The sequence below is a fragment of the Lachnoclostridium sp. An118 genome, assembly GCF_002160985.1.
GTDB classification, from domain to species: domain Bacteria; phylum Bacillota; class Clostridia; order Lachnospirales; family Lachnospiraceae; genus Claveliimonas; species Claveliimonas stercoravium.
The window spans coordinates 1-57,671 of the sequence record NZ_NFLQ01000019.1 but is presented as its reverse complement, the minus strand read 5'-3'; the positions used below and the strand labels follow the sequence as shown (position 1 = coordinate 57,671).

Genomic DNA, 57,671 nt, shown 5'->3' with positions numbered 1-57,671 from the left:
TTTGGTCAAACTTATACAGGTGAAGAACAGGGATTAACGGATCTTATAGGAAGAGTTATAAATCAAGCAGATATAGAAGCCTCAAAAGAAGCTGGGTTTGGTGAAGCAGTTGGGGGACTTAGAGAACTACTTTATAATCTGATTGATATAGAGAAAGACAAACCGATTACTAAGTCTGTGTTATTGAATTCACCTATGTGGACTATGTATGGTGTGACAAATAAGACGGCATACATTAAAGCTATTGAGCGTGCTGGTGTTTTGGCTTCTTATGTAAGAAATCAGGAGGAGATTTTTTATATTGGATACAATCTGCTTGAAGATTATCTAAAGGCAAGTAGTGTTATTGACCGTGAACAAGATAAGGGAAAAATCAGAGAATACTGTAAATTACAATTATTAGCAATTGATGAAGAAGGAAATGTAGGCAATTATGGAAATGAATCTATATTTGCAATGATTTCATCTTTATATGCGATGAAATATGATGAAGAATGTATAGATATAATTGATTGCGTTACAGATGAATGGGATAAAGATCGATTGGTAGATCAATACGTTGGAGCATTCACTTGGAGAAGTTCTTGTGTTAAATTAGATAACTTTTTGGAATTGATAAATAAGTATCATGTGTCTCCTAAACGGGTGTGGAATATATTTATTGAAAATGCAACCAAAGAGAATAGTGAATTGAATGCGATGGGATTGACTAAACTTTTGAATAAGTATGAACTTAATTACCGTGACTATTTATGGACCATCGAAATCAATGATCTAAGTGAAAAGGATCGTATTGTAAGTTTGGCATATTTCATAGAAGAAGGCAATAAATTTGAGGGGTTATCAGAAAACAGAGCATTTCTATTGCTGATACTTTTTTCATGGATGCTTTCATCTTCTAATCGCACTTTGAGAGATAGGCTCTCAAAGGCAATGGTGGAGATAATGAAATCTCACTTTGGGTTATGCAAAAGATTGCTTGAGATTTTCAAATCGGTCAATGATCCATATATTGTTCAGCGAATATATGGAACTGTATTTGGTGCGGTTGTAAAAAGAATCGCAGATTATAGGACGGAATTTACTGAATTGGTGGGATGGATTTATAACGAAATTTTTGATCAGACATATGTGTATCCGGATATCTTGTTAAGAGATTATGCACGGTTAATAATAGAACGTTTTTTGTGGGAATACCCGGAAGATGAGAAACAATTTGATATTTCAAAAATCAAACCACCATATAAATCTGTATCTGTTCCAAAGGTTGAGGAAGTAGATTATAGTGATAAACAGTTTGAACAACCTGGAGTTTGGATGGTGCTGTTTTCTATGAAATTTAATCTTCCTGTGAAGGGGGTAGGAATGTATGGAGACTTTGGCAGGTATACTTTCCAATCAGCAGTTAATCATTTCAAGGGAGTAGATATAGCAAACATTTATTATTATGCGTTAAGTTTTATTTTCGAAAGTTTGGGTTATTGTTCTAAATATTTTGGGGAGTATGATTCGCATAGGGCGGGATTTGACAGGCATCATGTTAAGAAAATAGAAAGAATTGGTAAAAAATATCAGTGGATAGCGATGTATAATATTCTGGCTCGGTTATCTGATGAATATATGTTAAAGGGTCTGGATTGGAATGACGAGACAGGTTACTTTTATAATGGACCGTGGGAACCATATGTGAGAGATTTTGATCCTACCTTAAATATTAGAATAAAACCTGTAAAATGTATGCTTAAAATAGAATTACCTGAGTATGATGCTGAGAGTTTTTTGCCTTTCGGAGCATCTGACTCAGATGTTGAAGAATGGATAATTTCCGAGGATAAAATGTTTCAGGATTTTCCAGAACGGTTGATACACAAAGATGAATCTGGAACAGAGTGGGTTTCTTTGTATTTTTATCAGGAGAACAAGTTGCAACCACCAAATGAAGAAATATCTGTTATAGGATTTCCAATTGGAGAACAACATATCTGGGCGAGTGCTTCAATGTATATTGTTGCTGATGAAATGGAAAAGCTTACAGAAGAAGAACTGATAGATTCAGGATTTATTCAAAGCCGATCTTCTTATACAAGAGACTGTTATTCTTTATTTAGTCGAGAATATGCTTGGAGCTCTGGTTATAAAGCAGAGTTTGCCGTTCCAGAAGAGGATGACAATAGAGCAACTATAAAAGCAATTCCTGCATCAGTCAATATTTTGTGGGAGGAAGAATTTGATGCTTCGCAGGAAGAGACAACATCATTTATGATTCCAGCAGGATCCATCATTCAAGAAATGAAACTTTATGAAAAATCAGTGGATGGTATATATTATTATGACGGAGAAATTGCAGCTTGTGATTTAAAAGTTCTGGGTAATGAAAAGAGTGAACTTGTTATTCGAAGAGATATTCTAAATCAATATATGGTGAAGAAAAAGGTTAAGCTGTTCTGGTGTATAGAAGGTGAAAAGCAATATTTTTTAGGAGGGCATAATCAGAAATGGCAGAGAAGAGAAGGCTATTTTCTTTATGAAAGTAATGAGATTAATGGACACATGCGTATTGTAGATAATATTTAAAATGGAAACTAATAAAAAGAGATACTTTCCATTCTCTATTAATATGAGTGAAGACTTTGGCTTGTCGAAATTGTATATGATGCTTTTAGAACAAAGCCATACAGTCAGCAATGCAATGATAACAAGTCTTCTAGATCATGGTATGTCGAAATGTTGAATTAGGTTGTCGAATTTATGAAAGGTGATATTTTATACTCCCTTCAGAAAGAAAATACTCTCCATATGCTCAGAATAGTATTCTGTTCAAAATTTGTTGAAAAAGAAAACTTCTTCTTTATATAAATAACATATTTTTGTGATAAGTATATTAAGTACATTTATTTCTAAAGAACTTGTAAAAGAAGCCTCTTTCTTATGGAAAAGTGAAGGGAAATGTATTCCTTATCTAATTTATAGAAAGGGGCTTTTTATTATGGGTTTCGCCAGAAAAGATGTTGAAGCAACGAAGCGCTGCGAAAAGAAGTTTGTGAGATATCAGGAAGGCGCTGAAAAATACAGTCTTGGATTGACAAAATTCCAGGCATTAGCAAAAGAGGCTAAGGCGACATATAAAATTGATAAAGTTGTCTTAGTGAACTGTGAGATCTTTGAAAAGTATCTTGAAACATTTAGAGAATATTGATTATTTACAGTACGAAAAAGGACTCAGATAAGATTGCTGCCTGTTGACATTTTGTCATACAATAAGTATAATGTGAATCATAGGAGGTATGAATGCAGCTATGACTAAGATGGGAAGACCAAAATCTGAAAACACAAAGAAGAAAGTCTTGAGTATTCGTGTGTCTGACCAGTTATATTCGCAGCTGCTTGCATACGCCGAAAAACATAATATGACCACTACAGATGTTGTTTTACGTGGAGTGGAGGCTTTTATCTCTAAGCAGGAATAATCAGTGAGTCCTTCTTTCATATCGGGAGGAGGAAAACAACATGGCAAAGACAAGAAAAGATCTGCGGGGGAGGTCGTTAAGAAAAGGAGAGGTGCAGAGAGCGTCGGATAAGCGGTATATGTATACTTATACGGATCCGCTTGGTAGACGGAAATTTATTTACGCAAATGATCTTACACAATTAAGAGAAAAGGAAGAAAAACTGTTAAAAGATCAGTTGGACGGTCTGGATATATATGTTGCCGGAAAGGCTACTCTGAATGAAACCTTTGATCGTTATATCTCTACTAAATACAATTTGAGAGAGTCTACAAGAAGTTCTTATTTATATACTTATGATCACTATGTGAGGAATACTTTTGGACTGAAAAGAATTGCAGAGATAAAATATTCTGATGTTTTGCAGTTTTACTATCATCTTCTTAATCAGCAGGGTATTTCATTAGGAACGCTTGATTCAGTACATTGTCTGCTTCACCCTACATTTCAGCTGGCTGTAAGAGATGAGATTATCAGAAAAAATCCTACTGATGGTGTAATGAAGGAAATAAGCAGAGAATCAGGGAAAAACAGAGGCGTCAGGCATGCTTTGACCATTGAACAGCAGCGATGTTTTATGGAGTATATTGCTAACCATCCGATTTATTATCACTGGTGGCCTATGTTTACGATTTTATTGGGAACAGGCTGCAGGATCGGAGAAGCGCTTGGATTACGATGGCAGGATCTTGACTTTAAAAAGCGAGTAATCAGTATTAACCACAGCTTAGTATATTATCCGGCGAATGGAAGTAATAAATGTGTTTTAAGGGTTTCACTTCCGAAAACAGATGCCGGCATCAGAACTATACCGATGCTGGATATCGTAAAAGACGCTTTTGAAATGCTCTATGAAGAACAAAAGGAAAACGGATTCAATGAGACAGAGATTGATGGAATGACGGGTTTTATTTTCTGTAACCGGTTTGGTTCAGTGCCAAATCCGCAGACAGTCAATCACACAATAAAACGTATTGCCAACAACTATAATGCTGACGAAGTGGTTCGGGCAAAAAAAGAACACAGGGATCCTATTATTCTACCTAATTTTTCATGCCATCATTTGCGGCATACTTTTTGTACCAGACTTTGCGAAAACGAAACAAATTTAAAAGTTATCCAGTCAATTATGGGTCATAAGAATATTGAGACTACATTGGACATCTACGCTGAAGCAACAGAAAAGAAGAAACAAGAATCATTCGAGAATTTGGCAGCCAAATTAGATATCTTTTGAGAAGGGCTCACAAATTCGAGAATGACAACAAAATTTTTGAATGACAGCAAAATGACAACAAAATGAATTGAATAATGAATGATAACGAAGGATTATGAATAATATCTTTATCTAGTCGCATGCCGGAATAAGGGATAATAAGTGATCACGAAGAGATCATAAAATATTTCCCCACCATGAAGAGTCAGGGCGCCGCAAAGAACGCGGCAAACAACGAGGCTCAGTCCGTTGCGCCGGCACAGACAGCGGCGGTATCCGCTCCTGCTCTTGACCTGTCCAGGGTGAAGATAGAGCCCCTGTTTGAAGATATGGTGGACTTCGAGACGTTCAGCCGGTCCGACTTCCGCGCCGTGAAGATCGAGGCCTGCGAGGCGGTCCCCAAGAGCAAGAAGCTCCTGAAGTTCACCCTGAACGACGGATCAGACAGAAAACGCACGATCCTGAGCGGTATCCACGAGTACTATGAGCCCGAAGAGCTGGTTGGAAAGACAGCGATCGCCATTACAAACCTTCCGCCGAGGAAGATGATGGGCATCGATTCCGAGGGCATGCTGATCAGCGCCGTGTATGAGTATGACGGACACGAAGGCCTGAACCTGCTGATGGTAGATGACCAGATTCCGGCAGGAGCAAAGCTGTACTAAATCTTTAAATAGAGCAAACAAGGACACTTTTCTAAGAGAAATTTTAGAGGGTGTCCTTTTTCTATTTATGTGGCGGGAAAATGGCAGTGGGATCGAACCGGAGTGAACCAGGGAATAAGATGGCATTTTTATCGTACACCTGACCCTCTAATCTGTAGCTATAAGAAACAAAAAAGGTTAGATAGCGATAAGAGGAGGAAACAATGGCAAAGATTTATTTTACATTGACAGGAACGAAGCACTATTTCGGAGATGATTTTTTAAGGAGGGGGATGCGGATTGAGTTAGAGAAGGAACCGGATAATAAATATGACCGGGAAGCGATCATGGTAAAGGCGGAAGGCCTTGGAAAGATCGGTTATGTGGCAAACAGTATTTATACCGTGCTGGGGGAGTCTGTGAGCGCCGGACGTCTGTATGATAAGATTGGCGACAGGGCGGCCGCTAAAGTTGTTCTGGTAACTTCAAACGGTATCCTCTGCAAGGTGTGCAAAAAGAGCCTGGCGCAGAAGATTAAGGATTCAGAAGAAGAGTAATAGACAGAGCCTGGAGAGTGTTTGTCTTTCCGGGCTCCGTTACGCATCTGGAGAAGGTATAAGCGTTCTATAAATACCTTTGGAATGATAGTAGATGATTTATATGGTATAATAAGCTAAATGGATTAAAAACTGGAGGAAAAGAAAAATGGCAGAACTGGAAAACAGCAAAGACCTGATAAGTGTGTTATGGAGCGGTGCGGATATTCTCCGATCTAAAATGGATGCGAATGAATATAAAGATTATTTGTTGGGGATTGTTTTCTATAAATACCTGTCAGATTCCTTTTTGATCAGAGTATATGATCTGCTGAATGATGATAAGCCGGAAAATCTGAAAGATGCTCTGGAAGCGTATAAGGAAGCGCTTGCAGATGAAAGTGCTGAGGAATTAAAGGAGCAGATAAAATTAGAGTGTCATTATGTAATTGAGCCGGAACTTACATATACTTTTTTTGCAGAGATGGCAAAAAATAATTCTTTTAATCGTGAGCAGTTACAAAAGGCTTTTAATAATATAGAACAAAGTGATCCCTTATTTGCAGATCTGTTTACTGATATTGATCTGTATTCTAACCGTCTGGGAGCGGGAGATCAGAAGCAGAGTGACACAATTTCAAGTTTGATCAAGGAAATTGACAAAGCGGATTTATTGAACACAGATGCAGATGTGCTGGGAAACGCTTATGAATATCTGATTGGACAATTTGCTTCTGAAACGGGGAAAAAGGCTGGAGAATTTTATACACCGCAGGCTGTGTCAAAAATTTTGACAAGAATTGCAATCTCCGGGCAGGAGAAAAGGAGAGGATTGTCTGTATATGATCCCTGTATGGGTTCTGGGTCTCTTCTGCTGAATGCTAAAAAATACGCTTCAGAACCAGAGTATATCAGATACTACGGGCAGGAACTGATGACATCCACTTATAATCTGGCAAGAATGAATATGTTCCTGCACGGGATTGCTCCGGAAAATCAAAAACTCCGCAATGGTGACACGTTGGATGAAGACTGGCCTACCGGAGAGGAGACAGATTTTAACATGGTGCTTATGAATCCGCCGTACTCTGCAAAATGGAGTGCGGCAGCAGGCTTTCTGCAGGATGAAAGATTCAGCGACTATGGAGTGCTGGCACCTAAGTCAAAAGCGGATTATGCATTTTTATTGCATGGATTGTATCATTTAAAGAGCAATGGAACTATGGCGATTGTATTGCCTCATGGAGTCCTTTTCCGCGGAGCGGCAGAAGGGAAAATACGGGAAAAACTGCTTCGGGCAGGTAATATCTATGCAGTCATAGGACTGCCGGCGAATTTATTTTATAATACATCGATTCCTACATGTATCATTGTGTTAAAGAAACATAGAGATGGAAGAGATGTACTGTTTATAGACGCCTCGAAGAAGTTTGAAAAAGGTAAAAGACAAAATGCGATGACAGATGAGCACATAGATGCCGTTATTGACCTCTATAAGAATAGAGAGACTGTAGACAAAGAATCTTTTCTTGCCAGTTTTGAAGATATTGAAAAGAATGATTTTAATCTCAATATACCGCGATATGTTGATAATTTCGAGAAGGAAGAAGAAGTTGATCTAAACGCACTTTTAATGGATATGAGAAAGACGGATGAAGAACTTGAAAATGTACAGCAGGATTTTGTGTCACTTCTCAAAGAATTAACTTCATCGGATGAAAACATCATGGCATCGCTAAATGACTTGATTGGAAGGATCGAGAGGTAAACAATATGGGAAAACCAAAGATCAGATTTAAAGGGTTTACAGATGATTGGGAACAGCGTAAGTTGGGGGATGTTGCAGATATTGTTGGAGGAGGAACACCAAGCACTGGTAGAAATGAGTTCTGGGATGGTGATATAGATTGGTATGCACCGGCAGAAATTGCAGATCAGATTTTTGTAGATTCAAGTGAAAGAAAAATTACAGAAGAAGGACTTGATAATAGTTCAGCAAAAATGTTGCCAATAGGAACAGTTTTATTTACTTCACGTGCTGGAATCGGTAAAATGGCGATTTTACGGAAGGAAGCGTGCACTAATCAAGGTTTTCAATCTATTGTTCCATATCGAGATAAACTTGATTCATACTTTATTTTTTCACGAGCATATGAATTGAAAAGGTATGGAGAAACTGTTGGAGCGGGGTCGACATTTGTGGAGGTATCGGGCAAACAAATGTCCGATATGAGATTAATGATGCCAAAATCTATTGAAGAACAAAAGGCTATTGGCAGATATTTTGAAAAACTCGATCACCTCATCACCCTTCACCAGCGAAAGTGTGATGAAGTAAAAACATTGAAAAAATATATGCTTCAAAAAATGTTTCCTCAAAATGGGATGAATGTTCCAGAAATAAGATTTTCTGGTTTTACTGACGTTTGGGAACAGCGTAAGTTGGGGGAACTTGCTGTTTTTAATCCCAAAGAGGAACTACCTGATGAGTTTGAATATGTTGATCTTGAATCGGTAGTTGGTACAGAGATGTTGTCTCATAGGACTGAAAATAAAGCAACTGCACCGTCCAGAGCACAGAGGTTAGCTCATACAGGAGATTTATTTTATCAAACAGTTAGACCTTATCAAAAGAATAATTATCTCTTTGAAATGCCTGATAAACACTATGTTTTTTCAACTGGATATGCTCAGTTACGCCCATTTATAGATGGTTACTTTTTGCTTAGTCTTGTTCAAAACGGGAAATTTATTAAAATGGTTTTGGATAACTGTACAGGAACAAGCTATCCTGCAATTAACGCAAACGACTTGGCAAAAATAGCGGTATTCTCTCCGAAGAATGAACACGAACATCAGCAAATCGGGGCATATTTCCGCCAACTTGACAACCTCATCACCCTTCACCAACGAAAGTGTAATGAATTAAGAAAAATGAAGAAATTTATGCTTCAGAATATGTTCCCTAAAGATTGAAAAGAGGAAAATGTATTTATAGCATTTCAAGATTGAGAGAGAATGATGATTCACATCAGTAATCGAGTGAAAAGGATAAATTCTGAAACCATTTCAAGTAAATGGGGCTTATCAAGAGGAGGTTTTGAATGAGCGAACAAAAGAAAAAGATTGGTTTTACGGTTGCTTGTGTAAATGAATTTGCCCGGAAATATAATCTGAGTGTGCAGGAAGCATTCCGATATCTTTTCCACTTTAAAGGGATTGACTTTATTAAAGAAAACTATGATGTGGAACATACATTGGATTTTGAAACTATATTGGAAGATTTGGGAATGATGTGCCGTAGAAATGGAGGTATGCTATGAGATTATATCATGGAAGCAATATAGTAATAGACAGTATTAATTTAGCGATGTGTAGGCCATATAAGGATTTTGGACAGGGGGGTTATTTGACAGATCTCGAAGAACAGGCAGAAAAGATGGCTACAAGAGTATCTAAAATTTACGGCGGATTTCCAGTCGTGAATATTTATGAAATAGATGACGATTTTAGAGAATTGCCGGATTTAAGAATAAAAGATTTTGGCGTACATACGACGGAAGAATGGGCAAAATTTATAATGAATAATCGGAATAGAACATTTACAGATGAAAAAAGTCTTCTGTGCAATAGAGATAATAAATACGATATCGTAATAGGCCCTGTTGCTGATGATAATATGGCATTATTATTCCGACAATATGAAAATGAAATCATTGATTTTTCCACACTGCTGAAAGGAATGATATATAGAAAAACATCTTCGCAATATTCTTTTCATACAGAAAAAAGTATTAAACTTTTACGGAAGGTGGTCGATTAAAATGAATGAGCAGAAACAGTTAATTGAATATATGATACAGGATGTAGTTGATATGCTTGCGACGGATCAGAATATAGAATACGACGAGGCAATGAATAAATTTTATAATTCGGAAGTTTTTGAAAAGCTTCAGGATGAAGAAACCGGACTATATCTGGAAAGCTCGGGATATGTATATGATCTTTTTAAGGATGAGCTGAATTTTGGACATATTATTCAAGCAGAGATATAGATTATAACCGTTCAGAGCGATATATGGAGGAAATTTATGATTTTATATCATGGTAGCAATGTGGAAGTAAAAAACCCGAAAATTATCCAGTCAAAAAGATTGTTGGATTTTGGGACAGGTTTTTACCTTACAAGTGATTATGAGCAGGCGAAGAAATGGGCGATTCGCACTACTGCCAGGCGGGAAAAAGGAGTTCCTATTATATCCGTATTCAGTTTTGATGAAAGTGAATTTGAAAAACTTGATGTACTAATTTTTGATGCAGCAAATAAAGAGTGGCTTAGATATGTAGCTGCACATAGAACTGATAAATCCATAAAAGATACATACGATATAGTTGCCGGGCCAGTGGCAAATGACCAGGCAATCCGTACTGTAAATAATTATCTGAAAGGTTATTTTACAGAAGACATTGCGATACAATTATTACTTCCACAAAAATTAAAAGATCAGTATGTTTTTAAAACAGAAAAAGCACTTTCGATCCTGAAATTTAATGAGGTGAAATTCATATGAGAAGATTGGAACCTGAAATTATAGATTATTATAACAATGAAGTGGTTATGATGATAGCTGACAAATATGGATTGAGTCAAATGGAAGCTTTGAAAGCATTTGTATGCTCAAAAACACACGAAATGCTTGAAAATGAGGAGTGTGGAATGACTGAATTTGGTGCGGAAGCGATCTTTGAAATATGGGAGTGTGAAAAGGTTACAGGCGATCCTAGAAATTCTGTGTATATAAGGGAGGAATAGTATGACAGAGGAAATGAAATTCTTTATGTACTTATTGGAATATTATTCCGCATACAAAAACAAAAAAACAGGAGATGTGCTTAAGGAGTGGGAAAAAGGCGGAATTATCAAAAAGATATATGATAATTATTGGGTCTATCATACGGAACGTATTGAAAACGCCTATATGGATATTGATAGTTTAATGAAAACTGGGAAAAGCGCATGGTAATTTACGCTGATATGGATGAGCGGTGCACCCGTCATATGGGTGCACCGCAAGTATATATGCAGGTTGTCTGGAAAACACACAGGTTTAATTTTTTGCATGCCAGGTATAGTTTTTGTTACAGGTTTTTCTCCCGGAGGACTTAAAATAGTACGTGATGATATGATAAGATAGACTCAGTGTACCGGCCAGCGGAGGGGCTGGCCGGGCGCTCCTGGGAGAAGAGGTTTTTATGAAATTATTGAAACTTGTGATCGTGGACGATGAACCTATCCTGCTGCAGGGACTGCTTGACACCTACGACTGGGCGGACATGGGTTTTAAGGTAGTGGGCTCAGCCCAGAGCGGCGAGCAGGCCATAGAGGTGATTAAAGAGACAAAGCCCCACGTGGTGCTGACGGACATACGGATGAAGCAGATCACGGGGCTGATGGTGATGGAGGAGATCCAGAAAACGGACATGGACTGCATGTTTATCGTCCTCAGCGCCTACCGGGATTTTGACTATGCCCAGCAGGCCTGCGATCTGGGGGCTTTCGCGTATCTGCTGAAGCCTATTGAGGATGAGAAGCTGCGGGAGACCATGGGGGCAGCCTATCGGACCTGCATGGAGCAGATGGAGCAGGAAGCCAGATATGAGAGCTGGGAGAAGCTGCTGGTACAGGATGGAACCAGCTTTCAGCAGGTAGTTGTGCAGAATTATGTCCGGGACAGGCTCCCGGAGGAAAAGGTGGAAGAAGTCTTCCGGACGCTGGGAGACATGCCTGGAAATGAGGAGCGCTTTATCACTGTGTACGCGGATATAGATGTGGCCTACAAGATCACGGATTACCTGGATTATGAAGCGGCCAGATTTGCGCTTCTTAAAAGGCTGGAAGAGGAGCTGGAGAGCCGCTATTTCTGCTGGCGGGCCGACGGCGAGGAGACGGGCAGCGCCTTTATCGTCCGCACCACGGACAAAGAGGCGGTGGGAAAGCTGAAGCACTTCCTGGAATACATCAAAAAGGAGGAGCAGAGCAGGGTTATAGCCGCCATATCCAAGCCCTACAAAGGAATTGCCGGGATCAAAAGAAGTTATGTGGAAGCCCGGAAGCTGTTCGAGATTGCCAGTGTGTCCGGAGCGGGTGCTTTTACTTCCCCGGAGGGGGTGGAGCTGCCGGACCAGGCGGCGACGGCCGGAGAAAGCGGGGACGTGGACAATCTGATCGTGAACGCTGTGCGCAGGAACAGTGAGAAAGAGCTGAAGGAGGCCTTTGTCCAGTTTGTCTACGGGCTGCCCCACGAGGAGGAACAGCAGCGGCAGCATCTCCACCGGATGATGCTGAAAGTGGAACTCATGCTCCAGGCGTCTTACGGGCTGTCAGAGGATATCCGGGAAAAGTTCCGGGGCTACTACGATAATCTGGGAACCATCGGCACGGCAAAGATGGTGGATGTCTGTTACCGGATCCTGTGCGCGGCCATTGAAGTGAGAAAAAGTGACGCAAAGCAGGATGAGACGAGATATTTTAAAGAGTACATGTCAGAGGCAGTGGCTTATATAGAGGAACATCTCAGGGATGAGGAGCTGTCCATTGTATCTGTGGCCTCCCACATTTATCTGAACCCGGTCTATTTCGGAAGGGTGTTTAAAAATACGTTCCACATGACGTTCAAGCAGTATCTTCTCCAGCAGAGGATGGAGAAGGCCAAAAAGCTGCTGGAGGAAGGAAAAGGCAGTATTGGAGATATCTGTGAGGCGGTGGGGATCCACAACCCGTCCTATTTTTCCCATGTGTTCAAGCAGTACACGGGGAAGCTCCCAAGCGAATACAAGAAAGAGTACGAGGGATAGACAGAAATCGATATGAAAAGAAACGAGAAGGTATCCGGCATACAGAAAAAATATCTGAAGTATACGGCGGCGCTCCTGGGGCTTGCGCTTCTTCTCTCCAGCCTGGGGGCCGGCCTGTATGTGAAGAACAGGCTGACCCGGGCGGTGATCGCAAAATACGAGTTTATGACGGAGAGAATGGGCATCAGCCTGGAAAATCTGTTTCGCCAGAGCGACGAGGCGACGGCAGAGTGCGTCCTCTATGACGATGTGCAGCAGAGCCTGCGCAGTAAGGGGCTGGAGGAAGTCAGCCGCATTGGTCTGAGTAAATATTTCGCCTATGTGGGGCTGGAGCACATCGCGGATTACTGCTATGTGGATAATAAAGGGAACGTATACAGTAAATCCTATTCAGATGTAACCTTTGAGGATGTGACAGACAGCGGTTTCCAGGAGTATCTGGGAGCGGACTACGCCCGGACGAAATGGTTCTGGGCGAAAGATACGCTTTTTGGAACAGAGGAGGAGGCGCTTTTTATCGGAAGGTATGTCCGGAGCATGGAGTACGCCCACGACCCCGGGATGCTGTTCTTCAGGATGGATGATGCGTTTCTGGAGGGGATCACAGGGACAAGTGGAGAGCTGACAAGCGAGGCGGCGGTTGGAATTATCGACGCCAAAGGGCAGCTCTGTTTTTCCTCGGTTCCGGAGGAATTCAGCGTGGGTAAGAAGCGCCAGGCGGATATAGCGGAGCGTATCGCCGGGAGCGGGTCTGCCGGCATGATCCTGGAGGGGGAGAGTGTTCCGGGAGGCGTTCTGTCGGCGTACCGGGATGAGGCCAGCGGGCTGGCGGTCTTTTCCTTTGTGCCGGACAGGGTGCTGAACCAGGGGATCTTCCCTGTTTTCCTGGTGCTGGCCGGGATCTATCTTGTGGTGCTGGCTGCGGCCGCGGTGCTGAGTATTTATTTCTCCAGAAGATTTACAAAGCCCATCCAGGAAATCCGGACGGCCATGGCGGAATTTGACGGCAGTAATTTTGACCGGACCATAGAGCTCCATACCAACACAGAGCTGGACGAGATCGGTCACTCCTACAATGAACTGCTCGGGAATATCCAGAGGCTACTGGAGGAGATCAAGGAGCAGGAGAGAGAGCTGCGCACATCGGAGCTGAACATGCTGATCAGCCAGATCAATCCGCATTTTCTGTACAACACGCTGGATACGATCTATATGCTGGCGCGGATCAACAAGGAAGAGACGACTATGCGGATGATTCAGGCCCTGTCCAGATATCTGCGGCTGTCGCTGAGCAAAGGAAACGATATAGTGACTGTGGAAGACGAACTGGAGAATGTGAAGAGTTACATGGAGATCCAGCAGATACGAAACAAAGATCTTTTCTCCTACCAGGTAGACTGCCGGGTGGATGCCGCCCACACAACTGTTCTGAAGCTGGTCCTGCAGCCGCTTGTGGAAAATGCAGTAAAGTATGGATTCCGGGATATTTTTGAGGGAGGACAGATCCGGATCACCGTGTGGAAGGAAGAAGAGGAGCTGTACCTGGAGGTGTACAATAACGGCACCCCCATGGAGGCGGACATGGTGCAGAAGATCAACGGAATGAACAAGCTGCCTCTGGGAGAGATGAAAAACTGCTTTCCGGATAAGAGGCACGGCTACGGCGTGGTAAATATTCTGACCCGCCTCAGACTGAAGTACGGGGACGGGGCAGCCTTTTACTGCAGAGCACAGGAAGATGGAACAACATGTACGATCAAAATTCCCCGGGGAGACGGGCAGGAGGCATATGAGCAGGAACAGATACAGATTTAAAGAAAGAGTCATACAGGCGGCAGCGGTTTCCCTGCTTTTCTCCGTGGCAGCCGCAGGCTGCGCGGGAAGGCAGACAGAGGAAAAAGCAGGCGGGGAGGAGGTGTCCATCCCGGTCATCCTGATCGTGGACTCCTCTACAGGCAACAAAAATGAGGAGGATGTGATCCAGGCATTCAATGAACTGTATGATGGGAAGTGGCAGGCGGATGTGGAGTGGGTCATGGAGACGGAGGAAGAGTACCGGCAGAACCTGAAAAGGCAGAATGTGACGGATACCCTCCCGGCTGTCATTACAGATCTCCGGATGCTTCCCGCTTTCTATTATACGATGATCCAGGATGGCAGGATCGAGGAACTGTCCGGGTATATCAAGGAAGATGAAGAGTGGATGGAGATGATCGAGCCGTCGGTGCTGGAGTCCTGCAGCGAGGAGGACGGCAGTATCTATCTGGGGCCTGTCAGTACGGCGGCATTTTCCTGTTCCGGGATCTTCTGGAACGAGGAGCTGTTTGCCCAGGCGTGTATTGAGAAGTTTCCCGAAACCTGGGAGGAATTCTGGGAGTGCTGCGAGAAGCTGGAGAGCTGCGGCATCATTCCGCTGGCCCTTCATACGGAGGGGACGGCCTGGGCGCCCATGCTTTTTGCCACAGCGGAGGCGGCCTCCACGGAGGAAGGGGCGCAGTTCATGCAGCAGTTTTACCCGGACACCTACCAGAATGAAAGCGGGCTGCGCATTGCCCGGACGCTGGAGCGGCTGTTTCAGTACACCACAGGTGATGCGCTGTATGTGGATTTTGATGTGTCCTATGAGAATTTTTTCTCCGGGAAGGCAGCCATGATCCCTAACGGATACTGGATGATGGATCAGATTCCCGAAGAGTGGCAGGACAAAGTAAGGTTCTCGGCATTTCCGGAAAACAGGCTGATCTCATCCCCGGAGACATTCGGCTGGGCCATTGTGTCCAGCTACAGCCAGGAAGTCAAAGAGGGGGCGGCGGCTCTTCTGAAGCTGCGCACGCAGATGAACATGGAGCAGAGGGAGGAGCTGTTTGAACAGAGTCCGGATTCCCTGACCCAGGCAGAGCGGGACTATATAGAGACCTACAAAAGCGGCCCGGTCCTTGTCCCCAACTACCAGGTGAAATGGAACTCCATCCTGCAGGAGGAGACGCTGGGAACCATCCTCCCGGATTTGGCCCAGGGGAAGATCAGCCCGGAGGAATTTACAAGAAAAGAAGACGAGAGCATCCAGGAATTTCTGGAGGAGCAGTGATACTTCGGCGCCGGAGAAGATACCGGCGCTGAAGTATTTTTTTTGGCATTCCTGGTTTTTTATTTGATAACGGGGCGGAAGAACAGCCGGTTATAATAGTCCCAGAACAAAGAAAACAGAGGTTTTCAGAAAGGCGAGGAAGGATATGAAAAAGAAAAAAGTAATATCATTATTATTAGTTGCAGCCATGACAGCAGGCCTGGTGGCAGGATGCGGAAGCTCCTCTGATTCCGGGGACAGCGGCAGCAGTGAGGCAGAAGGAAAGGTATATTACCTCAACTTTAAGCCTGAGGCGGACGAGTACTGGCAGGAACTGGCGGAAGTCTACACAGAGGAGACCGGCGTGGAGGTGACAGTTCTGACAGCAGCTTCCGGAGAGTATGAGAAGACACTGAAATCAGAGATGGCAAAGACAGATGCGCCTACCCTGTTCCAGGTAAACGGACCTGTGGGACTGGCAAGCTGGAAAGACTACTGCTATGATCTGTCTGACTCCGATATCGCAGGGGAGCTGACAGACGACAGTTTTGCGCTGATGGACGGCGATAAGATGGCAGGTATTGCCTACGTTATCGAGAACTACGGCATTATCTACAACAAGGACCTTCTTGAGAAAGCAGGCTACACAGCAGACGATATCACAGACTTTGACAGCTTCAAAAAGGTAGTGGAAGACATTACGGCAAGAAAGGATGAACTTGGATTTTCCGCTTTTACATCAGCAGGCATGGACAGCTCATCTGACTGGAGATTCAAGACACATCTGGCAAATCTTCCGATCTACTATGAGTACAAGGATGAGGGCATTGACAATACAGACGCCATCAAGGGCACATACCTTGACAATTACCGCCAGATCTGGGATCTGTACATCAATAATGCAACCTGCGAACCGACAGAGATTTCCACAAAGACAGCCGATGACTCTACAGCAGAGTTTGTGACAGAGGAAGCGGTCTTCTACCAGAACGGTACATGGGAGTACAACAACATTGCGGATATCGGGGATGAGAACCTTGGCATTCTGCCAATCTACATCGGAGTTGAGGGCGAGGAGAACCAGGGCGTCTGCACAGGAACAGAGAACTACTGGTGTGTAAACTCCAAGGCATCTGAGGAAGATATCCAGGCAACACTGGATTTCATGAACTGGTGTGTAACTTCCGATGAAGGTGTGGAGGCTATGTGCAAGGATATGGGATTTGTCATTCCGTTCAAGTCCAACCTTGAGTCTGAAAATACACTGGTAAACGAAGCCAACGCGTACATGGAAGATGGGAAAACACCTGTGACATGGGTATTCTCAACCATGCCTTCTGAAGAGTGGAAAAACGGCGTAGGATCTGCGCTGACTGCATATGCGGCAGACCAGACAGATGCCAACTGGGATAAAGTTGTAAGCGCATTTGTGGACGGATGGGCTACAGAGGCAGCGGCATCAGCAGAGTAATCTTTCCGGAAGATCTGAAAGACATATTGAATTGAACAGGAAAGCGGCGGGCAGAAAAAGTCTGAACGCCGCTTTTTCAGAAGGAGGAGGATTTATATGGAAAAAGCGATCAAGCGGTATATGCCCATCTTTGTGCTTCCCACATTCTGCGCATTTATCCTTGGATTTATTATTCCGTTCGTAATGGGGATCTGGCTTTCGTTCTGCAAATTTACCACAGTCACGGATGCGAAGTTTGTCGGATTATCCAATTACATCGAGGCGTTTAAGGACACGGTGTTCAGACATTCTTTCTGGTATACCGCCCTTTTCGCCGTGGTATCGCTGGTGGTGATCAATGTGATCGCCTTTGCCCTTGCCATGGCGCTGACCCAGAAAATGCGGGGAACCAATATTTTCCGCACGATCTTTTTTATGCCTAACCTGATCGGAGGCATCGTGCTGGGCTACATCTGGCAGCTCATCTTCAACGGCGTGCTGGCGCACTACAGCACAGCGCTGGGGCTGAATGAGTGGTACGGTTTCTGGGGACTGATCATTCTGGTGAGCTGGCAGCAGATCGGTTATATGATGATCATTTACATTGCAGGGCTTCAGTCCATCCCCGGAGACGTGATGGAGGCGGCCCAGATCGACGGCGCATCGCGGATCCAGAGACTTTTCAAAGTGACCATCCCCATGATGATGCCATCCATCACCATCTGCATGTTCCTGTCTATTACCAACGGATTCAAGCTCTTTGACCAGAACCTGTCGCTGACGGCAGGAGAACCGTCCAAGATGTCTGAGATGATGGCCCTGAACATCTTCAACACATTCTACGGACGTACCGGATGGGAGGGCGTCGGCCAGGCCAAAGCAGTGATCTTCTTCGTCATCGTTGTGGCTATCGGCATGCTCCAGCTCCGGGCTACCCGCTCAAAGGAGGTGCAGCAGTAAATGAAAAAGAGAAGCAGGATAAGCACGCTGGGGACCGGCGCTTTCACCATACTGGGGCTGGTCTACATCGCCCCGATACTGATCGTGCTTATGAATTCCTTTAAGAAAAAAGTATATATCAACAAAGAACCTTTTACGCTGCCGGCGGAAAAGACATGGAACGGCCTTGAGAATTATCTGACGGCCATCGACAAGTACGAACTGCTCAGCGCCGTGGGCTGGACGGTATTTATTACCGTTGGCTCTGTGCTGGTGATCCTTGTGTGCACATCCATGTGCGCCTGGTATATCACAAGGGTAAAGACAAAGTTTACAAAGATCCTGTATCTGCTCTGCGTGTTCTCCATGGTCGTCCCCTTCCAGATGGTAATGTTCACCCTGTCTCTGGTGGCGGACCGGACCAGGCTCAACACACCCTGGGGAATTATCATCATTTACCTGGGATTCGGGGCGGGGCTGGCAGTCTTTATGTTCTGTGGTTTTGTAAAATCCATCCCGCTGGAGATCGAGGAGGCGGCTCTTATCGACGGCTGCACGCCTCTTAGAACTTTCTTTTCTGTGGTGCTTCCTATTATGAAGCCGACATACATCTCTGTGGGGATACTGGAAACCATGTGGATCTGGAATGACTTCCTCCTGCCTTACCTTGTACTGGACCTGAATAAATACAAGACCATATCCATTGCGATCCAGTATATGAAGGGAAGCTACGGCCGGGTGGACATGGGCGCCATCATGGCGGCACTGATCCTGGCGGTCATCCCGGTGATCATCTTCTACCTGTCCTGCCAGAAGCACATTATCAAAGGTGTGGCAGCAGGCGCGGTGAAAGGATAAAACAATGGAAAAACACAGGAGGACTGCCCGGTGGGGCAGCCCTCCTTTCGTCTGTCTACAGATATCTCCCTGTCACGCTTTGTGCATTCGCCTTAATCTCTTCCGGCGTTCCGGTTGCCACGATCCGCCCGCCGCTCTCCCCGCCGCCGGGGCCCATGTCGATGACGTAGTCTGCGCTGCGGATTACGTCCAGGTCGTGCTCGATGACGATGACAGTGGCGCCCTGGCTGATGAGCGTCTGGAAGACATGGAGGAGCGTCTGCACGTCCAGAGGGTGGAGGCCGATGGTGGGCTCGTCAAAGACAAAGACCGAGTCCCCCTGGGGGCGGCCCATCTCGCTGGCCAGCTTCAGCCGCTGGGCCTCTCCGCCGGAGAGCCCCGGGGTCTCCTCACCCAGAGTCAGGTAGCCCAGCCCCAGATCTTTTAAGATCTGCAGACGCTGACTGACGTTTTTCAGATGACGGCAGGCATCCAGCGCGGTGTTCACATCCATGGCCATCAGCTCCGGCAGAGAGAAGGACTTCCCCTCCTTGTTCGCATATCGGATCTGTGCGGCCTTCTTGCTGTACCGGGAGCCCCGGCATCCGGGGCAGGTGACTTCCACATCCGGCAGGAACTGCACATCCAGGCTGATGACGCCGGTGCCGTCGCAGACCGGACAGCGCAGCTTCCCTGTGTTGTAGGAAAAGTCCCCTGCCTTGTAGCCGGCTTCTTTTGCGCCTGGTGTCCTGGCAAATGTCTTCCGCAGCTCATCGTGGACATTGGCGTAGGTGGCTACGGTGGAGCGGATGTTGATGCCGATGGGGGTGGCGTCGATGAGTTTTACCTGTCCGATCCCATCCGCCTCCAGGGAACGCACGTGTTCCGGCAGTTTTCTTCCTTTGATCTGTGCCTCCAGGGCGGGGATCAGGCTCTCCAGGACGAGGGTGGTCTTGCCGGAGCCGGATACGCCGGTGACAGCAGTGAGCCGTCCTTTTGGGATGTCTGCCTCCAGCGGCTTTACGGTGTGGATGGAACCGGTGGAGAGGTGGATGCGGCCGTGGGAGAACATGTCAGAGGCCGGAGCCTGCTCCCTCCGGAAGCCGTCTGCCCTGCCGGCCAGGAAGGGGCCGATCATGGAGCCGGGATCTGCCATGATCTGGGGAATACTGCCCTGAGCGATGACATGGCCGCCCTTCAGGCCGGCCTCCGGCCCCATCTCCACGATCCAGTCAGCCTCCGACAGGATCTGTGTGTCGTGGTCCACCAGTACGACGGAATTGCCGTCTGCTATGAGGTCGTGCATGACTCCTTTCAGCCCTTCGATGTTGGCGGGATGCAGTCCGATGGAGGGCTCGTCCAGCACGTAGAGCACCCCCGTGGTGCGGTTGCGGACAGCCCGGGCCAGCTGCATCCGCTGGCGCTCCCCGGTGGAGAGGGTGGAGGAAGCGCGGTCCAGGGAAAGGTAGCCAAGGCCCAGGTCCATGAGCCGCCGGGCGGGGGTGCGGAAGGACTCGCAGATACTCTCTGCCATGGGGCGCATCTCCTCCGGCAGGGAGGCGGGGACACCGGACACCCAGCCAGCCAGATCCGCAAGCGGCATCCGGCACACCTCATCCAGGGAGCAGCCCCGCAGCCGGGGCGCTCTTGCTTTTTGGGAGAGTCGGGTCCCGCCGCAGTCCGGGCAGACCTCCTCCTTTAAGAATTTTTCCACCCGCTTCATGCCTTTTTCGTCCTTCACCTTGGAGAGGGCGTTCTCCACGGTGTACACAGCATTGAAATAAGTAAAATCAAGCTCCGCCGCCTGGTTGGAGCTTTTTGCCTTGTAGAGGATATGCTTTTTCTCGGCGGGCCCGTTGTAGACAATGTCCTTCTCCCTGTCTGTCAGCTGGCAGAAGGGCACGTCCGTGCGCACTCCCATCTCCCGGCAGACGTCGGTCATAAGCGACCACATGAGGGAGTTCCAGGGAGCCACGGCGCCCTGGTCGATGGTGAGGGTCTCGTCCGGTACAAGGGTAGAGCGGTCCACTGTCCGGACGGTCCCGGTCCCGTCACAGGAAGGGCAGGCCCCCTGGCTGTTGAAGGCCAGTTCTTCTGCGGAGGGAGCGTAGAAGGAGGTGCCGCAGTCCGGGCAGACCAGCTCCTGCTCGGCGGCCACTTTCAGGGTAGGCGGCAGGCAGCAGCCGCAGGACGGACAGCGGTGGCTGGCCAGTCTGGAGAACATGAGCCGGAGGCTGTTCAGAAGTTCGCTGCCGGTCCCGAAGGTGCTGCGGATGCCGGGGACAGCCGGGCGCTGGTGGAGGGCCAGAGCCGCCGGCACGTAGAGCACATCGTCCACATCAGCTTTGGCCGCCTGGGTCATCCTGCGCCTTGTGTAGGTGGAGAGGGCGTCCAGATACCGCCGGGACCCTTCCGCGTAGAGGACGCCCAGGGCCAGGGAGGATTTGCCGGAGCCGGACACGCCGGCGATTCCCACGATCCTGTTCAGAGGGATATCTACATCTATATTTTTCAGATTGTGGACCCGGGCGCCCCGTATCTTCATCTTGTCTATCATCTGTCATCATTTCCTTTCCGTTGTGTTTCTGTATCTCATAGTATAGTCCAATCTGAATTGTTAGGAAAGAGCTGTAGATTGACTAATATTAAACGTTCCTTGTAAACAGGGATCAGCCGGTATAAAATAAAATTAACAGATAAAAATATAAAAAAACAGAAAATTGCGCAAAGGAGGAATGAAAATGCTAAAAAATAAAGTGGCAGTTGTGACAGGCGGCACCCGCGGCATCGGCTACGCGACGGTGAAAAAATTTCTGGAGAACGGGGCGGCGGTCGTGCTGTTCGGCTCCCGCCAGGAGACAGTTGACAAAGCCCTGGCATCTCTGAAAGCGGAAAACCCGGCATGGGAAGTGTACGGCGCCTGGCCGGATCTGGCGGATGCCGAGGCGGTGGCCGGGGAGATCGGAAAGGTCAAAGAGACATTGGGAAAGATCGATATCCTGGTAAACAATGCCGGCATGTCGGACAGCACACCTATTGACAACTACACGGCACAGCAGTTTGCAAAAGTGATGCAGTTAAATGTAAGCGCCATGATGAACTGCATCATGCCCACAGTGAAGATCATGAAAGAGCAGGGAGGCGGATGCATCCTGAATACCAGCTCCATGGTCAGCATCTGTGGACAGCCCTCGGGCGTGGCTTACCCCACAAGCAAATCTGCCGTGAACGGACTTACCTGGTCCCTGGCAAGGGAGCTTGGCCCAAGCCGCATCCGGGTCAACGCTGTGGCGCCGGGTATTACAAAGACAGACATGGTGGCGGCGCTCCCCAAGGAGATGATAGATCCTCTGATCAACGCCATTCCCCTGCGCCGGGTAGGCGAGCCGGAAGACATTGCCAATGCTTTCCTCTTCCTGGCCAGCGATATGGCCTCCTATGTGACAGGAGAGATCTTATCCGTGGACGGGGCGATGAGGACGTAGAGGAGAAGCGAGATAACATAAAAGGGAGGCTTGGCTTTTCAAGCCTCCCTGCTCCTGTCTGATGCCCACTAGTTTTGTCGATCACTCCCGGCAGTTCCTTCCCGCCGGAAAGTGTGCTATAGTAAAGGCAGTGATAAAAAAACGGGAGATGGCGGAATATGACGAAAAAACTGACATTTAAAGAAACTATATTTGTGGCCAGCATGCTGTTTGGCATGTTTTTCGGGGCGGGGAATCTGATCTTTCCCGTGTCCATGGGGCAGATGGCGGGCAGCCATATCTGGCAGGCCGCGGCAGGCTTCCTCATTACTGGTGTGGGCCTGCCCCTTCTGGGTGTGGCCGCCCTGGGCATCAGCCGGGAAACAGGACTTCTGGGGCTGGGGAGCCGGGTGGGAAGAGGATACGGTATGTTCTTCACCTGTGCGCTCTACCTGACGATAGGGCCATTTTTTGCCATACCCAGATGCGCCAGTGTCTCCTATACTGTGGGGATGGAAGGCATACTTGCGGGGGAGGGGAGCTTCCTTTTTCAGGCAGCGTTTTCCTTTATTTTCTTTGCAGCGGTCCTGTTTTTTGCCCTCAGGCCGGGGCAGATCATGACATGGATCGGAAAGGTGCTGAATCCGCTCTTCCTTGTCTGGCTCGCGGTCCTGGTGCTGCGTGCCCTGACAGCGCCCATGGGGAGCGTCGGGGAGGCGGCCCCATCCGGGAAATACGTGGAGAGCGCCTTTTCTACAGGACTACTGGAGGGCTACAATACCATGGATGTTCTGGCGGGGCTTGCCTTTGGCATCGTGGTCATCGATGTCATCAGAGGGCTGGGGGTGACAGAGCCGGAAGAGGCGGCCAAAAGTACGGTGAAAGCAGGGGTATTCAGCTCCGTCCTGATGGCAGTCATCTATCTCCTTGTCTCTGTCATGGGAACCCAGAGTACCGGACAGCTGGAAGTGAGCAGCAACGGCGGGGAAGCCCTGGCCCGGATCGCGGACAGCTACTTTGGCGGCGGCGGCGCCTTTATCCTGGCGGTGATCGTCACGGTGGCCTGCCTGAAGACGGCAGTGGGGCTTATCACGAGTTGTGGGGAAACCTTTGCGGAGATGTTCCCGGGAGGGCCGTCCTATCACGTCTGGGCGGTAGTCTTCTGCGTGGGCTCCTTCCTGGTAGCCAACCTGGGGCTGGATGCCATTATTGCCTACTCCCTTCCGGTCCTGATGTTCCTCTATCCCCTTGCCATCGTGCTGGTCCTGCTGACTCTGACGGGCAGATGGTTTGGGAACGACCCGGTTGTCCTAAGGTGGGCGCTGGGCCTTACGGGCGTGGCCGCCCTGTTTGACGGTCTGGGAGCGCTCCCGGAGGGGACAAGGGCGCTGCTCCATCTGGACGGTCTGACTGCCTCTGCCCTGGAGCTCCTGCCCCTCTCCGGGCAGGGGTTTGGCTGGGTGTGCCCGGCGCTTCTGGGAACAGCCGTGGGACTTGTCATGCATGCAGCGGGAAGACGGAGGAGAGAGAGAACGGGAGGAGAGCGATGACCAGGATCTGCTATGTGGAGGATGAACCGGATATTGCAGGGGAGGTAAGGTCGTACCTGGAGGAGAGAGGCTTCCAGGTGTCTCTGTGCGGCGGGGCCGGGGAAGCCAGAGCGGCACTGGAGAAGGAGGAGCCGGACCTTGTCATCCTGGACTGGAACATGCCGGACGGCGATGGGCCGGCTCTCTGCCGTTGGATGCGGAGCAGATGGCCCTTTCTTCCTCTGATATTTCTCACAGTCCGGAGCGGCACCCGTGATATCGTGAGGGGACTGGAGGGCGGAGCGGACGACTATGTGACAAAGCCCTTTGAGCTGGAGGTCCTCTATTCCCGCATCCAGGCTCTGCTCAGGAGGACCGGGAGGGAGCCGGTCCTCGCCTGCGGAGATATCTGCCTGGACAGAGAGCGGATGGAAGTCCGGCAGGAGGGAAGGAGAGTGGAGCTGGGGCAGACTGAATACCAGATCCTCCGCATCCTTATGGAGAATAAAGGGAGAACGGTCACGAGGCAGAGCCTGCTGGAGCAGGTGTGGGACAGCGGCGGAAACTATGTCAATGACAACACGCTGACCGTGGCGGTGAAGAGGCTGCGGGAGAAGCTGGGCAGCCCGGAGAGCCTGCGGACGGTCCGCAGCTTCGGGTACCGGATGGAGACGGGAGAGGGAAAGGAGAGCAGGCAGAGGTGAAGAAAAAGAGGAGAAAAGCAGTATATATTTTTTCTGCCCTGGCTGCCCTTCTGGCTGCAGCGGCCGTCACGGCTGCGCTGCTGGGCGGTTGGTTTGCGCAGAGGCAGTTTGAGCTGCTGGGCCGGGTCTTCCGGACTGTGGAGGAACAGTCGCCCCGGGCAGGGCAGGCCCTTCTGGATGCACTTAAAGAAGAAAAGGAGAGAGAGACGGATGAAGACTCCGGGGCAGAGTACCTGCAGGCATACGGGTACAGAGCCCGGGACTTCCTCGGGACAGACGGCAGGGTGTACGGGGCTGCGGGAGCAGGCTTCCTGGCAGCGGTCCTGCTCTTTCTTTTTGCCTTTTTGGGGATGCGGAGAAGACAGGAACGGCAGATACAGGGGTTGCTGGCCTATCTGGAGAAGGAGGGTACCGGGCAGCAGGGCTCTCTGACGGAGGAGAGGGAGGACGCGTTTTCCTTGCTGCGGGATGAGATAGCCAAGACCGTGGCAGCCCTGGAGCAGACGAGGGACAGAGCCCGCAGGGACAGGGACAGCTTTGCCGCCAGCCTGGCTGATATGGCCCACCAGATGAAAACGCCGGTGACGGCTATTTCTCTCGCTGCACAGAGGATGAGGGAGAGGGGGACCCTGGAGGGGCTCCCGGCGGTGGAGCGGCAGACAGCCCGTCTTGTGCATCTGGAGGAGACGCTGCTCCTCATGTCCCGCATGGATGCGGGGGCTCTTTCCCTTCACCGGGAAGAGACGGATGTCTATTCTCTCCTGGAGCTGAGCGCAGAAAACCTGGAGGATATCTGCCGGCAGAGGCAGGTGCGCATCCGGGTGCCTCTGCTCCCTGCGGCCGCCCTTCAGGTTGACCGGGAATGGACCTTAGAGGCGGTCATGAACCTGATGAAAAACTGTCTCGAGCACAGCACCGCCGGCGGGGAGGTCTCCTGTGACTGGGAGGAAAATCCTCTTTATATCCGGATACGCATATGGGACCAGGGCGAGGGATTTTCTGAAAAGGACCTGCCCCATCTGTTTGAGCGGTTTTACAGGGGGGAGAGAGCGGGGAGGGACAGTACCGGCCTCGGCCTTTTTCTGGCCAGGGAGATACTGGAGGCTCAGGACGGCGTGCTGGAGGCTTACAACCGGCCCGGTGGGGGAGCCTGCTTTGAAATCCGGATGTACAGATACTGTCACTGAAATGTCACTTTGCTCTGGTAGGATGAGAGTATCGGCGGATGCTGCTGAAAAAAAGTCGCAGGACAGATTGGGGGAGCGCTATGGAGCTGCTGAGATGCACAGGAGTAAAGAAAGTATACGGAGAAGGAGAAAATAGAGTGGAGGCCCTGCGGGGAATCGACCTGACCCTGGAGAGAGGAGAGCTTGTGTCTGTCACAGGAGCCTCGGGGTCGGGAAAATCCACCCTTCTCCACATTCTGGGGAGCGTGGACCGGCCCACGGAAGGGGCGGTGCTGGTGGGGGGAACGGATATAAGCAGGCTGGACCCGCGCCAGGCGGCCCTTTACCGGAGGAGAAGGGTGGGGCTCATCTATCAGTTTTACAATCTCATCCCCTCTCTGACGGTGGAGAAGAACATGCAGATGCCGCTTCTTCTGGACAGGAGAAAGCCGGACCCTGACTATTTCCGTCGGATCGTGGAGAGCCTGGGACTGGAGGAAAAGCTTCAGGCCCTGCCCTCCCAGCTCTCCGGCGGACAGCAGCAGAGAGTGGCTGTCGGGCGGGCGCTCATGAGCCGCCCCCTGCTGCTTCTGGCAGATGAGCCCACAGGTAATCTGGACCGGAGGAATGCAAGGGAGCTCATGGATCTCCTGCATCTCTTTCACAGGAATTTCCGTCAGACTATCCTCCTTGTCACTCACGATGAAAGGCTGGCTCTGGAGGCGGAGCGCATCATCACCCTGGAGGACGGGCGGATCGTCAGCGACAGAAAGGTCAGGTGAGGGGGATGTGGAAAACGTATTCGATAAGCTATCTGAGACAGAACCGGACAGCGGGCATTTCCATCATGGCGGCAGCTCTGGGGGCGGCCTTTTTCCTATCCCTGCTGTGCAGTCTCTTCTATAATTTCTGGGTTTACGATGTGGAGTCCATCCGGCAGGACGAGGGGAGCTGGCATGTTCGCGTTGAGGCATCCCTGGACCGGGAGGAGCTGGAGCTCATCCGGGATTTCGCAGGGGTGGAGAGCGCGGAGGTCAGCGGAGAAGTGACAGAAATCTGTTTTGAAGATGCGAGAGAGACTTACAGGCAGATGGCCCTCATCTGGGAGAAGCTGGAGCTGGACCCGGAGGAAGTGTTCTATCACGAGACCCTCCTGTCCAGGTATCTGGCCGCAGCCCCCGGGGATCCGTCTCCGCCGCTCCTCCTGCCCTTTTTCATTGTGGTGCTGGCGGTTCTCTGCGTTTCTTTGGCCCTGGTCATCCGCACAGCCTTCGAGATATCCATGCAGGCCAGAGTACGCCAGTTCGGCATTTTTTCCAGTATCGGGGCGTCGCCGGGGCAGATCAGGAGATGCCTGCTGCAGGAGGCGGCAGCTCTCTGCGCTCTGCCGGTGCTGGGCGGCATGGTCCTTGGAGGGGCCGGGTGCGCGGGGGTGCTGGCCGCTGTCAACCGGTTTGCGGCGGATGTGCCGGGGCGGCACAGGGCAATCTTCCATTATCATCCGGCTGTGTTTGCTGTCTCCTTCGGGGCGGCGGCCCTGACTGTCCTTGTGGCGTCCCAGATCCCGGCCGGCAGACTGGCCCGGCAGACGCCCCTTGAGGCTGTGCGGGGACAGGCGGACGGGATGACAGGGCGCAGGAGGAGGTGGAAGAAAAAGGGCTTGGGCTGCACTTTGTTAGGGCTGCTGCTGGGCATAGAGGGGGAGCTGGCAGGCAATGCCCTTAGGACGCAGAAGAAAGCCCTGCGCATCTCCCGTATTTCTCTGACCCTGTCTTTTCTTGGGTTTACCTCCATGCTCTCTTTTTTCACTCTTTCCGGTATCAGTACCAGGTACACGTATTTTGATCGCTATCAGGACGCCTGGGACGTGATGGTGACGGTGCGGGATACAGAGCTGGAGGCGCTTGAGCCGGAGGGGGCGACAGAGACCGGCGCCGCCTTTCAGATAAAAGAGATTCCCGGCGTCCGTGACAGTATCTGTTACCAGAAGGCGGAGGAGAGCATCGCCTGGGACGAGAGCCGGGCCAGCAAAGAACTGAGAGCGCTGGGAGGATACAGCACTCTGGCAGACGTGGAGGATGCCTCCCGGATCCCATCGCAGGTGCTGGTCATGGATGATGAGTGCTTTCTGGATTACTGCCGGCAGACGGGAGCGCCGGAGGAGCTGACCGGTACTATCCTGCTGAACCGCATCTGGGACAGCACCGGAAGCAGCTTCCGGCAGAGGGAGTACATCCCCTTTGTGGAGCAGGATGGAGCTCCTCTGACTCTCTATACGGAGGATGGAAAAACGGTGCAGGTGCCGGTCCTCTCTTATGCGGAGGAGGCGCCTCTTCTCAGAGAGGAGTACGAGGACTATGCGCTGGTGCAGTTTATGCCCCTGTCCCTGTGGAAAACACTGGCAGACCGGATGGACGGGGTAGAAAATGACACGTATATACGCATCCTTGGACCGGAGGAGGCGGATCTGGAGACGTTGGATGAGATCGAGCGGGAGGTGGAGGGACTTCTGGAGTCCTCCTTCCGGGTGGAGAGCGAGAACCGGATAGAGGAGAGGCTGACCAATGACCAGATGCTCCTGGGAGCCCGGCTCATACTGGGAGCGCTCTGCGTTCTTCTGGGGGGCATCGGTCTTGCGGGCATTTTTACCAATACCTTTGGATTCCTGCGCCAGAGACAGCGGGAGTTTGCCCGGTATCTGTCAGTGGGGATGGACCCGGCGGGTATGAAGAAGCTGTTCTGCATCGAGGCGGCGGTCATCGCCGGGCGGCCCATCCTTCTGGGGCTTCTTGTCACAGTGCCGGCGACGGCCCTCATGGTCAGTGCCAGCCAGATGGAGGCGGATGTCTTTCTCGCGGAGGCGCCCTTCCTGCCTGTGGCGGTCTACGGGCTGTTCATCATGCTGGCAGTGGCCCTGGCCTACTGGCTTGGAGCCCGGCGGCTGCTTGGCAGCGACCTGAGCGAGCCTCTCAAGGACGACACGCTGAGCTGAAAGCCAGCCGGTCAGCAGGAGGGGCACATGTCCTGGATCAGAGCGATAAAGCGGCGTGCCGCCGGGCTGAGAGCCTTCTTTGACCTGAGGCCGATGCCCAGCTCCCGGGTAAATCCCGGCTTCAGGGGAAGATACTGTATGCTGTCTCCGGCGCTCTCCACAGTCAGCCGGGACAGGATGCTGATGCCCAGACCGTTTGCCACCATGGAGGTGATCACATGGTCATCCTTGGAGGAGACCCGTATGCGGGGAGAAATCTTTGCCTCCCGGATGGCGTCGTGTATATCGTAGTCCACATCCAGGGCGGACATGATAAAAGGCATGTCGGTAAAGTCCTGTATGGGAAAAGAAGTCAGGCCGTTCAGATAGAAGTCTTTGGGGAAAATGGCAACCAGGGGATCCTCGTACAGAGGCAGCCATTCCAGAGTGCCGATGTTTCTCTTGCTGAGGAGTCCAAAATCCGCCCTGCTGTTGTGGAGCCAGTCCAGGATTTCATCAGTGCTCCCCTCCAGCAGCTCGATCTCAATGCCGGGGCATTCCTTGCGGAAGGTCCGTATCATGGCGGGGAGCCAGTTGCAGGAGATGCTGGCAAAGGAAGCGATGGTCAGATGGCCGATTTCCAGCCCGTTCAGAGCCGCCGCCGTCTGCTCCAGATGTTCGTTGACAGACAGCAGGTTCCTGACAAGAGGCAGCAGCGTCAAGGCGTCCGATGTGAGGGAGACGCCGCGTCTGTCCCGCAGAAAGAGAGGAAAGCCAAGCTCATTTTCCATAGCCTTGAGGACGTGGCTCACACCGGACTGGGTGTAGCCCATCCGCTCTCCGCTTTTGGTGAAATTTTTCGTCTCCGCAATATCTGCGAAAAGAGCATATTTGCTGATATCCATAATTACGCCTCCCTGTTCGAATTAGAAAAGGAGGCGTTCTCTCTGAGAGAAGGCACCTCCTTTGGCATGTGTGTATTCATTTTGCGAGTATCCTTTTACAGGAGCAATTATAGAGGATTTCACGTAAAAGTGCAAGAGGACACGGCGTGTACCCGCCCTGGGCTGAAGAGGGTGCGGAATACTGAACGGACAGTCCGGCATGAGAAAACGTCATGACGTGATAAATAATTCTTGTTTTACAGGGTGGGGAAAGGGGGCTATAATGCCCATATGATCCGAACAGCGGTAGCACGGCAGGCAATGGCGCTTACAAAAGCGCCGTGCCTGCCTTTCTCATTTTATCCCTCTTGCCGCTGCTGTCCGGATTAAAAAACAAAACCAGGAGGTAAGAGACATGAAAAGACGAATTGTTTCTATATTACTTACAGGAGCCATGGTATCCGCACTGCTGGCAGGCTGCGGCAGTTCTTCCGAAGACTCGTCCGACACCGCGTCGGATGCGTCTTCTCAGGAAGACACCGCGTCAGAGGAGAGCACAGGGCTTGACTGCGAGGGAGCCCTGGAGGGCGTGACGCTGACTCTTGGCACATCCGGTACCTACGCACCGTTTTCCTACTATGCTGATGACGGTATGACTCTCCAGGGGTACGACATTGCGATGCTTGAGGAGCTCCAGACGATCCTGGGATTTGAAATTGCGGATGACGAGATCCAGGCCATGGATTACGGAGCGCTCACCACTTCCATCACCCAGGGACAGATAGACATAGCTGCTGCGGCCCTCTGTGCTACAGACGAGAGAAAAGAGAATATGAACTTTACCGATACCTATTATGATGCGGGCATTGTGGTGGTCGTGGGAGAGGACAACACAGAGATCGCCAGTGTGGAAGACCTGGAGAGCGGGGACTATACGGTAGCTGTCCAGACAGGGACCATCTCCTATGAATATGCGGCCGCAAATCTTCCCGAGTCCTGTCTCCAGACCTTTGACTCACAGGCGCTGGCCTACAGTGCTGTGGAGGACGGACAGGCGGACGCCACTATCTACGACGCGCCCGGAACAGCCTACTCCATCAGCACAGGGGAGATCAACCTGAAGATCGTGGGTGATGAGTTCTACACAGGTCAGGCCCCCTACGCCATCGCTCTTTCCTTTGCCATCTGCGAGGAATACCCGGATATCGTGGACTGGTTCAATGAGGCCATCCAGTATCTGTCTGAGAACGGGACGCTGGACGAACTAAGCACCCAGTGGTGTGAGGCGTAAAGGAGAGATTTCTGTATGAGCGTTGAACTTTTATCAACCATCCTTCCCATGATGCTGCGGGGCCTGCAGGTCACGCTGCAGGTGGCGGTCGTCGGTATCCTGCTGGGATTTGTCCTGGGGGCTGTCAGCGGATATGCGCTGCAGAGCAGCACCAGCATCGCAAAGGGGATTGCCTCGGTCTATATCTGGATCATACGGGGTACGCCCATCGTAGTCCAGGCGCTGTATGTGTATTTTGTGGTGCCGGCTATAATCTCGCTGGCGGTCGGGGACACGTTTGTGCTGGACAGCACGGTGGCGGGCATTATCGTCATCACCCTGAATGCGGGGGCGTTTATCTCAGCCATCGTGAAGGGGGCCCTGGAGGGCGTGGATGAAGGCCAGAGGGAGGCGGGGGCGGCTCTCGGCCTCTCCCACCGTCAGATTTTATTTCGGGTTGTTATCCCGCCGGCCTTTAAGGCCATGATACCGGGACTTTTTAACCAGTTCATCATTTCCGTCAAGGACACGGCGCTTCTGTCCATCATATCGGTCAACGAGATCACGCGGCAGACCCAGAACTATGTGGCGCGCACCTTCAACACCATCCCGGCCTACACCATCTGTGCGCTGGTCTACCTGGTGCTGCTGTCCGTTCTCATGATCCTGCAGAAATACGTGGAACGGAAAACAGCAAAATAAAGGAGGAGAGATATTATGGCAGAGACATTGATATCTGTAAAAAACCTGAGAAAATCCTTCGGAGACCTGGAAGTGCTGAAGGACATCAGCCTGGATGTCCATCAGGGAGAGGTGGTCTGCATCATCGGTCCCTCCGGCTCCGGAAAGAGCACGCTGCTGCGGTGCATCAACCAGCTTGAGACGCCTACGGACGGCGAGGTCGTGTACAAGGGCGAGAATATCCTGGACGGGAAGGCTGACATCCGTAAATTCAGGGAAGAGGTCGGTATGGTGTTCCAGAGATTTAATCTCTTTCCTCTGAGGACCGTCCTTGGAAATGTCACAATGGCTCCAGTCCTCACGAAACATAAAAACAAGAAAGAGGCAAAGGACTATGCCATGGAGCTCCTGAAGCGGGTGGGGCTTGATGGCAAGGCCGATGCAAAGCCGGATATGCTGTCCGGCGGGCAGCAGCAGAGAGTGGCCATCGCCAGGGCGCTGGCCATGGATCCGAAGGCGCTGCTTTTTGACGAGCCCACATCCGCCCTGGACCCGGAGCTTGTGGGAGAGGTGCTGAGCGTTATGAAGGAGCTGGCGGCCGACGGCATGACTATGGTGGTGGTCACCCATGAAATGGCCTTTGCCAGGGACGTGGCGGACCGGGTGATCTTCATGGCTGACGGATATATTGTGGAGGAGGGAACCCCGGAACAGGTCATGGGCCACCCCAGAGAAGAGAGGACAAAGACATTTCTGTCAAGATTTCTGGCCGCATAGGCGACTGCGGGCCTGCCATCCATCCCTCCGGAAGGCCGGACATCAGACTGATCAGGAAAGGCGGCAATATGGAAAAATACGTTGTGACCATTACAAGACAGTTCGGCAGCCTGGGCAGGCCCATTGCCAAAAGGTTGTCAGAAATCCTGCAGATCGAGTATTATGACAGAGACATCGTGGAGAAGACGGCAGAGCGGATGAACCTGCCCGTGTCCGTGATCAGCGACCAGGAGGAGAGGAGCTCCGGATTTTTCCGGATGCTCTTTCCCCTGGGAACCGAGGCGGAGGAGAAGCAGAGAAGGCTTTTTCAGGTTCAGTCTGAGATCATCAGCAGGCTGGCGGAAAAAGGCTCCTGCATCATCGTCGGCCGATGCGCGGACTATGTGCTGGCGGAAGAGAGAAACGCGGTCCATGTCTGTGTCTACGCACCCTACGCGGACCGTCTGGCAAACTGTGTGGGCACGCTGGGAATGAAAAAGGACGTGGCGAAAAGGATGATCGCGGAGGTAGACAAGGCCCGGCTGGCCTATCATAAACGGTTCGCTCATTATGCCCCTGACGACCCGGCCCACAAGCACCTCATCATCAACAGCGCTCTGCTGGATGTGGAGGGGACAGCGCAGGCGCTGGCCGCGTTTGTGAAGATAAAGCTTGGCATGGACCAGACGGGAGAGAGATGATCCTGATCATAGACAATGCAAATAAATAGAAGAATATATAAAAATTTCCAATTATCAATCATTTCCGTATCATGGTATACTTGAGCCGTTACGAAATAACATGTATACCTAAAGGATAAGGAGAAATGAAATGAGTAAAGAAAAAAAGATGATGACGACAAAGGAGATCGTGATCGTCGCGATGGTGGCGGCTGTGATCGGCGTCATCTACACTCTGCTTGATTTTGCGTATATGCCATTGTCAGCGCTTCTTGGAACCGTGTTTATGGAAATTACATTCGGCGTTTACCTGCTTTCCGCAGCGCTTCCGATGTATATTGTGAGAAAGCCGGGAGCGGCTATTTTTGGCGGGCTGGTGACAGCGGGCGTGAACCTTCTGCTGGGAAGCCCCTACGGACTGCAGCTTGTCCTGGCAGGCGTACTCCAGGCTGTCGGCATGGAGCTGGCCTATGCGCTGATCGACAAATATGAGGGAAGCCTGAGATGCATGATCGTTGGCTCCATCCTGAGCGCTATCCTGATCCTGTGCAGGGATATGTATTTCTGGGGAACCCCCATCAGCTATGGAACAACTGTCGCGATAGGCGTGGTCATCGTCCGCCTGCTCAGCGCTACAGTCATTGGGATTATCCTTGTCAAAGTGATCACTGCCGCCCTTCTGAAGACAGGCGTGCTGAAAGGATTTGCATGTGCAAAATAAAAGACAGAAAAGAAAATGTGATCCTTGAGCTCAGGGATGTTACATATACCTATGAAGGAGAGAGGCTTCCGGTCTGGAAGTCTCTTTCCTGCGCTTTTTACGAGGGAAAAATACATGCCATCAGCGGACCCAGCGGCTGCGGGAAAAGCTCGGTACTGAACCTGATTGACGGACTGATCCCCCACATGTATGAGGGAGAGCTGCGTGGCGAGGTGCTCCTGCGTGGAGAGAACATTACGGATATGCTTCCCAGGTATCGCTGTGAAAAGATCGGATTTGTCATGCAGAACCCGGAGAGTCAGTTCTGCACCTTCACAGTGGAGGAGGAGCTGGCGTTTGGCATGGAAAATCTCGGGATCTCTCCGGAGGAGATGGGAGACCGGATCAGGGAGGCCCTGCGGTTTGTGGGGATGGAGGGCTTTGAGGAGAGAGATCTGAACAATCTTTCCGGCGGCCAAAAGCAGAAGGTCGCCATTGCCTCTGTTCTGGTGACAGAGCCGGAGATCCTGCTCCTTGATGAGCCCACAGCAAATCTGGACCCCGGCAGCAGGAAGCAGATTTTTGACCTGATCGTCCGGATCGCGCGGGAGCAGAAGATAACCATCATCATCGTGGAGCACAATATCAACGAGATCATAGAGGAGGTGGACAGGGTCCTGGTGCTGGACCGGGACGGGAAACTGACTCTGGACTGTGACAGAGGAACCCCTGAGGAGCGGGCCTGGAGAAAGCGAAATACGAGGAATATTCCGGCCTCCTACGGGAAGGACTCCGTCAGCGGGGAGAAGGTAGTGGAGATAAAGGGTCTGAGCTTTGCTTACCCTCTTCCGGGAAAGAAGAAGGAGAAGGGACAGCCGGTGATCAGCGGTCTTGACCTGGATATCTCCAGGCAGGACTTCCTGGCCATTGTGGGTGAAAACGGCGTGGGAAAGACCACACTGATGAAGCTGATCTTTAAGATCTGTCAGCCGGATGCAGGCACTGTTCGGGTTCTGGGGAAGGACCTGAAGGGGTGGCGGACTAAGGAGTTGTACCGGCAGATGGGACTTGTCTTCCAAAATCCGGAGAGCCAGTTTATCACGAATACAGTCATGGACGAGATGATGTTCAGCCTGAAGCGCGTGCGCATCCCCGTGGAGGAGAAGGAAGCCCGGGTGGAGGATATGCTGAAGCGCTTTCATCTGGAGGAGGAGAAGGAGAAGAGTCCCTTCACACTCAGCCAGGGGCAGAAGCGGCGGCTCAGCGTTGCCAGCATGCTGTTGACGGATCAGCAGATCCTATTTCTGGACGAGCCCACCTACGGGCAGGATTTTGAGAACCGGCAGGAGCTGATGAAGGATATGCAGCGGCTTGTGGAAAACGGTATCACCATTGTCATGATCACTCACGATCTGTCTCTTGTAAGGCAGTACGCCACAAGGGTGGTGGAGCTGGAGGCGGGTGCTGTGAAAAAGGACATGACCACAGAGGAATATTTTTCCTGAGCAGGAGGTAGATAAAGAGATGTTTACTTATATAGAAACGGATTCCGTTCTCCACAGAAGAAATCCCATGATAAAGCTGGCTGTGATCGCGGTCATGACCATACTTGTGTGTCTGTCTTATTTTCCGGTATTTCCTGTCGTGACATTTCTGATGTCCTTTTTTACTATATGGCTGGCAGGGAATATACCTCTGGCAAATCTGATGCGCAGGCTGCTGATCTTTCTGGTCATCAGCTTCTTCTTTATGCTGTCCATGCTCATATTACGAGGCCTGAATGATGAGGCTGGGATCGTGCTGCACCTGGGGATACTGCGCTGGACCCAGAGGGACCTTGTCCATGCTATTACCCTGGGCTTCCGCATCCTGGCCCTTGTCACAATGTCCATGGGGTTTGTCCTGACTACACGGCCCAGAGATCTGGTACTCAGCCTGATACTCCAGTGCAGGGTTTCTGTCGTACACGGATATGCTGCTATGGCAACTTACCGGTTTCTTCCAGAGCTTCAGCAGCAGGTGGACGCTGTTCACCTGGCTCAGGAGATCCGGGGAATTCCCTGGAACAAAGGGATACTCTCCAGATTTACATCCCCCTTCCGGGTGGCTCTGCCACTGTTCTGTGTGGCGGCCCGCCGGGGCGAGCGGATTGCCTGCGCTATGGAGAGCCGGGGACTGGGCAGGGAAAATGAGAGGACCTTTTACAAGCGGGTAAAGGTGGACAGGGGAGACTGGATTTTTTTCTTTAGCGCATTGATTATTTACGTTTTGACAGCTATCATATTATTTAAGCTGGATCTGTTTGGTTTTAGTTTTGCATCCATACAATAGTCCGGCACTTATATACCAGGAGGAAGAGAAATGCCATATAAACATAAGAATATCGAGTACGGCCTGCCCCACGAGGAGTATCCGAAGGAGAGGATCTGTCAGTGCATTGATACACTGAAGGAGGTCATCGGCCTTGACAGAGAGCCGGTGGGGATCACGTTTCTTTTTACGAAGGAGGACTATGAAGCCTACCCTCTGGAGGAGACGGACATATCCACAGCCTACTGCGTCATGGTGAAGCAGGCGGCTGTACACGGGAAGAGTATCAAATGCCGCCTGGAGCACCACAAATGTGACGGCGCCACCACGGCCTTTGCCCTTGAGCCCAGTACAGAGAGGATTGAGAGCGGGCAGGAGTATTTTTCCTACAAATTATATTCTTCCGTGGCTGTGGCCAGGCGGATGCGGGAGTCCATTAGGAGCCTGCACAGGATGCCGGTCCGCACATACGGGCTGGCCATTGTGCCGCTTTCTCTGTGCCAGCAGACGCCGGACGTCATCATCCTGATGACCAACGCACTTCAGTCCATGCGGATGGTGCAGGGATACGAGTATTTTACCGGGAAAAAGCCGGCTGTGGACATGGGAGCCATGCAGGGAATGTGCTCGGAGCTGACCGTCTCCCCCTATCTGACCGGAGAGATGAATGTGAGCGTTCTGTGCCCCAGTACGAGGATGCTCTGTAAGTGGAATGAAAATGATATGGCTGTGGGCGTTCCCTTTGAGCTGTTCGAGATGATCACAGAGGGAGTGGCGGCCACTCAGCCCAGCTATTAAAAATAAGATCATCAGAAAGAAGAGGACCTTATGCCCAGAGGACAGAACCAGAAACTGAAGCTTTACTATCTCGCGAAGATCATGCTGGAAAAGACGGACGACGACCACTACCTGACCATGCCCGAAATCCTGGAAGCGCTGCGCTCCTATGAGGTGACGGCGGACCGGAAGAGCATCTACACGGACCTGAAGGACCTGGAGCATCTGGGGATAGAGGTGGAGGGGGAGCCCTGGGGCAGATCCTACCGCTACCACGTGGTGGGCCGGCAGTTCGAGATGCCGGAGCTGAAGCTGCTGGTGGACGCCATCCAGTCCTCCCGGTTCATCACGGCAAAGAAATCCAACGAGCTCATCCGGAAGCTGGAGAGCCTGGTCAGCGAGTACGAGGCCAGGGAGCTGCAGCGTCAGGTCTACGTGTCCGGCCGCATCAAGACCATGAACGAGAGCATCTACTACACGGTGGACGCTATCTACAGCGCCATTGCCAGCAACAGGAAGATCCTCTTCCAGTATTTTCAGTGGAATGCAAAAAAGGAGATGGAGCTGCGCCACGGCGGCGCCGTTTATAAGATAAGCCCCTGGGGACTTGCCTGGGACAATGAGAACTACTACCTGGTAGGATATGACTCGGAAGCGGACATGATCAAGCACTACCGGGTGGACAAGATGCTGCGCATCCGCATGTCCGACGAGGAGAGAGAGGGGCGGGAGCGCTTCAGGGGGCTGGACATGGCGGCCTACACGAAGAAAAGCTTCGGCATGTTCGGCGGCCGGGAGGAGCAGGTAAAGCTGCTGGTGCACAACCGCCTGGCCGGAGTGATCATTGACCGGTTCAGGAAGGATATCATGATGATACCGGCGGATGAAGAGCATTTCACGGTACATGTGGACGTGGCGGTGAGCGGCCAGTTCATCAGCTGGGTCTTCTCCCTGGGAGACGAGGTGAAGATCCTGGGACCGGAGCCTGTGGTGGAGCAGGTACACCGGGAGATACGCCGGCTCACGGAACAGTACGGAGTGTGAGGTGGTATTTTTATAGGACAGCTTTCGGATTACACTGAGTTTAAAGATAAGAAAACTTGGTTGTAGAAGGGAGCTGTTCTTTTATGAAGGGTTACAATACAGACAAAGGCTATATGGGATATGTGGAGGGCAGGTACATGCTGTTCGCAAGCGAGGAAGAGTACTACGATTACATGGAGGACTAAAAAGAATAAAAATAAGAAGGAATAAAAATTTCGCAGGAGGTCAGTCTATTTTGTAAAAATAGATTGACTTCTTTTTTTTGTCGTTGTATACTACCTTTCGTAGACGACTTTCGCGCAGTGAAGTGAGAAATTTTTAAAGTATAAAAGCAACAGGGAGGAATAAGAGATGAATTTGAAAAAAGCAGCGGCAATCCTGATGGTGATGACAATGACTGCCGGTCTTGCGGCCTGTGGGAGCGAGTCATCGTCAGACGGAAGCGGGAGCGGTGATGATCCGGGGAAATATGTGATCGGCATCTGTCAGCAGATGGAGCATCCATCTCTGGATGACGCGACGGCAGGCTTCCAGGATGCATGTAAGGAACTGTTCGGTGAGGACAATGTAGAGTTTGATGTGCAGAACGCGCAGGGGGAGCAGACCATGTGCTCCACCATCATGAATAATTTTGTTTCTTCTGACGTGGACCTGATCCTGGCCAATGCCACCCTGCCTCTCCAGACAGCGGCCCAGGCCACAGCGGACATTCCTATTCTTGGAACCTCTGTGACAGACTACGGCAGCGCCCTTGGCATAGATGACTGGACAGGGACCACAGGGGTAAATATTTCAGGTACCAGCGACCTGGCCCCCATCTCTGAGCAGGAGGACGTGATGATGGAGCTCCTGCCGGATGTAAAGACCGTTGGCATCCTCTACTGCTCCGCGGAGTCCAACTCCAAGTACCAGGCGGAGATGTTTGAGAAGGAGCTGGAGGAGGACGGCGTGGACTACAAGGAGTACACGGCGGCGGACTCCAATGAGATCCAGTCTGTTGTGACCAGCGCGGTCCAGGAGGTGGACGCCATCTACATCCCGACAGACAACACCATGGCAGCCAACCCGGGCATCATCGACAATATCTGCCGGCCGGCAAAAGTCCCGGTAGTGGCCAGCGAGCAGGGCACATGCAGCGTGGCGGGGATAGCCACTCTGTGCATCAGCTACTATGAGCTGGGGTACACCACAGGCGAGATGGCCTATGACATCCTTGCAAACGGCGAGGACATCACGTCCATGGAAGTGCAGACAGCACCGGAGCCGACCAGGATGTACAATCCGGAGATATGCGAGGAGCTGGGCATCACGGTCCCGGAAGGATACGAGCCCATTGAGTCCGCATCTGCGGCAGAATAAGAGAAGAAAGGCAGAGGCAGAAAAATGATAGCAGAATATTTTCTTTCCCTGGACCCCCTGGCGCTGCTGCGGGCAATGCCGGGAACAGCGGCACAGGGGATCATATGGGGTATTATGGCACTGGGAGTTTATATAACCTACCGCATCCTTGATTTCCCGGACCTTACAGTGGACGGGTCTTTAGCTACAGGAGCGGCGACGGCGGTCATGCTGATCCAGGGAGGGATGAGCCCGGCGCTCTCCCTCGTGTTTGCACTGCTGGCAGGCATGGCGGCGGGGATGGTCACGGGCCTTCTCCACACGGGCCTTGGCATACCGGGGATCCTGGCCAGTATCCTGACCCAGGTATCCCTGTATTCCGTGAATCTGGGGATCATGGGGAAATCCAACCAGGGTATCAGTCTGACCCAGCAGGGACTGGTGGCCTCCTCCAGATATGTGACAGGAGATGACAGAGTCTTTTTCTTCCTGAAGCTGATCCTGGGATGTCTGATCCTGGTGGCCATCGTCTACTGGTTTTTCGGGACCGAGATGGGCGCTGCCATCAGGGCCACGGGCTGCAATCCGCAGATGGCCCGGGCCCAGGGCATCAACACCAACTATACAAAGGTGCTGGCTCTGACCATATCCAACGGCCTGGTGGGCCTGTGCGGCGGCATCCTGGCCCAGTATCAGGGAGCGGCAGACGTAAATATGGGGCGTGGAGCCATCGTCATCGGGCTGGCAGCTGTGATCATCAGCGAAGTGATATTTGGCAGGCTCTGTGCGGGCAAAAAGATCGCCTTTGCCTACACGCTGGCCGCGGTGTTCGTGGGAGCCATCCTCTACTACGTGGCGTACGCGCTGGTACTCTGGCTGAAGATGCCTTCAGACTATATGAAACTGTTCTCCGCACTTGTTGTTGCGGTGTTCCTGGCTGTGCCCTACTTAAAAGGCCGCTGGGCAGTGAGAAGGAGGGCCTAGGAAATGGGATACATGCTTGAGATAAAAAACATCCACAAGACATTCAACAAGGGGACGATCAACGAAAAGAAAGCCCTCGACGGAGTGGACCTGAACCTGAACCCGGGAGACTTTGTCACCATCATCGGCGGGAACGGAGCCGGGAAATCGACGACACTGAACGCCATAGCCGGAAGCTGGCTGGTGGACGAGGGGAATATCATCATAGACGGAGTGGACATTACCCGGCTGCCGGAGCACAAGAGAGCCGTCTATCTGGGGCGGGTGTTCCAGGATCCCATGACCGGCACCGCCTCCACCATGTCCATTGAGGAGAACATGGCCATCGCTGCCAGGAGAGGACACAGAAGAGGACTCAGATGGGGGATTTCCAGAAAAGAGAGAGAAGAGTTCAAGAAAAAGCTGGCGGCTCTGGGACTGGGGCTGGAGGAGCGCATCTCCACCAAGGTGGGGCTTTTGTCCGGCGGGCAGAGGCAGGCCGTGACCCTTCTCATGGCGGCCATCAAGAAGCCCAAGCTTTTGCTCCTGGACGAGCACACGGCTGCCCTGGACCCGAAGACGGCGAAGAAGGTGCTGGAGATTTCCGACAAGATTATCGAGGAGAACCAGCTCACAGCCATGATGGTCACCCACAACATGAAGGACGCCATCGCCCATGGCAACCGCCTCATCATGATGCACGAGGGACGCGTCATCTACGATGTGTCCGGCGAGGAGAAGCGGCAGCTCCATGTGTCTGACCTGCTGAAGAAATTCGAGGAGGTCAGCGGCGGAGAGCTGGACAATGACAGGATGATGCTGGGGTAGAGCGGATACAGGATATGAAAAAAGAAGCCCGACAGATGACGGACTTCTTTTTTATGCCTTTTTAAATGATATCGTTTCTTCTGATGTATCCCGGTTCATTGGGGGCAGCCACAACCTCTTTCACGTGAGTAATTTTTGCGTGCTTGTCCGCCACAATGTTCTCCAGGTGGACATCCGTGTCCACGATGACATGGGGAAGGATCACGCAGTTTTTCACGACAGCCCCCTTCTTGATGACGCATCCGCGGCCAATGACAGAGTTCTCGATGGTCCCCTCGATGAGGCATCCGTTTGACACGATAGAATTCTTTACATTGGAGCCCTCGAAATACTGGGTCGGACAGGAGTCATTGGTCCTCGTGTAGATGGGCCACTCATCCTCGAAGAGGCTGAGAGCCATCTTGAAGTCAATGAGGGAGATGTTCGCGTCATAATAGCTCTTGAAGTCGGTGATGGAGGCAAAGTATCCCCGGTGGGAGACGCCCCGCACATCCAGCTCCTCGCAGGCCACGTTCACGATATCCGCCAGGCTGTACATGGAGGAGGTCTTGTGAGCCTTGCTCACCAGGTCGATGAAGAGCTCCTTTGACATCACATATGTGTCCATGAAGATGTGACGGTTCTTTGCGGTGCCCCGGTTCATCTCCAGAGACAGGACGCCCTTCTGCTTGTTCAGATTGACTGTGTTGCAGTTCAGGAAGTGCTCCTTTGCGTCGTCTGTGGAGTGATAGAGGAGAGTGATGTCCGCCTCGGAGTCGATGTGGGTCTGGAGCAGCTCGCTGAAATCCTGTGAGTAGATCATGTAGCTGGGCGCAATGACCACATAGTCGCAGTTTACAGTGCGGATGCATTCCATATTTTCCTGGAAGGCGGCGATATCGTTGTTGTAGATATCGTGCTCCAGACCTGTCTCCGAGAACAGGATGTGGAGTCTTCCGCGCTTGGAGTTAATGTTATAGTGACGCCCGGTTCCCAGGTGCTCTGCCAGAGAACGGGGTTTTCTGCGGATATATACCTGGATCTGGTCAATGCCGCTGTTGCTCATATTTGAGATCGGGAAATCGATGACGCGGTACCGTCCCAGGAAGGAGAAGGCGCCGATAGGGCGGTAAGCCTGCATCCCCTCTACCCAGATGTGGTTTCCGGAAAAGTTTACAATACCTAATGCTTTCGCCATATTACTCAACCCCCTTTACGCGTTTGGAGACCAGCTCGATATGCTCACTGTCAGCGCTGCCGACCTGTGCCTCTTTTCCAATCTTTACGTTGTCAGCTACGAGAGCGCGCTGGACAACAGCACCTTCCGCAACCTCCGCGCCCGGCATGAGCACGCTGTCGATGATCTTCGCGCCTGCGCCCACTCTTGCCCCGGTAAACAGAACGGAGTTCTTGACGGAACCCTCGATGACACAGCCCTGCGTGATGAAGGCTCTGTCGATTTCGGCATCAGGACCTATGTACTGTGGGAGCGCCACCGCGTCCTCCGTGTATATCTTCCAGGTGGAGTCATTCAGGTCCAGCTCATTGTTCTTGTCCAGCAGGTCCATGTTTGCCTCCCACAGGGAGTCGATGGTCCCCACATCCTTCCAGTAGCCCTTGAACTTGTAGGCCACCAGCTTTTTGCCATCGTTCAGCATGGCGGGTATGATGTCCTTGCCGAAGTCATGGCTGGAGTCCGGATCTTTCATGTCGGCCGTCAGCATCTTGCGGAGCAGCTTCCAGTTGAAGATGTAGATACCCATGGAAGCCAGATTGCTCTTGGGCTCGGCCGGCTTCTCCTGGAATTCCACGATGCGGCCCTCCTCGTCCGTGTTCATGATGCCGAAGCGGCTCGCCTCTCTCATGGGAACCTCAATGACGGCGATGGTGGCATCTGCGTCATGCTCCTTGTGGTAGGCCAGCATCTTTGCGTAGTTCATCTTGTAGATGTGGTCGCCGGAGAGGATGAGAAGGTACTCCGGAGAGTAGGAGTCTATAAAATCAATATTCTGTGAGATGGCGTCTGCGGTTCCCCTGTAGACGTTCAGATCCACGTCCGCTTTCTCACGGGGCGGGAGTACGTACACACCGCTGTCCCTCGCATCCAGTCCCCAGCGGCGTCCCGCTGCCACATAGCTGTTCAGCTGAATGGACTCATACTGTGTGAGGACTCCGACTACATCAATGCCGCTGTTGGCACAATTGCTGATGGGGAAATCGATGATCTTGTATTTACCGCCATATGAAACGGCAGGCTTGGCAACCTTATTGGTCAGCTCGTGCAGTCTTGAACCACGGCCGCCGGCTAAAATCATGGCTAACATATTGTTCTGTTTCATAATATGCGCCCTCCTCCTTTACTGTGATATACAATATTATATAATTCTTGGGCGGCGCTTTCCATAATAATTTGCAAAAAAATTAAGAAAATTTGTAAAAAATGATGTGAAAACAGGGGTATAAGTTTTTTTATCTGTGGAAAATTAAAAAAAATCAACTGAGAGTAGAAAAAAAGTTGCAGTTGGAGTGAATTTAATGTATGGTATTGGGAAAGAGTTGATTGTCTTTGAATTAACAAAGAGACAAAGAAATGGGGAAAAGTATGCAGAAAAAATTTAAAAAAGCAGTAAGTCTGGAAGCGTTTGTCTTCCTGGCGGTCTTTATTGCCATTTTCGGAGGACTGGCGGCCGTGATGGGCGGAGCCAACATGATGCAGACACTTATGAACACAGCCTATCAGCTTCTGATCGACACGGTATTCAATATCATGGCCATCGCGGTCATCGCCGGCGCGGTTTCGGGAGCCCTCTCGGAGTTTGGTGTCATCGCGCTTGTAAACAAGGCGATCACACCGCTGATGAAGCCGCTGTACGACCTGCCCGGCGCGGCTTCTCTGGGGATCATGACCACGTATCTGTCAGATAACCCGGCGATCCTGGGCCTGGCGGAGGACACCAATTTCCGGAAGTATTTCAAAAAGTATCAGCTTCCGGCGCTGACTAACCTGGGGACGGCGTTTGGAATGGGACTTATCGTTACCACCTTCATGCTGGGCATTAGCCTTCCGGGAGAGAATGTGGGAATGGCGGCCCTCATCGGAAATGTGGGCGCTATCATCGGAAGTATCATCAGCGTGCGGATCATGATGCTCTTTACAAAAAAGGAATTCGGTGTGACAGAGTACTGCATGCCGGAGGCGGAGGGAGAGTCCATTGACGACCTCCTCAACAAGCGTCAGGTACGAGGCGGCAGCGTGGGAGGAAGACTCCTGGAGTCCCTGCTGGACGGCGGAAAGAACGGTGTGGATGTAGGTATGGCCATCATCCCCGGCGTCCTGGTCATCTGCACGATCGTGATGATGCTTACCAACGGCCCTTCTGCCGACGGTACATATACAGGAGCAGCCTACGAGGGAGTGGCACTCCTTCCCTGGCTGGGAGAGAAGATCGACTTCATCCTGACTCCGCTGTTCGGGTTCTCCTCCGCCTCTGCCGTGGCAGTGCCGGTTACGGCCCTGGGAGCGGCGGGAGCAGCCATCGGCCTTGTGCCGGACATGGTGTCCGCAGGATCTGTCCATGCAAATGACATCGCGGTGTTTACAGCTATGTGTATGTGCTGGAGCGGCTACCTGAGCACACATGTGGGAATGATGTCAGCCCTGAAGTGCCCGCACATGACGGGAAAGGCGGTCATCAGCCATACCATCGGCGGCCTGTGCGCCGGTGTGGCGGCAAACTTCCTGTTCAAACTGGTAACTATGATATAATGGCCACGGCGTGGTTATTATACATGCGGCGGAAAGACATACAGCTCAGCAAAAAAGGACTATGCACCTGCACAGTCCTTTTTGTTTTGCTTTTTTTATTTTGTCAGGACCTCCACGCCGGTCTCGGTGACAAGCACCATGTACTCTACCTGGGCGGACAGGCCGTCGTCGATGGTGTAGACAGTCCAGCCGTTCTCCTCGTCGATGAAAAAGTCCGGACTCCCCTCGTTGATCATGGGCTCGATGGTGAACATCATGCCGGGCACCAGGACCATCTCGCTTCCCTTGGGCGTGACGTAGCTGACGAAGGGTTCCTCGTGGAACTCCAGGCCGATGCCGTGGCCGCCGATGTCCTCCACCACAGAGTAGCCGTTGGCCTGTGCGTGGGAATTGATGGCCCAGGCGATATCGCCTAAGTGGCCCCAGGGCTTAGCGGCGGCAAGTCCCAGCTCCACGCACTCTCTCGTGACCCGGACAAGCTTCTCTGCCCGGGGAGTGATCTCCCCGATGGTGAACATGCGGGAGGCATCGGAGAAATAGCCATTTAATATAGTAGAGACATCCACGTTGATGATGTCCCCCTCCCGGAGGATCTCGTTTTCATCCGGTATGCCGTGGCAGACCACATTGTTGATGGAGGTGCACACGCTCTTCGGGAAGCCCTCGTAGTCCAGCGGGGCGGGGATGCCTCCGTGAGAGACGGTGTAGTCGTACACCAGCCTGTCTATCTCGGCGGTGCTCATGCCCGCCTTTATGTGGGCGGCCACATGGTCCAGAACCGCCGTGTTCAGGTCGGCGCTCCTTCTGATCTCCCTTATCTGTTCCGGGGTCTTCAGAAGGGACCTGTCCGGGACGATCTCGCCTTTGGCGGCCAGGGACCAGAGTTTGATGTCCAGTTTATCCATAGGTTCGTTACCAGCTTTCTGTTTGATTTCCGGAAACGCAGGGCGTTCCGTTAACAGTATACTCGTTTTTTTTCGGAACGTAAAGGGAGGAGGGAGGACTGCGCCCGGTTTTTCTTGTGCTGTTTTTAAAAATAGGGTATACTTAACTGGAAATATCAAAGAAGGAAAGGAGCGACCGGATTATGTTACGGATTGGGATGCTTACCAGCGGAGGAGACTGCCAGGCGCTGAACGCTGCCATGCGCGGGGTTGTAAAAGGAGTTTGCTCAAAGAGGGATGACGTTGAGATCTACGGATTTAAAGATGGCTATAAAGGACTGATATACTCGAACTTTCAGATGCTGACTTCCAGAGATTTTTCCGGGATCCTGACAAGGGGAGGGACTATCCTTGGAACCTCCAGGCAGCCCTTTAAGCTGATGCGTGTGCCGGATGAGAACGGGCTTGACAAGGTGGAGGCCATGAAGCACACTTACCACAAGCTGAATCTGGACTGCCTTGTGATCCTGGGAGGGAACGGGACCCACAAGACGGCTAATCTGCTCAGGGAGGAGGGGCTGAACATCATCACTCTTCCCAAGACCATTGACAATGACCTCTGGGGAACTGATATGACCTTCGGCTTCCAGAGTGCCGTGGATATAGCCACAGATACCATCGACAGGATCCACACCACGGCCACGTCTCACAGCCGCGTGTTTATCGTGGAGGTCATGGGCCACAAGGTGGGCTGGGTGACTCTCCACGCAGGTATCGCCGGCGGGGCGGATATCATCCTTCTCCCGGAGATCCCCTACGATATCAAGGTCGTGGTGGAGGCCATCAAGAAGAGGGCGGCCGAGGGCAAACATTTTACCATCATCGCCGTGGCGGAGGGAGCTATCTCCAAGGATGACGCAAAGCTCTCCAAAAAGGAGCTGAAGGCCAAGAAGGCGAAGGAGAATTATCCCTCTGTGGCCTATGAGATCGCGGAGCGCATCCAGAAGAAGATGGACCAGGAGGTTAGGATCACCGTGCCGGGCCACACCCAGAGAGGCGGTTCGCCCTGCCCCTACGACAGAGTGCTGGCCACCAGATTGGGAGCTGCTGCCGCGGAGCATATCCTGGAGGGAGATTTCGGCTATATGATGGCGATAAAGAGCGGCGAGATCACGAAAGTGCCTCTTGCGGAAGTGGCAGGAAAGCTGAAATGTGTGGACCCGGAGGCCGGCATCATCCAGGAGGCCAGGATGACGGGCATCAGCTTTGGCGACAAATAAGAGGATGCGCATGACAGACAGAAAGAAAAAGGATAAGAAGGAGTGCGGCAGATGAGCTACACGGCATTATACCGGAAATTCCGTCCCGGTGAGTTTGAGGATGTCAAAGGGCAGGATGCGATCGTAACTACATTAAAGAACCAGATACAGACAGACAGGATCGGACATGCCTATCTCTTCTGTGGGACAAGGGGGACCGGAAAGACAACAGTGGCGAAGATTTTCGCAAAGGCGGTCAACTGCCAGCACCCGGTGGAGGGAAGCCCCTGCGGCGAGTGTGACATGTGCCGGTCCATAGCGGCCGGCACTTCCATGAACGTGATAGAGATCGACGCGGCTTCCAACAACGGTGTGGACAACATCCGGGAAATCCGGGAGGAGGTGGCCTACCGCCCCACGGAAGGGAGGTATAAGGTCTACATCATCGATGAGGTGCACATGCTGTCTATAGGAGCCTTCAACGCACTCCTGAAAACGCTGGAGGAGCCGCCGGAGTACGTCATTTTTATCCTGGCAACGACAGAGGCCCACAAGATACCGGTGACCATCCTGAGCAGGTGCCAGCGGTATGACTTCAAGAGGATTTCCATAGAGACTATTTCCGAAAGGCTTCGTGAGCTGATCGGAAAAGAGGACCTGGATGTAGAGGACAAGGCGGTGCGCTATATCGCCAGGATGGCTGACGGCTCCATGAGAGATGCCCTGAGCCTTCTTGACCAGTGCACAGCCTTTTATATCGGTCAGCGTCTCACCTACGACAATGTCCTGGAAGTGCTGGGCGCGGTGGATGCGGACGTGTTCAGCCGTCTGCTGCGTGAGCTGCTGGAGCGGGACGTGAAAAAGGTCATCGAGACCGTGGATGAGCTGGTCATGCAGGGGCGTGAGCTGTCCCAGATGGCGGCGGACTTTACCTGGTATCTGCGGAACCTTCTCCTGGTGAAAAGTTCGGAGGAGATGGAGGATGTGCTGGATGTGTCCACGGAGAACCTGGCCAGGATCAAAGAGGAGTCCGGGATGATAGAGACGGATGAGCTGATACGCTATATCCGTATCTTTTCGGAACTCACAGGAAAGCTGAAATACGCAGCTCAGAAGAGAGTACTCCTGGAGGTGACGTTCATCAAGCTGTGCCGTCCCCAGATGGAGACCAGCCAGGACACCCTTCTCTCCCGGATACGGGCGCTGGAGGATGAGGTGCGAAGGCTGGAGGAGACGGGGGTGTCCGCTCCGGCCGGACAGACGGTCCGGGTGGTGAGAGAGGAGGAGGCCGGGCCTGTGCCCGCGCCGGAGCTTCCAAAGGCGCTCAGCGAGGATGTGAAGGCAGTGGCGGCGGATTTCCGGGGAATAGCCCAGGAGGCATCGCCCATGCTGCGGGGCTATCTGAAAAAAGCGCGCCTGAGTGCGGGGGAGAATGACCATCTCCTCATTGTTCTGGAGGACGAGGTGAGCGCGGCCTTTGTGGCAAAGCCGGAGCACAGGGAGGAGATCGAGCGGCTTATCGCAGAGAAGACCGGCAAACAGATGGAGGTGGATGTCCGCCAGGTGGAGGAGGGCAGACGCTTCGAGGACAGCTTTGTGGATATCGAGAAGCTGATCCACATGGATATCACGATAGAAGATTGAGTATAGAAGATGGAGGAGAAAGATCATGGCAAGACGTGGAGGATTTCCGGGGGGAATGCCCGGAAATATGGCGAATCTCATGAAGCAGGCGCAGAAGATGCAGCGCCAGATGGAAGAGCAGGCAAAGGAGATGGAGACGAAGGAGTTCTCCGCCACAGCCGGAGGAGGAGCGGTGGAGGTCACCGTGTCCGGCGCCAAGAAGGTGCTGAAGGTAAAACTGGACGAAGAGGCAGTGGACCCGGATGATGTGGAGATGCTGGAGGATATGATCGTGGCGGCGGTGAACGAGGCCCTTGAGAAGGTGGACCAGGAATCAGCGGCCGGCATGTCCAAATTTACAGGAGGAATGGGCGGCGGGATGCCGGGCCTGTTCTAGGACAGAAGCGGCGGTGAAACAGAATGGATTACTACAGCAGTCAGATAAGCCGTCTCATCGAACAGTTTTCCAGGCTGCCGGGGATCGGGCCAAAGTCAGCCCAGAGGTTGGCTTTCCATCTCATCAGCATGCCAAAGGAGCAGGTCCATGAGCTTGCGCAGTCCATTGTGGAGGCCAGGGACAATGTGCGCTACTGCGCCCAGTGCTGCACGCTGACAGACCGGGAGGTCTGCCCCATCTGCGCCAACCCGGACCGGGACCACGGGACCATCATGGTGGTGGAGACGCCCAGGGACCTGGCCGCCTACGAGAAGACAGGAAAGTATAACGGAGTCTATCATGTGCTCCATGGGGCTATCTCTCCCATGCTGGGGATCGGTCCCGGAGACATCCGCCTGAAGGAGCTGATGGAGCGCCTGAGGGGGGATGTGGACGAGGTCATCATAGCCACGAACTCCAGCCTGGAGGGAGAGACTACAGCCATGTATATCAGCAAGCTGATCAAGCCTGCGGGGATCAGGGTGAGCCGCATTGCAAGCGGCGTGCCTGTGGGGGGAGACCTGGAGTATATAGACGAAGTGACTCTCCTTCGGGCTTTGGAAGGAAGAACGGAGATATAGAGGATGGCAGGAAAGAAAAAAGTGACTTCTACAGACATTGCCCGGGCAGCAGGCGTGTCCCAGGCCACTGTCTCCATGGTGCTGAACCGGAAATACAATGTGTCCTTCTCCAAGGAGACGGTGAGGAAGGTGGAGGAGGCTGCCAAGGAGCTGGGCTATGTTCTGCCCAAACGGAAAATGCGAAAAGAAAGCCGCCGGGAAAAACTCCTGGTGGTCTTTTGTTCTAATCTCACAAACCCCTACTATGTCATGCTCCTGCAGGGCATTGAGCTGCGGGCCAAGGAGCAGGGGTACGGTCTCTTTGTCTGCAACACACAGAGGGACCTGCGAATGGAGGAGCGCTATCTGAAGATGATGAACGAGCTCCATCCGGTGGGGATCATCTATACATGCAATCCCAGCCACTGCTTCATGGACATGGTGGAGAAGCTGGCGGACGAGATACCGGTGGTCATTGTCAATAACCAGAACGAGCACCTGAACGTGGATGCGGTGGAGCTGGACAATTCCAAGCTGGGCAGGATCATGGCCCGCCATCTGCTGGAGCTGGGACACAGAAAAGTTGCTTATATAGCGCCTCCGTTGACCGTTCGCCAGAAGCAGAGGTCCAAGCGGGTGGAGGGGTTCCTGAAGGAGTTTGAGAAGGCCGGCCTTAAGGACCAGGTGGTCATCAAGGCGGCGGACGAGGAAATAGACCTCGATATTGCTCATATTGACTCGGAGTACAAGATTGGCTACGATCTTACAAGGGAGCTCCTGGAGGAGCAGCGGGATGTGACGGCTATCGTGGGCCTGAATGATATGATCGCCTTCGGTATCCTGGACGCGCTCCAGGAGGCGAAGCTGAAGGTGCCGGGGGATGTGTCTGTCATGGGCTGCGACAATACACTGTTCGCCAGCATGCATAAGATGTCCCTCACCACCATCGAGCACTTTGTGATCTTCAAGGGGCGGGATGCCTGCGACATCATCATGAAGAAGATTGACTCCCGGAGGGAAAAATACACCGAGGTAGAGCCCATCAGCACCTACCATGTGGAGTATGAGCCGAAGCTCATCGTCCGGGGCACGACATCCTACCCGAAGAGCGGGATCAAGGGCAGAAAAAAGAAAAATTAATGTATTTTTGGGATTTATTAATAATAAAAGAGATGGGCTTGCCGTTCCCCGCGTGGGAGAAACCTGAAAAAAGGCTGTTTTCATGCATGTTAACACGGATTTAACATGAAATATAGAAAAGTGGAACTAATAATCTTATCTTATTAACGAATTGAATTATTAATAAGAAGAACTCCTATTGACCAGCCCCTTTTGTATGCGATATAATTTAGACAAATGGGCTAAGGCCAGATGTTCAACAGATCAAGGAGGAAGAAAAATGAAGTTTTTTATCGACACAGCCAAGGTGGAAGACATTAAAAAGGCAAATGATATGGGCGTTATCTGCGGAGTTACGACCAACCCGTCACTGATCGCGAAGGAGGGCCGGGTGTTCGAGGAAGTCATTGCCGAGATCGCGTCTATCGTGGACGGACCTATCAGCGGCGAGGTGAAGGCGACCACCACAGACGCTGAGGGCATGATAAAAGAGGGCCGTGAGATCGCGAAGATCCACCCCAACATGGTCGTTAAGATCCCTATGACTGTGGAGGGACTCAAAGCCTGCAAACAGCTCACGTCCGAGGGCATCAAGACAAATGTGACCCTGATCTTCACAGCCAACCAGGCGCTCCTGGCTGCAAGGGCAGGAGCTACATATGTATCTCCTTTCCTGGGCCGTCTTGACGACATCTCTGTGAGAGGCGTGGACCTGATCCGTGAGATTGCCGAGATTTTCGCTGTCGCCGGAGATATCGACACACAGATCATCGCGGCAAGCATCCGCAATCCCATGCATGTGACAGACTGCGCTCTGGCAGGTGCGGATATTGCCACGGTTCCCTACGGGGTGATCGAGAAGATGACAAAGCATCCTCTGACAGATGCGGGTATCATCAAATTCCAGGAAGACTACAAGGCAGTTTTCGGGGAGTAACAGGAGCGCAAGTACGTAAAGAAACCATAAACACCAGGAGGCATTTTTCATGAACAAATTAGAACTTATGAAGACTGCAAACGAGGTCCGCAAGGGTGTCATCACAGCCACCCACAGTGCAAAGTCCGGTCATCCGGGCGGATCTCTGTCAGCAGCAGACATTTTTACCTATCTTTATTTTGAAGAACTGAACATCGACCCCAAGGACCCCAAAAAAGCGGACAGAGACCGTTTTGTCCTCTCCAAGGGACACACGGCTCCGGGATACTATGCGGCTCTTGCCAACAGGGGATTCTTCCCGGTGGAGGACCTGACTACCCTGCGCCACACAGGCTCCTACCTGCAGGGCCATCCGGATATGAAGCACATCCCCGGCGTGGACATGTCCTCCGGCTCTCTTGGACAGGGCATCTCTGCGGCAGTTGGAATGGCTATCTCCGCTAAACTGTCCGGCGATGATTACCGGGTATACACGCTGCTCGGAGACGGCGAGATACAGGAGGGACAGGTGTGGGAGGCATCCATGCTGGCAGCCCACAGAAAACTGGACAACCTTGTGGTGATCGTGGACAACAACAATCTCCAGATCGACGGGGCTATCACAGAGGTAAACTCACCTTATCCTATCGACAAGAAGTTTGAGGCGTTTAACTTCCATGTGATCAACATAGACGGACATGACTTTGACGCCATCGATGCTGCCTTCAAGGAGGCAAAGACAGTGAAGGGACAGCCCACAGCCATCATCGCGAAGACGGTGAAGGGCAAAGGCGTATCCTTCATGGAGAACCAGGCATCCTGGCACGGGACCGCTCCCAACGACGAGCAGTACAAGACAGCTATGGAAGAATTAGAAAAGGCAGGTGAAGCATTATGTCAGATGTAAAGAAGATCGCAACAAGAGAAAGCTACGGTAATGCTTTGGTAGAGTTAGGAAAGAAACACGAGGATGTAGTTGTCCTGGACGCTGACCTGGCGAACGCCACCAAGACAGGCACCTTCAAGAAGGCTTTTCCGGAGCGCCATATTGACTGCGGTATCGCTGAGTCCAATATGATGGGCGTGGCGGCTGGGATCGCCACCACAGGCAAGGTCCCCTTTGCCAGCTCCTTTGCCATGTTTGCGGCAGGCCGCGCCTTTGAGCAGGTCCGCAACTCCATCGGCTATCCCAAACTGAACGTAAAGATCGGAGCTACCCACGCGGGTATCTCTGTGGGTGAGGACGGTGCCACCCATCAGTGCAACGAGGACATCGCTCTTATGAGGACCATCCCGGGAATGGTAGTCATCAATCCATCCGACGACGTGGAGGCGAAAGCCGCGGTGGAGGCTGCCTACGAGCATCAGGGACCAGTGTATCTGCGCTTCGGCAGACTGGCTGTTCCGGTGATCAACGACAACCCGGATTATAAATTCGAGCTTGGAAAAGCTGTGACACTGCGGGAAGGAACGGATGTGACCATCATTGCTACAGGTCTTCCTGTATCCGAGTCCCTGGCGGCGGCTGAGAAGCTGGCGGCAGACGGTATCAGCGCAGAGGTCATCAACATCCACACCATCAAACCCCTGGACGAGGAGGCTGTGATCAAGGCCGCCGCCAAGACAGGAAAGATCGTGACAGTGGAGGAGCACTCCGTCATCGGCGGTCTCGGGAGCGCTGTCTGCGATGTGGTAGCTGAGAAAGCACCCGCAAAGGTGATGAAGATCGGCATCAACGACACCTTTGGCGAGTCCGGTCCGGCTGTAGAGCTTATCAAGAAATACGGCCTGGACAGCGAAAGCATTTACACCAAAGTAAAAGAGTTCCTGAAATAGAGAACGAGGATCCACAGGAGAAGAGCTGGCAGATGTGCCGGCTCTTTTTCTATATATAGACATGCTCCGGCGCGCGAGAAAACAGAAGCGGTCCGAAAGCGTCGAAGACGGGAGAAAAATAACGTAAATTTCCACGGACAAGCCCCACCGATTGCTAAAATGCGCAAAACTCCTGTGCTATGATAAGCAAAAATATCCAGTGAGGTGAGAGTATATGGAAAGAAAATTTCCCAAAAATGTAAGGCAGGTAGGAAATGTCTCAGATACTCCCAAGATATATGTGGAGGATTATGTGGACACCTACCTGGACCAGCTCAGGGCTCAGGCAAAGGAGGAGCCCGAGGGCGCGCTGCTGCTGGGGGAGAACGCAGTGGTGGAAGGACAGGAATGCGTATATATAACCGGGGCCGTCCGCATCGAGGGGGTGTCGGAGGAGAACGGGGAAATCTGCATTGGCGACGGGGTCAGTGAGAGCGCGCAAAGAGAGTGCGCTGAGTATTTTCCGGGCCGGGACCTGGTGGGGTGGGCTCTGGCAGCGCCCGGCAGACCCCTTGTGCTCAGCGGCAGCATGGTACAGCTCCATGAGAAGCTGGGCCTGAAAAAAAACAGCATATTCATCATGAAGCATCCCGAGGAGGATGAGGAGATCTATTTTGCCTATAAATACCACGACCTCATGCAGATGGGAGGATATTATATATTTTATGAAAAAAATCCCGACATGCAGAATTATATGATAAATACACGCAAACAGATCGGCGTTTCTCCCAGTGAAGTGGTTGAGGATCGAGCTGCAAAGAATTTTCGTTCTGCAGTAAAGGAAAAGCTGGAGGCGCAGGAGCAGAGGAACAGCTCTCATCTTGTGTACCTGACAAGCGTCCTGCTGGTAGTTGTCGTGCTGGCTATCGGTATCTCGGCCATGAATAATTATGACAAAATGAACTCAGTGCAGTCCTCCATAGAGACCTTGTCCAAATCTGTGCAGGGAGGAGACGGTGAGCCGTCGGAGGGTGACATCTCTGTGGATCCCCAGGCAGAGCAGCCGTCGGCTGAGACGGGCGCGGTCTCTGACGCATCCGCCCCTGACGCGGACGTCTCTGACACCTCCTCCGATGCCGCCGGTACCTCCGGCGGAGAGGATAGCACACCGGTCATCGAGGAGGGGGAGAGCGGCGAGGAATACTATACGGTGCAGAGAGGCGACACCCTGGATAAGATCAGCCTGAAGCTTTACGGGACCACGGATGAGGCGGAGGCCATCTGCAAAATGAATGGTCTGACAGACGGCAACCTGATATTCATCGGCCAGAAGCTTCTGCTCCCCTGACCTGAGCGCAGGTGCGGTTCCCGGATTGCCACTTGAGAACTGGTGCCGGTGTGGTATATAATAGGACCACGTGGACAGCAAAGTGTAGAAGAAAAAGAGGTTGATGTATGAAGCAAAAGATAAGAGACAGATTCCGCATTGTGCGGGAGAGGAAAGAGGAGTCCGGGCAGCAGCCGGGAGAGCCGGTTTCTGATCCCACCATGCAGGAGCTGGATGCGCAGGTGCGGGATTACAGAAGGAAGACCCGGCGCAGAGTGGCCATCACGGCGGGGGCGGTTATCCTCGTCCTGGTAGGTGTGTTTTTATTTATAAATCTGCAGACATACACTTCCGTTCGGACGATAGACATATATGGGATGGAAGATGCAGGGAACAGCAGCTACCGGCAGTTTGGGAGCGGCGTGCTCAAGTACAGCCGGGACGGCATTGTCCTGATGGACCAGAAGGGCGAGGAGGTGTGGAACCAGTCTTATCAGATGGAGAACCCTGTGGTCTATGGATTTGGAAATTCCGCAGTGGTGGCGGACAAAGGCGGAAACAACATGATCGTGGTGGACGAGGAGGGACTGAAAGGAGAGATAGAGACCACGCTTCCGATAGAAAAAGCGGTTGTGTCTTCCCAGGGAGTCGTGGCGGCCGTGCTGAGCGGAGACAGTGACCCGCGGATCGTCTGTTACGATGCGGCGGGAAATATACTGTCGGAGCTGGACACTGCGATGACGGGGAACGGGTATCCTCTGGATATCAGTCTTTCTGAAAATGGCGAGCTTCTGCTGGTGTCCTACATGACAGTGCAGAACGGACAGACTGTCTCGAATATTTACTATTACAATTTTGGAGAGGCGGGTGCCCAGGCGGAAAACTATGAGGTGCTGACAGACAGCTATGAAGACATGGTAGCGCCTGCGGTCTTTTTTATGGATCAGGACACCTCCGCGGTTGTGGGAAATGACAGGCTCCTGATCTACCGTGGACAGGACACGCCTGCTCTCCAGAAGACCATTGAGCTGGACAAGGAGGTCAAAAGTGTCTCTTACAGCTCCTCCTACATCGGACTGGTGCTGAAAAACGAGGGGGAGGCCGGCTATGAGCTGCGCCTCTACAACCGCGGCGGCAGTATGGTCATGTCGGAGAAATTTACCGGGGAATACTCCAACGTAAAAATATGCGGCATGCAGGTGATCATGTATGGGGGGACACAGTGCAGCGTGTTTACCAGAGCGGGCATCCACAGATTCGAGGGGGAAATGGACGACCCTATCCTGGAAATGTTCCCTGTCTTTGGAGTCAATAAATACATAGTGATGAATGCAAACGGGATGGAAGTCGTCCGGTTTGTCAAGTAAGGAGAAAACATGAATTGGGTAATCATAGCAACGGGATTGATCTTCCTTATATGCGTAGTTGTGGGGTTGTACAGGGGAGCGGTTAAGATTGCTGTCTCGCTGGCGGCCACTATCGTTACATTTATTCTGGTGTTTTTCCTGACTCCCTATGTGAGCCAGGGCATCATGGCAGTCACCCCTCTGGATGAGATGATCGAGAGTCAGGCGGAGCAGTCCATCATGGGAATGGCTTCCTCTGTCCTCCAGGGAGACGAAGGGGAAGGCGGGAGCGGCCTTACTGTGGAAAACGTCAGGCGTGTCCTGGAATCTGCAGGGATCACAGAGGCCCAGCTGAATGCGGCGGGCATCACGGTGGAGGACATCGTGAATGGAAATGTCACCAGTGACGAGCTGGCTCAGTATGGTATATCCAGCAGCCTTCTGGATGGCCTGCAGGGCAGCAGTGAGGCGGAAAGTATACTGGAAGATGTGGAGATACCCCGGGACACCCAGATAGCGGCCATCGAGGGGGCGGATATTCCGGGGGTGTTCAAGGCGCTCCTCCTCAATAATAATAACAGTGAGACCTACGATGAGCTGGGGGTGGATAATTTTATCCAGTATATCTCTGCGTATGCCACGAGGCTCATCATCAATATCCTTTCCTTTATCCTGACATTTGTGGTCATTACGGTGGTGATGCGTGCGGTCATATTCGCACTGGATATCGTGGCCAACCTTCCTGTGCTGGGATTTTTCAATCGGCTCGGCGGAGCTCTGCTGGGCGCTGCCGGCGGCCTCATCATCGTGTGGATACTCTTTATGCTCATCACCATGCTTTATACCACATCCTTTGGACGTGAAGCCTATGATGTGATACAGGGGAATGATATCCTGCGTGTGATATACGAATACAATCCGGTCTTGAAAATGGCGGTCTCATTTAAATAAAAGAAAAAATGAAAAAAAGCATTGACACCACAGAGTTATGATGATATTATAAAAATCCACCACGCAAGAGGGTGGATTTTTTGCCGGATGAGAGCAGCGCGATAAGAGCACGGGAGTGCAGTCTGATGCTGTCGGCAAAAAACTCTTCTAAAAAAGAAAGAAGAAAAAAGTTAAAAAAGTTGTTGACAAATCGGAAGCGACATGATAAGATATAGAAGTTGTCGCTGAGATGCGAAAACAGAACAAAGAACCTTGATAACTGAACAATAGACAACGACCCTGAAAATTTCTAAGAGAAATATTCAGAACGGAAATCGGACCGAGCGAAAGCGAAGGTCTGATGCCAACAGTAAATAACGGGATAGGAAAGCTAGTAGTTTTCCTGGACCGAGATTGAACGAAAGGAAGCTTCCGCGATACTAGGCTCGCCCCTAAAGGCTCGCCAAGTCATCGGGAAGCGCAAGCGGACTAAGGCTTGAAAAGACCAAGCCTAAGTCCTTTATGCGAGAGTTTGATCCTGGCTCAGGATGAACGCTGGCGGCGTGCTTAACACATGCAAGTCGAGCGAAGCACTT

At 51.6% G+C, this 57,671-nt stretch carries 54 protein-coding genes, 1 rRNA gene and 1 pseudogene (1 of these 56 running past the window's edge); 51 read left to right on the top strand and 5 right to left on the bottom strand.

Annotated elements, in window-relative coordinates:
• From B5E62_RS14060 to B5E62_RS13970, 20 genes and pseudogenes are all read left to right on the top strand, one after another.
• On the top strand, window positions 1-2,574 hold the 3' portion of the coding sequence (locus tag B5E62_RS14060) for an ATP-binding protein (RefSeq protein WP_087175154.1). 1,536 nt of this gene lie to the left of the window's left edge; the window shows 2,574 of its 4,110 coding nt (coding positions 1,537-4,110); its start codon lies off the left edge, out of view; the stop codon is at window positions 2,572-2,574.
• Window positions 2,575-2,986: 412 nt separating this feature from the next.
• Window positions 2,987-3,196 (top strand): DUF6462 family protein, encoded by a 210-nt coding sequence (locus tag B5E62_RS14055; protein WP_087175153.1) that lies wholly within the window; start codon window positions 2,987-2,989, stop codon window positions 3,194-3,196.
• A 100-nt stretch (window positions 3,197-3,296) separates the two neighbouring features.
• Window positions 3,297-3,467, top strand: coding sequence for a hypothetical protein (locus B5E62_RS17085; RefSeq protein WP_164488620.1), 171 nt, complete (start codon window positions 3,297-3,299; stop codon window positions 3,465-3,467).
• Window positions 3,468-3,507: 40 nt separating this feature from the next.
• On the top strand, window positions 3,508-4,743 hold the full coding sequence (locus tag B5E62_RS14050) for a site-specific integrase (RefSeq protein ID WP_087175152.1): 1,236 nt from the start codon (window positions 3,508-3,510) through the stop codon (window positions 4,741-4,743).
• Window positions 4,744-5,012: 269 nt separating this feature from the next.
• Window positions 5,013-5,387: pseudogene (locus B5E62_RS14045) on the top strand (lysine--tRNA ligase); the annotation flags it as partial.
• A 203-nt stretch (window positions 5,388-5,590) separates the two neighbouring features.
• Window positions 5,591-5,923, top strand: a complete 333-nt coding sequence (locus B5E62_RS14040; protein WP_087175150.1) for an HIRAN domain-containing protein — start codon at window positions 5,591-5,593, stop codon at window positions 5,921-5,923.
• A gap of 148 nt (window positions 5,924-6,071) precedes the next feature.
• Window positions 6,072-7,670, top strand: coding sequence for a type I restriction-modification system subunit M (locus tag B5E62_RS14035; RefSeq protein ID WP_087175149.1), 1,599 nt, complete (start codon window positions 6,072-6,074; stop codon window positions 7,668-7,670).
• Window positions 7,671-7,675: 5 nt separating this feature from the next.
• A complete protein-coding gene (locus B5E62_RS14030) occupies window positions 7,676-8,878 on the top strand; it encodes a restriction endonuclease subunit S (RefSeq protein ID WP_087175148.1) in 1,203 nt (400 codons plus the stop codon).
• A gap of 128 nt (window positions 8,879-9,006) precedes the next feature.
• Window positions 9,007-9,225, top strand: coding sequence for a DUF3791 domain-containing protein (locus B5E62_RS14025; RefSeq protein ID WP_087175147.1), 219 nt, complete (start codon window positions 9,007-9,009; stop codon window positions 9,223-9,225).
• The gene (locus B5E62_RS14020; protein ID WP_087175146.1) at window positions 9,222-9,725 is read left to right on the top strand and encodes a DUF3990 domain-containing protein; all 504 of its coding nucleotides are present in this window, start codon (window positions 9,222-9,224) and stop codon (window positions 9,723-9,725) included. The genes B5E62_RS14025 and B5E62_RS14020 overlap by 4 nt, the downstream gene beginning before the upstream one ends.
• A 1-nt stretch (window position 9,726) precedes the next feature.
• Complete coding sequence (locus B5E62_RS14015; RefSeq protein ID WP_076780116.1) at window positions 9,727-9,957, top strand: hypothetical protein; 231 nt, start codon at window positions 9,727-9,729, stop codon at window positions 9,955-9,957.
• Window positions 9,958-9,993: 36 nt separating this feature from the next.
• Entirely contained in the window at window positions 9,994-10,473 is a 480-nt protein-coding gene (locus B5E62_RS14010) for a DUF3990 domain-containing protein (protein WP_076780118.1), read from the top strand.
• Window positions 10,470-10,715, top strand: a complete 246-nt coding sequence (locus B5E62_RS14005; protein WP_076780119.1) for a hypothetical protein — start codon at window positions 10,470-10,472, stop codon at window positions 10,713-10,715. The genes B5E62_RS14010 and B5E62_RS14005 overlap by 4 nt, the downstream gene beginning before the upstream one ends.
• A gap of 1 nt (window position 10,716) precedes the next feature.
• Window positions 10,717-10,926 (top strand): DUF3791 domain-containing protein, encoded by a 210-nt coding sequence (locus tag B5E62_RS14000; protein WP_076780121.1) that lies wholly within the window; start codon window positions 10,717-10,719, stop codon window positions 10,924-10,926.
• 229 nt (window positions 10,927-11,155) lie between these two features.
• Window positions 11,156-12,757, top strand: a complete 1,602-nt coding sequence (locus B5E62_RS13995) for a response regulator (protein ID WP_087175145.1) — start codon at window positions 11,156-11,158, stop codon at window positions 12,755-12,757.
• A 12-nt stretch (window positions 12,758-12,769) separates the two neighbouring features.
• Entirely contained in the window at window positions 12,770-14,572 is a 1,803-nt protein-coding gene (locus tag B5E62_RS13990) for a sensor histidine kinase (RefSeq protein ID WP_087175144.1), read from the top strand.
• Window positions 14,547-15,845 (top strand): ABC transporter substrate-binding protein, encoded by a 1,299-nt coding sequence (locus B5E62_RS13985; RefSeq protein ID WP_087175143.1) that lies wholly within the window; start codon window positions 14,547-14,549, stop codon window positions 15,843-15,845. The genes B5E62_RS13990 and B5E62_RS13985 overlap by 26 nt, the downstream gene beginning before the upstream one ends.
• Before the next feature lie 145 nt (window positions 15,846-15,990).
• Complete coding sequence (locus B5E62_RS13980) at window positions 15,991-17,295, top strand: ABC transporter substrate-binding protein (RefSeq protein ID WP_087175142.1); 1,305 nt, start codon at window positions 15,991-15,993, stop codon at window positions 17,293-17,295.
• A 96-nt stretch (window positions 17,296-17,391) separates the two neighbouring features.
• Window positions 17,392-18,234 (top strand): carbohydrate ABC transporter permease, encoded by an 843-nt coding sequence (locus tag B5E62_RS13975; protein ID WP_033125963.1) that lies wholly within the window; start codon window positions 17,392-17,394, stop codon window positions 18,232-18,234.
• Window positions 18,235-19,071, top strand: coding sequence for a carbohydrate ABC transporter permease (locus tag B5E62_RS13970; protein WP_087175141.1), 837 nt, complete (start codon window positions 18,235-18,237; stop codon window positions 19,069-19,071). It abuts the gene before it with no gap.
• A gap of 55 nt (window positions 19,072-19,126) precedes the next feature.
• On the opposite strand, the gene B5E62_RS13965 is transcribed toward B5E62_RS13970, so the two are convergent.
• The gene (locus tag B5E62_RS13965) at window positions 19,127-21,607 is read right to left on the bottom strand and encodes an excinuclease ABC subunit UvrA (RefSeq protein WP_087175140.1); all 2,481 of its coding nucleotides are present in this window, start codon (window positions 21,605-21,607) and stop codon (window positions 19,127-19,129) included.
• Window positions 21,608-21,791: 184 nt separating this feature from the next.
• Here B5E62_RS13965 and B5E62_RS13960 point away from each other — a divergent pair, with 184 nt between their 5' ends.
• From B5E62_RS13960 to B5E62_RS13935, 6 genes are all read left to right on the top strand, one after another.
• On the top strand, window positions 21,792-22,535 hold the full coding sequence (locus tag B5E62_RS13960; protein WP_033125966.1) for an SDR family NAD(P)-dependent oxidoreductase: 744 nt from the start codon (window positions 21,792-21,794) through the stop codon (window positions 22,533-22,535).
• Between the two features lie 158 nt (window positions 22,536-22,693).
• Window positions 22,694-24,064, top strand: coding sequence for a branched-chain amino acid transport system II carrier protein (brnQ, locus tag B5E62_RS13955; protein WP_087175139.1), 1,371 nt, complete (start codon window positions 22,694-22,696; stop codon window positions 24,062-24,064).
• Entirely contained in the window at window positions 24,061-24,747 is a 687-nt protein-coding gene (locus B5E62_RS13950; RefSeq protein ID WP_087175138.1) for a response regulator transcription factor, read from the top strand. Before brnQ ends, B5E62_RS13950 begins: the two co-directional genes overlap by 4 nt.
• Complete coding sequence (locus B5E62_RS13945) at window positions 24,744-25,934, top strand: sensor histidine kinase (RefSeq protein ID WP_087175137.1); 1,191 nt, start codon at window positions 24,744-24,746, stop codon at window positions 25,932-25,934. Before B5E62_RS13950 ends, B5E62_RS13945 begins: the two co-directional genes overlap by 4 nt.
• Window positions 25,935-26,014: 80 nt before the next feature.
• Window positions 26,015-26,695, top strand: coding sequence for an ABC transporter ATP-binding protein (locus B5E62_RS13940; protein WP_087175168.1), 681 nt, complete (start codon window positions 26,015-26,017; stop codon window positions 26,693-26,695).
• 5 nt (window positions 26,696-26,700) lie between these two features.
• Window positions 26,701-28,905 carry an ABC transporter permease gene (locus B5E62_RS13935; RefSeq protein WP_087175167.1) on the top strand — a complete coding sequence of 735 codons (2,205 nt, stop codon included), beginning with the start codon at window positions 26,701-26,703 and terminating at the stop codon, window positions 28,903-28,905.
• Window positions 28,906-28,916: 11 nt separating this feature from the next.
• Here B5E62_RS13935 and B5E62_RS13930 read toward each other — a convergent pair whose 3' ends face one another.
• Window positions 28,917-29,789 (bottom strand): LysR family transcriptional regulator, encoded by an 873-nt coding sequence (locus B5E62_RS13930; RefSeq protein WP_087175136.1) that lies wholly within the window; start codon window positions 29,787-29,789, stop codon window positions 28,917-28,919.
• A gap of 394 nt (window positions 29,790-30,183) precedes the next feature.
• On the opposite strand from B5E62_RS13930, the gene B5E62_RS13925 reads away from it, so the two are divergent.
• The 12 genes from B5E62_RS13925 (at window position 30,184) to B5E62_RS13870 (ending at window position 41,115) form a co-directional block, all read left to right on the top strand.
• Window positions 30,184-31,059: an ABC transporter substrate-binding protein gene (locus B5E62_RS13925; protein WP_242957948.1), complete on the top strand. Its 876-nt coding sequence runs from the start codon at window positions 30,184-30,186 to the stop codon at window positions 31,057-31,059.
• Window positions 31,060-31,074: 15 nt separating this feature from the next.
• Window positions 31,075-31,740 carry an amino acid ABC transporter permease gene (locus tag B5E62_RS13920; protein ID WP_087175135.1) on the top strand — a complete coding sequence of 222 codons (666 nt, stop codon included), beginning with the start codon at window positions 31,075-31,077 and terminating at the stop codon, window positions 31,738-31,740.
• Window positions 31,741-31,755: 15 nt separating this feature from the next.
• The gene (locus tag B5E62_RS13915) at window positions 31,756-32,496 is read left to right on the top strand and encodes an amino acid ABC transporter ATP-binding protein (RefSeq protein ID WP_087175134.1); all 741 of its coding nucleotides are present in this window, start codon (window positions 31,756-31,758) and stop codon (window positions 32,494-32,496) included.
• 68 nt (window positions 32,497-32,564) lie between these two features.
• Window positions 32,565-33,176, top strand: coding sequence for a cytidylate kinase-like family protein (locus B5E62_RS13910; protein ID WP_087175133.1), 612 nt, complete (start codon window positions 32,565-32,567; stop codon window positions 33,174-33,176).
• Window positions 33,177-33,306: 130 nt separating this feature from the next.
• Complete coding sequence (locus B5E62_RS13905) at window positions 33,307-33,876, top strand: ECF transporter S component (RefSeq protein ID WP_242957946.1); 570 nt, start codon at window positions 33,307-33,309, stop codon at window positions 33,874-33,876.
• Entirely contained in the window at window positions 33,864-35,360 is a 1,497-nt protein-coding gene (locus B5E62_RS13900) for an ABC transporter ATP-binding protein (RefSeq protein WP_087175132.1), read from the top strand. Before B5E62_RS13905 ends, B5E62_RS13900 begins: the two co-directional genes overlap by 13 nt.
• 19 nt (window positions 35,361-35,379) lie before the next feature.
• Window positions 35,380-36,186: an energy-coupling factor transporter transmembrane component T family protein gene (locus B5E62_RS13895; RefSeq protein WP_087175131.1), complete on the top strand. Its 807-nt coding sequence runs from the start codon at window positions 35,380-35,382 to the stop codon at window positions 36,184-36,186.
• Between the two features lie 30 nt (window positions 36,187-36,216).
• Window positions 36,217-36,963: a DUF169 domain-containing protein gene (locus tag B5E62_RS13890; protein ID WP_242957945.1), complete on the top strand. Its 747-nt coding sequence runs from the start codon at window positions 36,217-36,219 to the stop codon at window positions 36,961-36,963.
• 30 nt (window positions 36,964-36,993) lie between these two features.
• Window positions 36,994-37,986, top strand: a complete 993-nt coding sequence (locus B5E62_RS13885; RefSeq protein ID WP_087175129.1) for a helix-turn-helix transcriptional regulator — start codon at window positions 36,994-36,996, stop codon at window positions 37,984-37,986.
• Between the two features lie 351 nt (window positions 37,987-38,337).
• The gene (locus B5E62_RS13880; protein ID WP_087175128.1) at window positions 38,338-39,345 is read left to right on the top strand and encodes an ABC transporter substrate-binding protein; all 1,008 of its coding nucleotides are present in this window, start codon (window positions 38,338-38,340) and stop codon (window positions 39,343-39,345) included.
• A 24-nt stretch (window positions 39,346-39,369) separates the two neighbouring features.
• A complete protein-coding gene (locus B5E62_RS13875; protein ID WP_076779642.1) occupies window positions 39,370-40,308 on the top strand; it encodes an ABC transporter permease in 939 nt (312 codons plus the stop codon).
• A 12-nt stretch (window positions 40,309-40,320) separates the two neighbouring features.
• Window positions 40,321-41,115 carry an ABC transporter ATP-binding protein gene (locus B5E62_RS13870; protein WP_173829268.1) on the top strand — a complete coding sequence of 265 codons (795 nt, stop codon included), beginning with the start codon at window positions 40,321-40,323 and terminating at the stop codon, window positions 41,113-41,115.
• Between the two features lie 61 nt (window positions 41,116-41,176).
• Here B5E62_RS13870 and glgD read toward each other — a convergent pair whose 3' ends face one another.
• Both glgD and B5E62_RS13860 read right to left on the bottom strand, forming a co-directional pair.
• On the bottom strand, window positions 41,177-42,292 hold the full coding sequence (gene glgD / locus B5E62_RS13865; protein WP_087175127.1) for a glucose-1-phosphate adenylyltransferase subunit GlgD: 1,116 nt from the start codon (window positions 42,290-42,292) through the stop codon (window positions 41,177-41,179).
• 1 nt (window position 42,293) lies between these two features.
• Entirely contained in the window at window positions 42,294-43,433 is a 1,140-nt protein-coding gene (locus B5E62_RS13860; protein ID WP_076779633.1) for a glucose-1-phosphate adenylyltransferase, read from the bottom strand.
• A 263-nt stretch (window positions 43,434-43,696) separates the two neighbouring features.
• Here B5E62_RS13860 and B5E62_RS13855 point away from each other — a divergent pair, with 263 nt between their 5' ends.
• On the top strand, window positions 43,697-44,860 hold the full coding sequence (locus tag B5E62_RS13855) for a CD0519/CD1768 family membrane protein (RefSeq protein WP_162610318.1): 1,164 nt from the start codon (window positions 43,697-43,699) through the stop codon (window positions 44,858-44,860).
• A 95-nt stretch (window positions 44,861-44,955) separates the two neighbouring features.
• Here the strand turns inward: B5E62_RS13855 and map are convergent, their stop codons facing one another.
• On the bottom strand, window positions 44,956-45,765 hold the full coding sequence (map, locus tag B5E62_RS13850; RefSeq protein ID WP_083582579.1) for a type I methionyl aminopeptidase: 810 nt from the start codon (window positions 45,763-45,765) through the stop codon (window positions 44,956-44,958).
• A gap of 182 nt (window positions 45,766-45,947) precedes the next feature.
• On the opposite strand from map, the gene B5E62_RS13845 reads away from it, so the two are divergent.
• The 12 genes from B5E62_RS13845 to B5E62_RS13790 all read left to right on the top strand — a co-directional run.
• Complete coding sequence (locus tag B5E62_RS13845) at window positions 45,948-47,024, top strand: 6-phosphofructokinase (protein ID WP_087175125.1); 1,077 nt, start codon at window positions 45,948-45,950, stop codon at window positions 47,022-47,024.
• A gap of 51 nt (window positions 47,025-47,075) precedes the next feature.
• Entirely contained in the window at window positions 47,076-48,647 is a 1,572-nt protein-coding gene (dnaX, locus tag B5E62_RS13840; RefSeq protein WP_087175124.1) for a DNA polymerase III subunit gamma/tau, read from the top strand.
• Window positions 48,648-48,672: 25 nt separating this feature from the next.
• On the top strand, window positions 48,673-49,023 hold the full coding sequence (locus tag B5E62_RS13835; protein ID WP_087175123.1) for a YbaB/EbfC family nucleoid-associated protein: 351 nt from the start codon (window positions 48,673-48,675) through the stop codon (window positions 49,021-49,023).
• Window positions 49,024-49,046: 23 nt separating this feature from the next.
• Window positions 49,047-49,643, top strand: coding sequence for a recombination mediator RecR (gene recR / locus B5E62_RS13830; RefSeq protein ID WP_087175122.1), 597 nt, complete (start codon window positions 49,047-49,049; stop codon window positions 49,641-49,643).
• Between the two features lie 3 nt (window positions 49,644-49,646).
• Window positions 49,647-50,762, top strand: a complete 1,116-nt coding sequence (locus B5E62_RS13825) for a LacI family DNA-binding transcriptional regulator (RefSeq protein ID WP_087175121.1) — start codon at window positions 49,647-49,649, stop codon at window positions 50,760-50,762.
• A 259-nt stretch (window positions 50,763-51,021) separates the two neighbouring features.
• Window positions 51,022-51,678, top strand: coding sequence for a fructose-6-phosphate aldolase (gene fsa, locus B5E62_RS13820; protein WP_087175120.1), 657 nt, complete (start codon window positions 51,022-51,024; stop codon window positions 51,676-51,678).
• A gap of 49 nt (window positions 51,679-51,727) precedes the next feature.
• A complete protein-coding gene (locus B5E62_RS13815; RefSeq protein ID WP_087175119.1) occupies window positions 51,728-52,564 on the top strand; it encodes a transketolase in 837 nt (278 codons plus the stop codon).
• Window positions 52,552-53,493, top strand: coding sequence for a transketolase family protein (locus B5E62_RS13810; RefSeq protein WP_087175118.1), 942 nt, complete (start codon window positions 52,552-52,554; stop codon window positions 53,491-53,493). Before B5E62_RS13815 ends, B5E62_RS13810 begins: the two co-directional genes overlap by 13 nt.
• 214 nt (window positions 53,494-53,707) lie before the next feature.
• Entirely contained in the window at window positions 53,708-54,820 is a 1,113-nt protein-coding gene (locus B5E62_RS13805; protein WP_087175117.1) for a LysM peptidoglycan-binding domain-containing protein, read from the top strand.
• A 107-nt stretch (window positions 54,821-54,927) separates the two neighbouring features.
• Window positions 54,928-56,166, top strand: a complete 1,239-nt coding sequence (locus B5E62_RS13800) for a DUF5711 family protein (RefSeq protein ID WP_087175116.1) — start codon at window positions 54,928-54,930, stop codon at window positions 56,164-56,166.
• Window positions 56,167-56,175: 9 nt separating this feature from the next.
• Entirely contained in the window at window positions 56,176-57,096 is a 921-nt protein-coding gene (locus B5E62_RS13795; RefSeq protein WP_087175115.1) for a CvpA family protein, read from the top strand.
• 499 nt (window positions 57,097-57,595) lie between these two features.
• Window positions 57,596-57,671 (top strand): 16S ribosomal RNA (locus B5E62_RS13790); the annotation flags it as partial.

Coding starts and splice junctions, on each gene's coding strand:
- B5E62_RS14055 (WP_087175153.1), top strand. CDS start 2,987: ATGGGTTTCGCCAGAAAAGATGTTGAAGCAACGAAGCGCTGCGAAAAG.
- B5E62_RS17085 (WP_164488620.1), top strand. CDS start 3,297: ATGACTAAGATGGGAAGACCAAAATCTGAAAACACAAAGAAGAAAGTC.
- B5E62_RS14050 (WP_087175152.1), top strand. CDS start 3,508: ATGGCAAAGACAAGAAAAGATCTGCGGGGGAGGTCGTTAAGAAAAGGA.
- B5E62_RS14040 (WP_087175150.1), top strand. CDS start 5,591: ATGGCAAAGATTTATTTTACATTGACAGGAACGAAGCACTATTTCGGA.
- B5E62_RS14035 (WP_087175149.1), top strand. CDS start 6,072: ATGGCAGAACTGGAAAACAGCAAAGACCTGATAAGTGTGTTATGGAGC.
- B5E62_RS14030 (WP_087175148.1), top strand. CDS start 7,676: ATGGGAAAACCAAAGATCAGATTTAAAGGGTTTACAGATGATTGGGAA.
- B5E62_RS14025 (WP_087175147.1), top strand. CDS start 9,007: ATGAGCGAACAAAAGAAAAAGATTGGTTTTACGGTTGCTTGTGTAAAT.
- B5E62_RS14020 (WP_087175146.1), top strand. CDS start 9,222: ATGAGATTATATCATGGAAGCAATATAGTAATAGACAGTATTAATTTA.
- B5E62_RS14015 (WP_076780116.1), top strand. CDS start 9,727: ATGAATGAGCAGAAACAGTTAATTGAATATATGATACAGGATGTAGTT.
- B5E62_RS14010 (WP_076780118.1), top strand. CDS start 9,994: ATGATTTTATATCATGGTAGCAATGTGGAAGTAAAAAACCCGAAAATT.
- B5E62_RS14005 (WP_076780119.1), top strand. CDS start 10,470: ATGAGAAGATTGGAACCTGAAATTATAGATTATTATAACAATGAAGTG.
- B5E62_RS14000 (WP_076780121.1), top strand. CDS start 10,717: ATGACAGAGGAAATGAAATTCTTTATGTACTTATTGGAATATTATTCC.
- B5E62_RS13995 (WP_087175145.1), top strand. CDS start 11,156: ATGAAATTATTGAAACTTGTGATCGTGGACGATGAACCTATCCTGCTG.
- B5E62_RS13990 (WP_087175144.1), top strand. CDS start 12,770: ATGAAAAGAAACGAGAAGGTATCCGGCATACAGAAAAAATATCTGAAG.
- B5E62_RS13985 (WP_087175143.1), top strand. CDS start 14,547: ATGAGCAGGAACAGATACAGATTTAAAGAAAGAGTCATACAGGCGGCA.
- B5E62_RS13980 (WP_087175142.1), top strand. CDS start 15,991: ATGAAAAAGAAAAAAGTAATATCATTATTATTAGTTGCAGCCATGACA.
- B5E62_RS13975 (WP_033125963.1), top strand. CDS start 17,392: ATGGAAAAAGCGATCAAGCGGTATATGCCCATCTTTGTGCTTCCCACA.
- B5E62_RS13970 (WP_087175141.1), top strand. CDS start 18,235: ATGAAAAAGAGAAGCAGGATAAGCACGCTGGGGACCGGCGCTTTCACC.
- B5E62_RS13965 (WP_087175140.1), bottom strand. CDS start 21,607: ATGATAGACAAGATGAAGATACGGGGCGCCCGGGTCCACAATCTGAAA.
- B5E62_RS13960 (WP_033125966.1), top strand. CDS start 21,792: ATGCTAAAAAATAAAGTGGCAGTTGTGACAGGCGGCACCCGCGGCATC.
- brnQ (WP_087175139.1), top strand. CDS start 22,694: ATGACGAAAAAACTGACATTTAAAGAAACTATATTTGTGGCCAGCATG.
- B5E62_RS13950 (WP_087175138.1), top strand. CDS start 24,061: ATGACCAGGATCTGCTATGTGGAGGATGAACCGGATATTGCAGGGGAG.
- B5E62_RS13940 (WP_087175168.1), top strand. CDS start 26,015: ATGGAGCTGCTGAGATGCACAGGAGTAAAGAAAGTATACGGAGAAGGA.
- B5E62_RS13935 (WP_087175167.1), top strand. CDS start 26,701: ATGTGGAAAACGTATTCGATAAGCTATCTGAGACAGAACCGGACAGCG.
- B5E62_RS13930 (WP_087175136.1), bottom strand. CDS start 29,789: ATGGATATCAGCAAATATGCTCTTTTCGCAGATATTGCGGAGACGAAA.
- B5E62_RS13925 (WP_242957948.1), top strand. CDS start 30,184: ATGAAAAGACGAATTGTTTCTATATTACTTACAGGAGCCATGGTATCC.
- B5E62_RS13920 (WP_087175135.1), top strand. CDS start 31,075: ATGAGCGTTGAACTTTTATCAACCATCCTTCCCATGATGCTGCGGGGC.
- B5E62_RS13915 (WP_087175134.1), top strand. CDS start 31,756: ATGGCAGAGACATTGATATCTGTAAAAAACCTGAGAAAATCCTTCGGA.
- B5E62_RS13910 (WP_087175133.1), top strand. CDS start 32,565: ATGGAAAAATACGTTGTGACCATTACAAGACAGTTCGGCAGCCTGGGC.
- B5E62_RS13905 (WP_242957946.1), top strand. CDS start 33,307: ATGAGTAAAGAAAAAAAGATGATGACGACAAAGGAGATCGTGATCGTC.
- B5E62_RS13900 (WP_087175132.1), top strand. CDS start 33,864: ATGTGCAAAATAAAAGACAGAAAAGAAAATGTGATCCTTGAGCTCAGG.
- B5E62_RS13895 (WP_087175131.1), top strand. CDS start 35,380: ATGTTTACTTATATAGAAACGGATTCCGTTCTCCACAGAAGAAATCCC.
- B5E62_RS13890 (WP_242957945.1), top strand. CDS start 36,217: ATGCCATATAAACATAAGAATATCGAGTACGGCCTGCCCCACGAGGAG.
- B5E62_RS13885 (WP_087175129.1), top strand. CDS start 36,994: ATGCCCAGAGGACAGAACCAGAAACTGAAGCTTTACTATCTCGCGAAG.
- B5E62_RS13880 (WP_087175128.1), top strand. CDS start 38,338: ATGAATTTGAAAAAAGCAGCGGCAATCCTGATGGTGATGACAATGACT.
- B5E62_RS13875 (WP_076779642.1), top strand. CDS start 39,370: ATGATAGCAGAATATTTTCTTTCCCTGGACCCCCTGGCGCTGCTGCGG.
- B5E62_RS13870 (WP_173829268.1), top strand. CDS start 40,321: ATGCTTGAGATAAAAAACATCCACAAGACATTCAACAAGGGGACGATC.
- glgD (WP_087175127.1), bottom strand. CDS start 42,292: ATGGCGAAAGCATTAGGTATTGTAAACTTTTCCGGAAACCACATCTGG.
- B5E62_RS13860 (WP_076779633.1), bottom strand. CDS start 43,433: ATGAAACAGAACAATATGTTAGCCATGATTTTAGCCGGCGGCCGTGGT.
- B5E62_RS13855 (WP_162610318.1), top strand. CDS start 43,697: ATGCAGAAAAAATTTAAAAAAGCAGTAAGTCTGGAAGCGTTTGTCTTC.
- map (WP_083582579.1), bottom strand. CDS start 45,765: ATGGATAAACTGGACATCAAACTCTGGTCCCTGGCCGCCAAAGGCGAG.
- B5E62_RS13845 (WP_087175125.1), top strand. CDS start 45,948: ATGTTACGGATTGGGATGCTTACCAGCGGAGGAGACTGCCAGGCGCTG.
- dnaX (WP_087175124.1), top strand. CDS start 47,076: ATGAGCTACACGGCATTATACCGGAAATTCCGTCCCGGTGAGTTTGAG.
- B5E62_RS13835 (WP_087175123.1), top strand. CDS start 48,673: ATGGCAAGACGTGGAGGATTTCCGGGGGGAATGCCCGGAAATATGGCG.
- recR (WP_087175122.1), top strand. CDS start 49,047: ATGGATTACTACAGCAGTCAGATAAGCCGTCTCATCGAACAGTTTTCC.
- B5E62_RS13825 (WP_087175121.1), top strand. CDS start 49,647: ATGGCAGGAAAGAAAAAAGTGACTTCTACAGACATTGCCCGGGCAGCA.
- fsa (WP_087175120.1), top strand. CDS start 51,022: ATGAAGTTTTTTATCGACACAGCCAAGGTGGAAGACATTAAAAAGGCA.
- B5E62_RS13815 (WP_087175119.1), top strand. CDS start 51,728: ATGAACAAATTAGAACTTATGAAGACTGCAAACGAGGTCCGCAAGGGT.
- B5E62_RS13810 (WP_087175118.1), top strand. CDS start 52,552: ATGTCAGATGTAAAGAAGATCGCAACAAGAGAAAGCTACGGTAATGCT.
- B5E62_RS13805 (WP_087175117.1), top strand. CDS start 53,708: ATGGAAAGAAAATTTCCCAAAAATGTAAGGCAGGTAGGAAATGTCTCA.
- B5E62_RS13800 (WP_087175116.1), top strand. CDS start 54,928: ATGAAGCAAAAGATAAGAGACAGATTCCGCATTGTGCGGGAGAGGAAA.
- B5E62_RS13795 (WP_087175115.1), top strand. CDS start 56,176: ATGAATTGGGTAATCATAGCAACGGGATTGATCTTCCTTATATGCGTA.